The 55,103-nt window shown below is 63.1% G+C and carries 55 protein-coding genes and 2 pseudogenes (1 of these 57 running past the window's edge); 39 read left to right on the plus strand and 18 right to left on the minus strand.

Annotated features, from left to right (window positions below; all coding sequences use genetic code 11):
- The 5 genes from ACH2CW_RS02885 to fdhF all read left to right on the plus strand — a co-directional run.
- The coding region (locus tag ACH2CW_RS02885; RefSeq protein WP_395055346.1) for a CoA transferase at positions 1–244 on the plus strand (244 nt) is incomplete at its 5' end.
- A 111-nt stretch (positions 245–355) separates the two neighbouring features.
- Positions 356–802, plus strand: a complete 447-nt coding sequence (locus ACH2CW_RS02890) for a PAS domain-containing protein (RefSeq protein WP_395055347.1) — start codon at positions 356–358, stop codon at positions 800–802.
- Positions 803–907: 105 nt separating this feature from the next.
- Positions 908–2,155: a formyl-CoA transferase gene (gene frc / locus ACH2CW_RS02895; protein WP_305561315.1), complete on the plus strand. Its 1,248-nt coding sequence runs from the start codon at positions 908–910 to the stop codon at positions 2,153–2,155.
- A 41-nt stretch (positions 2,156–2,196) separates the two neighbouring features.
- The gene (locus ACH2CW_RS02900; RefSeq protein WP_395055348.1) at positions 2,197–3,894 is read left to right on the plus strand and encodes an NAD(P)H-dependent oxidoreductase subunit E; all 1,698 of its coding nucleotides are present in this window, start codon (positions 2,197–2,199) and stop codon (positions 3,892–3,894) included.
- A gap of 118 nt (positions 3,895–4,012) precedes the next feature.
- Entirely contained in the window at positions 4,013–6,850 is a 2,838-nt protein-coding gene (fdhF, locus tag ACH2CW_RS02905) for a formate dehydrogenase subunit alpha (RefSeq protein WP_395055349.1), read from the plus strand.
- Positions 6,851–6,936: 86 nt separating this feature from the next.
- Here the strand turns inward: fdhF and ACH2CW_RS02910 are convergent, their stop codons facing one another.
- From ACH2CW_RS02910 to ACH2CW_RS02920, 3 genes are read right to left on the minus strand one after another with little or no spacing between them, the layout of a single operon-like run.
- Complete coding sequence (locus tag ACH2CW_RS02910) at positions 6,937–7,281, minus strand: antibiotic biosynthesis monooxygenase family protein (protein WP_395055350.1); 345 nt, start codon at positions 7,279–7,281, stop codon at positions 6,937–6,939.
- Positions 7,282–7,306: 25 nt separating this feature from the next.
- Complete coding sequence (locus ACH2CW_RS02915) at positions 7,307–8,404, minus strand: cytochrome P450 (RefSeq protein ID WP_395055351.1); 1,098 nt, start codon at positions 8,402–8,404, stop codon at positions 7,307–7,309.
- Positions 8,397–8,870 carry an OsmC family protein gene (locus tag ACH2CW_RS02920; RefSeq protein WP_395055352.1) on the minus strand — a complete coding sequence of 158 codons (474 nt, stop codon included), beginning with the start codon at positions 8,868–8,870 and terminating at the stop codon, positions 8,397–8,399. Before ACH2CW_RS02920 ends, ACH2CW_RS02915 begins: the two co-directional genes overlap by 8 nt.
- 358 nt (positions 8,871–9,228) lie before the next feature.
- Between ACH2CW_RS02920 and ACH2CW_RS02925 the strand changes: the two genes are divergently transcribed.
- Positions 9,229–9,468 (plus strand): hypothetical protein, encoded by a 240-nt coding sequence (locus tag ACH2CW_RS02925; RefSeq protein WP_395055353.1) that lies wholly within the window; start codon positions 9,229–9,231, stop codon positions 9,466–9,468.
- Between the two features lie 45 nt (positions 9,469–9,513).
- Positions 9,514–9,966, plus strand: coding sequence for an SWIB/MDM2 domain-containing protein (locus ACH2CW_RS02930; protein ID WP_293594691.1), 453 nt, complete (start codon positions 9,514–9,516; stop codon positions 9,964–9,966).
- Between the two features lie 190 nt (positions 9,967–10,156).
- Here ACH2CW_RS02930 and ACH2CW_RS02935 read toward each other — a convergent pair whose 3' ends face one another.
- The gene (locus tag ACH2CW_RS02935) at positions 10,157–11,860 is read right to left on the minus strand and encodes a thiamine pyrophosphate-binding protein (protein WP_395055354.1); all 1,704 of its coding nucleotides are present in this window, start codon (positions 11,858–11,860) and stop codon (positions 10,157–10,159) included.
- A gap of 161 nt (positions 11,861–12,021) precedes the next feature.
- Positions 12,022–12,330, minus strand: coding sequence for a hypothetical protein (locus tag ACH2CW_RS02940; RefSeq protein ID WP_395055355.1), 309 nt, complete (start codon positions 12,328–12,330; stop codon positions 12,022–12,024).
- A gap of 162 nt (positions 12,331–12,492) precedes the next feature.
- Here ACH2CW_RS02940 and ACH2CW_RS02945 point away from each other — a divergent pair, with 162 nt between their 5' ends.
- The 9 genes and pseudogenes from ACH2CW_RS02945 to ACH2CW_RS02985 form a co-directional block, all read left to right on the plus strand.
- The gene (locus tag ACH2CW_RS02945) at positions 12,493–13,143 is read left to right on the plus strand and encodes a TetR family transcriptional regulator (protein ID WP_395055356.1); all 651 of its coding nucleotides are present in this window, start codon (positions 12,493–12,495) and stop codon (positions 13,141–13,143) included.
- A gap of 135 nt (positions 13,144–13,278) precedes the next feature.
- Positions 13,279–14,268, plus strand: coding sequence for a tripartite tricarboxylate transporter substrate binding protein (locus tag ACH2CW_RS02950; protein ID WP_395055357.1), 990 nt, complete (start codon positions 13,279–13,281; stop codon positions 14,266–14,268).
- A 226-nt stretch (positions 14,269–14,494) separates the two neighbouring features.
- Positions 14,495–15,658 carry a Gfo/Idh/MocA family protein gene (locus tag ACH2CW_RS02955; RefSeq protein WP_395055358.1) on the plus strand — a complete coding sequence of 388 codons (1,164 nt, stop codon included), beginning with the start codon at positions 14,495–14,497 and terminating at the stop codon, positions 15,656–15,658.
- A gap of 62 nt (positions 15,659–15,720) precedes the next feature.
- On the plus strand, positions 15,721–16,905 hold the full coding sequence (locus ACH2CW_RS02960) for a dihydrodipicolinate synthase family protein (RefSeq protein WP_395055359.1): 1,185 nt from the start codon (positions 15,721–15,723) through the stop codon (positions 16,903–16,905).
- An 84-nt stretch (positions 16,906–16,989) separates the two neighbouring features.
- Positions 16,990–17,868, plus strand: a complete 879-nt coding sequence (locus ACH2CW_RS02965) for a sugar phosphate isomerase/epimerase family protein (protein ID WP_395055360.1) — start codon at positions 16,990–16,992, stop codon at positions 17,866–17,868.
- Between the two features lie 70 nt (positions 17,869–17,938).
- Positions 17,939–18,838 carry an aldo/keto reductase gene (locus tag ACH2CW_RS02970; RefSeq protein WP_395055361.1) on the plus strand — a complete coding sequence of 300 codons (900 nt, stop codon included), beginning with the start codon at positions 17,939–17,941 and terminating at the stop codon, positions 18,836–18,838.
- Position 18,839: 1 nt separating this feature from the next.
- A complete protein-coding gene (locus ACH2CW_RS02975; protein WP_395055362.1) occupies positions 18,840–19,442 on the plus strand; it encodes a DUF6064 family protein in 603 nt (200 codons plus the stop codon).
- 10 nt (positions 19,443–19,452) lie between these two features.
- Positions 19,453–20,355, plus strand: coding sequence for a DMT family transporter (locus ACH2CW_RS02980; RefSeq protein WP_395055363.1), 903 nt, complete (start codon positions 19,453–19,455; stop codon positions 20,353–20,355).
- 6 nt (positions 20,356–20,361) lie between these two features.
- Positions 20,362–20,565, plus strand: a pseudogene (locus ACH2CW_RS02985) (DNA-3-methyladenine glycosylase); the annotation flags it as partial.
- Between the two features lie 97 nt (positions 20,566–20,662).
- Here the strand turns inward: ACH2CW_RS02985 and ACH2CW_RS02990 are convergent.
- Complete coding sequence (locus ACH2CW_RS02990) at positions 20,663–21,298, minus strand: helix-turn-helix transcriptional regulator (protein ID WP_395055364.1); 636 nt, start codon at positions 21,296–21,298, stop codon at positions 20,663–20,665.
- Positions 21,299–21,307: 9 nt separating this feature from the next.
- Positions 21,308–21,856 carry a hypothetical protein gene (locus tag ACH2CW_RS02995; RefSeq protein ID WP_395055365.1) on the minus strand — a complete coding sequence of 183 codons (549 nt, stop codon included), beginning with the start codon at positions 21,854–21,856 and terminating at the stop codon, positions 21,308–21,310.
- A 324-nt stretch (positions 21,857–22,180) separates the two neighbouring features.
- On the opposite strand from ACH2CW_RS02995, the gene ACH2CW_RS03000 reads away from it, so the two are divergent.
- From ACH2CW_RS03000 to ACH2CW_RS03045, 10 genes are all read left to right on the plus strand, one after another.
- On the plus strand, positions 22,181–23,128 hold the full coding sequence (locus tag ACH2CW_RS03000; RefSeq protein ID WP_395055366.1) for a methyltransferase domain-containing protein: 948 nt from the start codon (positions 22,181–22,183) through the stop codon (positions 23,126–23,128).
- Positions 23,125–24,231, plus strand: coding sequence for a fatty acid desaturase family protein (locus tag ACH2CW_RS03005; protein WP_395055367.1), 1,107 nt, complete (start codon positions 23,125–23,127; stop codon positions 24,229–24,231). The genes ACH2CW_RS03000 and ACH2CW_RS03005 overlap by 4 nt, the downstream gene beginning before the upstream one ends.
- Positions 24,224–25,546 carry an aminotransferase class I/II-fold pyridoxal phosphate-dependent enzyme gene (locus ACH2CW_RS03010; protein ID WP_395055368.1) on the plus strand — a complete coding sequence of 441 codons (1,323 nt, stop codon included), beginning with the start codon at positions 24,224–24,226 and terminating at the stop codon, positions 25,544–25,546. Before ACH2CW_RS03005 ends, ACH2CW_RS03010 begins: the two co-directional genes overlap by 8 nt.
- Entirely contained in the window at positions 25,543–25,758 is a 216-nt protein-coding gene (locus tag ACH2CW_RS03015) for a hypothetical protein (RefSeq protein ID WP_395055369.1), read from the plus strand. The genes ACH2CW_RS03010 and ACH2CW_RS03015 overlap by 4 nt, the downstream gene beginning before the upstream one ends.
- Before the next feature lie 81 nt (positions 25,759–25,839).
- A complete protein-coding gene (locus ACH2CW_RS03020) occupies positions 25,840–26,514 on the plus strand; it encodes a response regulator (protein WP_395055370.1) in 675 nt (224 codons plus the stop codon).
- Positions 26,486–28,327, plus strand: a complete 1,842-nt coding sequence (locus tag ACH2CW_RS03025) for an ATP-binding protein (protein ID WP_395055371.1) — start codon at positions 26,486–26,488, stop codon at positions 28,325–28,327. Before ACH2CW_RS03020 ends, ACH2CW_RS03025 begins: the two co-directional genes overlap by 29 nt.
- 28 nt (positions 28,328–28,355) lie before the next feature.
- A complete protein-coding gene (locus ACH2CW_RS03030) occupies positions 28,356–29,111 on the plus strand; it encodes an SH3 domain-containing C40 family peptidase (RefSeq protein WP_395055372.1) in 756 nt (251 codons plus the stop codon).
- 213 nt (positions 29,112–29,324) lie between these two features.
- On the plus strand, positions 29,325–29,660 hold the full coding sequence (locus tag ACH2CW_RS03035) for a hypothetical protein (RefSeq protein WP_395055373.1): 336 nt from the start codon (positions 29,325–29,327) through the stop codon (positions 29,658–29,660).
- A complete protein-coding gene (locus tag ACH2CW_RS03040) occupies positions 29,636–30,589 on the plus strand; it encodes a hypothetical protein (protein ID WP_395055374.1) in 954 nt (317 codons plus the stop codon). The genes ACH2CW_RS03035 and ACH2CW_RS03040 overlap by 25 nt, the downstream gene beginning before the upstream one ends.
- A gap of 108 nt (positions 30,590–30,697) precedes the next feature.
- Positions 30,698–31,360, plus strand: a complete 663-nt coding sequence (locus tag ACH2CW_RS03045) for a TIGR02594 family protein (RefSeq protein WP_395055375.1) — start codon at positions 30,698–30,700, stop codon at positions 31,358–31,360.
- Here the strand turns inward: ACH2CW_RS03045 and ACH2CW_RS03050 are convergent.
- A complete protein-coding gene (locus ACH2CW_RS03050) occupies positions 31,327–32,616 on the minus strand; it encodes an MFS transporter (protein WP_395055376.1) in 1,290 nt (429 codons plus the stop codon). The genes ACH2CW_RS03045 and ACH2CW_RS03050 overlap by 34 nt on opposite strands.
- A 74-nt stretch (positions 32,617–32,690) precedes the next feature.
- Between ACH2CW_RS03050 and ACH2CW_RS03055 the strand changes: the two genes are divergently transcribed.
- The 7 genes from ACH2CW_RS03055 to ACH2CW_RS03085 all read left to right on the plus strand — a co-directional run bounded on the left by ACH2CW_RS03055 (position 32,691) and on the right by ACH2CW_RS03085 (position 39,903).
- Complete coding sequence (locus ACH2CW_RS03055) at positions 32,691–33,533, plus strand: AraC family transcriptional regulator (protein WP_395055377.1); 843 nt, start codon at positions 32,691–32,693, stop codon at positions 33,531–33,533.
- 89 nt (positions 33,534–33,622) lie between these two features.
- Complete coding sequence (locus ACH2CW_RS03060; protein WP_395055378.1) at positions 33,623–34,525, plus strand: CAP domain-containing protein; 903 nt, start codon at positions 33,623–33,625, stop codon at positions 34,523–34,525.
- A gap of 62 nt (positions 34,526–34,587) precedes the next feature.
- Positions 34,588–35,337 (plus strand): hypothetical protein, encoded by a 750-nt coding sequence (locus tag ACH2CW_RS03065; protein ID WP_395055379.1) that lies wholly within the window; start codon positions 34,588–34,590, stop codon positions 35,335–35,337.
- Between the two features lie 506 nt (positions 35,338–35,843).
- Entirely contained in the window at positions 35,844–36,926 is a 1,083-nt protein-coding gene (locus tag ACH2CW_RS03070) for a TRAP transporter substrate-binding protein (RefSeq protein ID WP_395055380.1), read from the plus strand.
- Between the two features lie 16 nt (positions 36,927–36,942).
- Complete coding sequence (locus tag ACH2CW_RS03075) at positions 36,943–37,470, plus strand: TRAP transporter small permease subunit (protein ID WP_395055381.1); 528 nt, start codon at positions 36,943–36,945, stop codon at positions 37,468–37,470.
- Positions 37,463–38,788, plus strand: a complete 1,326-nt coding sequence (locus ACH2CW_RS03080; protein WP_395055382.1) for a TRAP transporter large permease subunit — start codon at positions 37,463–37,465, stop codon at positions 38,786–38,788. The genes ACH2CW_RS03075 and ACH2CW_RS03080 overlap by 8 nt, the downstream gene beginning before the upstream one ends.
- 254 nt (positions 38,789–39,042) lie before the next feature.
- Positions 39,043–39,903, plus strand: a complete 861-nt coding sequence (locus tag ACH2CW_RS03085; protein ID WP_395055383.1) for a CAP domain-containing protein — start codon at positions 39,043–39,045, stop codon at positions 39,901–39,903.
- A 43-nt stretch (positions 39,904–39,946) separates the two neighbouring features.
- Here the strand turns inward: ACH2CW_RS03085 and ACH2CW_RS03090 are convergent, their stop codons facing one another.
- Positions 39,947–41,362 (minus strand): coniferyl aldehyde dehydrogenase, encoded by a 1,416-nt coding sequence (locus tag ACH2CW_RS03090; RefSeq protein ID WP_395055384.1) that lies wholly within the window; start codon positions 41,360–41,362, stop codon positions 39,947–39,949.
- 77 nt (positions 41,363–41,439) lie between these two features.
- On the opposite strand from ACH2CW_RS03090, the gene ACH2CW_RS03095 reads away from it, so the two are divergent.
- A complete protein-coding gene (locus ACH2CW_RS03095) occupies positions 41,440–42,756 on the plus strand; it encodes an amidase (RefSeq protein ID WP_395055385.1) in 1,317 nt (438 codons plus the stop codon).
- Positions 42,757–42,865: 109 nt separating this feature from the next.
- Here the strand turns inward: ACH2CW_RS03095 and ACH2CW_RS03100 are convergent, their stop codons facing one another.
- A complete protein-coding gene (locus ACH2CW_RS03100) occupies positions 42,866–43,495 on the minus strand; it encodes a pyridoxamine 5'-phosphate oxidase family protein (protein WP_395055386.1) in 630 nt (209 codons plus the stop codon).
- Between the two features lie 180 nt (positions 43,496–43,675).
- Here ACH2CW_RS03100 and ACH2CW_RS03105 point away from each other — a divergent pair, with 180 nt between their 5' ends.
- A complete protein-coding gene (locus ACH2CW_RS03105; RefSeq protein ID WP_395055387.1) occupies positions 43,676–44,380 on the plus strand; it encodes a glutathione S-transferase N-terminal domain-containing protein in 705 nt (234 codons plus the stop codon).
- Positions 44,381–44,406: 26 nt separating this feature from the next.
- On the opposite strand, the gene ACH2CW_RS03110 is transcribed toward ACH2CW_RS03105, so the two are convergent.
- Entirely contained in the window at positions 44,407–45,066 is a 660-nt protein-coding gene (locus ACH2CW_RS03110; RefSeq protein WP_395055412.1) for a Crp/Fnr family transcriptional regulator, read from the minus strand.
- Between the two features lie 497 nt (positions 45,067–45,563).
- Here ACH2CW_RS03110 and ACH2CW_RS03115 point away from each other — a divergent pair, with 497 nt between their 5' ends.
- Positions 45,564–46,298: a YebC/PmpR family DNA-binding transcriptional regulator gene (locus tag ACH2CW_RS03115; protein ID WP_395055388.1), complete on the plus strand. Its 735-nt coding sequence runs from the start codon at positions 45,564–45,566 to the stop codon at positions 46,296–46,298.
- Positions 46,299–46,305: 7 nt separating this feature from the next.
- Positions 46,306–46,554 (plus strand): DUF3297 family protein, encoded by a 249-nt coding sequence (locus tag ACH2CW_RS03120; protein ID WP_395055389.1) that lies wholly within the window; start codon positions 46,306–46,308, stop codon positions 46,552–46,554.
- A gap of 105 nt (positions 46,555–46,659) precedes the next feature.
- Here ACH2CW_RS03120 and ACH2CW_RS03125 read toward each other — a convergent pair whose 3' ends face one another.
- The 6 genes and pseudogenes from ACH2CW_RS03125 to ACH2CW_RS03150 all read right to left on the minus strand — a co-directional run bounded on the left by ACH2CW_RS03125 (position 46,660) and on the right by ACH2CW_RS03150 (position 51,181).
- Positions 46,660–47,382, minus strand: a complete 723-nt coding sequence (locus tag ACH2CW_RS03125; protein WP_395055390.1) for a transporter substrate-binding domain-containing protein — start codon at positions 47,380–47,382, stop codon at positions 46,660–46,662.
- The gene (locus tag ACH2CW_RS03130; RefSeq protein ID WP_188708628.1) at positions 47,375–47,572 is read right to left on the minus strand and encodes a hypothetical protein; all 198 of its coding nucleotides are present in this window, start codon (positions 47,570–47,572) and stop codon (positions 47,375–47,377) included. The genes ACH2CW_RS03125 and ACH2CW_RS03130 overlap by 8 nt, the downstream gene beginning before the upstream one ends.
- An 8-nt stretch (positions 47,573–47,580) precedes the next feature.
- Positions 47,581–48,513: a histone deacetylase family protein gene (locus ACH2CW_RS03135; protein ID WP_395055391.1), complete on the minus strand. Its 933-nt coding sequence runs from the start codon at positions 48,511–48,513 to the stop codon at positions 47,581–47,583.
- A 238-nt stretch (positions 48,514–48,751) separates the two neighbouring features.
- Positions 48,752–48,862, minus strand: a pseudogene (locus tag ACH2CW_RS03140) (integrase); the annotation flags it as partial.
- A 299-nt stretch (positions 48,863–49,161) separates the two neighbouring features.
- Positions 49,162–50,262 carry an enolase C-terminal domain-like protein gene (locus ACH2CW_RS03145; protein WP_395055392.1) on the minus strand — a complete coding sequence of 367 codons (1,101 nt, stop codon included), beginning with the start codon at positions 50,260–50,262 and terminating at the stop codon, positions 49,162–49,164.
- Positions 50,255–51,181, minus strand: coding sequence for a ketopantoate reductase family protein (locus tag ACH2CW_RS03150; RefSeq protein WP_395055393.1), 927 nt, complete (start codon positions 51,179–51,181; stop codon positions 50,255–50,257). Before ACH2CW_RS03150 ends, ACH2CW_RS03145 begins: the two co-directional genes overlap by 8 nt.
- A gap of 149 nt (positions 51,182–51,330) precedes the next feature.
- On the opposite strand from ACH2CW_RS03150, the gene ACH2CW_RS03155 reads away from it, so the two are divergent.
- Positions 51,331–51,939: a TetR/AcrR family transcriptional regulator gene (locus tag ACH2CW_RS03155; RefSeq protein WP_395055394.1), complete on the plus strand. Its 609-nt coding sequence runs from the start codon at positions 51,331–51,333 to the stop codon at positions 51,937–51,939.
- A gap of 127 nt (positions 51,940–52,066) precedes the next feature.
- Here ACH2CW_RS03155 and clpB read toward each other — a convergent pair whose 3' ends face one another.
- A complete protein-coding gene (gene clpB / locus ACH2CW_RS03160; RefSeq protein WP_395055395.1) occupies positions 52,067–54,667 on the minus strand; it encodes an ATP-dependent chaperone ClpB in 2,601 nt (866 codons plus the stop codon).
- Between the two features lie 105 nt (positions 54,668–54,772).
- Between clpB and ACH2CW_RS03165 the strand changes: the two genes are divergently transcribed.
- On the plus strand, positions 54,773–55,103 hold the 5' portion of the coding sequence (locus ACH2CW_RS03165; RefSeq protein ID WP_395055396.1) for a hypothetical protein. 266 nt of this gene lie beyond the right edge of the window; only the first 331 of its 597 coding nucleotides appear in the window; its start codon is at positions 54,773–54,775; its stop codon lies off the right edge, out of view.

Here is a 55,103-nt window from a genome sequence, read left to right on the forward strand (position 1 = left end):
GCCCGTGTTGTCGATGAAGGATTTGTTGAACGATGAATCCTTGCGCGCCAGTGGCTCCATCGTTGAAGTACCGCACAAAGTGCGCGGCAGCTACTTCACTGTGGGCAGCCCGATCAAGTTCTCTGACACCAAGCCCGAAGTGACGGCATCGCCCCTGCTGGGCGAGCACACCGACGAAGTTCTGGCTGAGCTCGGCTACAGCAAGGACCAGATCGCCGCCATGCACACGGCGAAGGCCGTCTGATCTCGGCAAGGTAGTCCTTGGTCGTCAAGGCAAGAAAAGACGGCGTTCAAATGAGCGCCGTCTTTGTTTGAGGCACTAGCCAGTTTAATTGCCAGCCCCACGATTGGACCTATGCAAACAACTACCGATCTGAAGCAACTCGTCGAGGCAGTGGGTGATGCCATCGTCGCTTCCGACGCTGGCGGCGCCATCGTTTTGTGGAACCCGGCCGCCGAGCGCATGTTCGGGTTCACCGAAAGCGAGGCACTTGGCCAGTCGCTCGACATCATCATTCCGCAACGCCAGCAGCAGCGCCATTGGGACGGTTACCACCAGACCATGGCGACCGGAAAAACCCGTTATGGCAATGATGTGCTGCGGGTACCGGCGGTCCACAAGGACGGGCACGGACTGTCCATTGCCTTCACGGTGGCTCTGCTGCACACCGCCGACGCCAAGGTGTCGGCGATCGTGGCTGTCATTCGCGACGAGACCAGCCGTTTTACCGAAGAAAGAAACCTCAAAAAACGCCTGACCGAACTTGAAATCCAGCTGGCTGCTCCAGTCAAAGCTGCCTGAACCTGAGCGTATGCACCCAGTGATTAACATAGGGGTTGAACCGGCCGCCAGCGCTGCCGGAGCCATGTTTGAGCAATCCATTTCAACTTCCAGGCAGGTATTTCCATGAGCAAAGCATTAGACGGTGTTCGCATCCTCGATTTCACCCATGTCCAGTCGGGCCCGACCTGCACCCAGTTGCTGGCCTGGTTTGGTGCGGATGTGATCAAGGTAGAGCGCGCCGGCGAGGGTGACGCGACACGCGGACAACTGGCCGACATCCCCGGCGTGGACAGCCTCTACTTCACCATGCTGAACCACAACAAGCGCTCGATCACGCTGAACACCAAGAATGCCAAAGGCAAACAGGTGCTCGACGAACTCATCAAGACCTGCGACGTGCTGGTGGAAAACTTTGCACCGGGCGCCCTGGACCGCATGGGCATCACCTGGGAACACATCCAGACGCTCAATCCGCGCATGATCGTGGCCTCGGTCAAGGGTTTCGGCCCCGGCCCTTACGAAGACTGCAAGGTCTATGAAAACGTCGCACAGTGCGCGGGCGGCTCGGCCTCGACCACCGGCTTCGACGACGGCCCGCCCATGGTGACCGGCGCCCAGATCGGCGACAGCGGCACCGGCCTGCACCTGGCGCTCGGCATCATGGCCGCGCTGTACCAGCGCAACACCACCGGCCGTGGCCAGAAAGTGCTGGCGCCCATGCAGGACGCCGTGCTGAACCTGTGCCGGGTCAAGCTGCGCGACCAGCAGCGGCTGGAGCGCACCGGCACCATGCACGAGTACCCGCAGTACCCGGATGGCAAGTTTGGCGCGGCTGTTCCGCGGGCCGGCAATGCCTCTGGCGGCGGCCAGCCCGGCTCCATCCTCAAGTGCAAGGGTTGGGAAACCGACCCCAACGCCTACATCTACTTCATCACGCAGGGTGGCGTGTGGCCGGCCGTCTGCAAGGTCATTGGCGAGGAAGGCTGGATCACCGACGAGGCCTACGCCACCGCCGCCGCCCGCCTGCTGCATCTGAAGCCCATCTTCGCGCGCATCGAGCAATGGACCATGACCAAGACCAAGTTCGAGGCCATGGACATCCTCAACAAGTACGACATCCCCTGCGGCCCCATCCTGTCGATGAAGGAAATTGCCGAGGAACCCGCACTGCGGGCCAGCGGCACCATCGTCGAGGTGGACCACCCGACACGCGGCAAGTACCTGACCGTGGGCAACCCGATCAAGCTGTCCGACAGCGCCACCGAAGTCACGCGTTCGCCCCTGCTCGGTGAACACACGGACGAGGTGCTGACACAGCTTGGCTACAGCGCCGAGTACATCGCCGAGTTACGTACCGAACACGTTATCTAGCGGGTCATCCCGCGCCACCTTCAGAAAAGTCATCAGCCCCCATGAACTATCCCGTCATCCCCATCGCCGTCCTGGAGGTCTCCTCCAAGCAGAGAAAACGCCAGGCGCCCAAAGGTCGCCGCGTCGACCCGGCGGCGTTGGCCGATGTACAGCGCTTGCTGGGCACCGGGTCGCGCCAGGCCGATTTGCTGATCGAGCACCTGCACAAGCTGCAGGACCACTTCGGCCACTTGTCGGCCGCCCACCTGGCCGCGCTCGCGCAGGAAATGCGCCTGGCGCAGACCGAGGTCTACGAGGTCGCGACCTTTTATCACCACTTCGATGTGGTCAAGGAAGGCGAAGCCGCTCCGGCCCCGCTGACAGTGCGGGTGTGCGACGGCCTGTCCTGCGAACTGGCCGGTGCCCAGGACCTGCTGGCCAAACTGCCCGGTCTGCTGGGACGCGAGATCCGTGTCATTGCTGCGCCCTGCATCGGGCGCTGCGAGCAGGCCCCGGCGGTGGTGGTCGGGCAAAACCCGGTGCCGCAAGCCAGCTGCGAAGCCGTGATGGCCACTGTCGCGGCAGGCGCCGTCAAACATGTGCCAGAAGGTTTTGTGGACCTCGCTGCCTACCAGGCCGCCGGCGGTTACGCCCTGCTCCACCAATGCGTGTCGGGCAAGCAGGATGTCGAGGCGGTCATCAAGACCATGGAAGACTCTGGCCTGCGCGGACTCGGCGGTGCCGGTTTTCCGTCGGGCCGCAAGTGGCGCATTGTCCGTGCTGAAAAAGGCCCGCGCCTGATGGCGGTCAACATTGACGAGGGTGAACCCGGCACCTTCAAGGACCGCGTCTACCTGGAGCGCGACCCGCACCGTTTTCTCGAAGGCATGCTGATTGCCGCCTGGGCCGTCGGCATCGAGAAAATTTATGTCTACCTGCGCGACGAATACCACGGCTGCCGCAGCATGCTGGAAGCCGAGCTTGACAAGCTGCGTGCATCACCACTGATGGCCGGCATGCCGGCGGTCGAGTTGCGCCGCGGCGCCGGTGCCTACATCTGCGGCGAAGAATCCGCCATGATCGAATCCATCGAAGGCAAACGCGGCATGCCGCGCTTGCGCCCGCCCTATGTGGCACAGGTCGGTCTGTTCGGCCGCCCGACGCTGGAGCACAACTTCGAAACCCTGTACTGGGTACGCGACATCCTCGAAAAAGGCGGCGAATGGTTTGCCTCGCACGGTCGCAACGGCCGCAAGGGCCTGCGCTCCTTCTCGGTATCTGGCCGCGTGAAGCAACCTGGGGTCAAGCTGGCGCCGGCCGGCATCACCATCCAGGAACTGATTGACGAGTACTGCGGCGGCATGGTTGATGGCCACGCGTTTTATGCCTACCTGCCCGGTGGCGCTTCGGGCGGCATTCTGCCGGCCACCATGAACACCATCCCGCTGGACTTCGACACGCTGCAACCCTATGGCTGCTTCATCGGCTCGGCCGCGGTGATGGTGCTGTCCGACCACGACACGGCCACGGACGCGGCACGTAACATGATGCGTTTCTTTCAGCACGAATCCTGCGGTCAGTGCACGCCCTGCCGCGTCGGTACAGCCAAGGCTGCGCATTTGATGGCGCAACCCAAGTGGGACCTGCCCCTGCTGGCTGACCTGTCGCTGGTGATGCGTGACGCATCGATTTGCGGCCTGGGCCAGGCGGCGCCGAATCCGATGGACTGCGTCGTCAAATACTTTCCGCATGAGCTGTGAGCCCCCACGCTTGTCACTCCGTGTACTTCGCTGCCCCCCGAGGGGGCTGGCCTTGCTTGGGGCGGCCCTGCGCTGCGGCCCTGGCGTCACGCTGACCATACGTCTTTAAGGATCCAACATGAATGCAATCACACGACAAGAACTGGCCGAACTCGACGCGCCGCTGGTGAGCTTCAGCCTTAATGGCCGTGAAGTCCAGGGCCGCGCTACCGAATCCCTGCTGCAAGTCGCCAAACGCGAGGGTGTGGAAATTCCGCACCTGTGTTTCAAGGAAGGCATGGAAGCCGTCGGCAACTGCCGCTCCTGCATGGTCGAGATCAACGGCGAACGTGTGCTGGCGCCCTCGTGCTGCCGCGCGCCGGCGGCTGGCATGAAGGTTGTCACCGACAGCGAACGCGCCGTTGCTTCGCAAAAGCTGGTGCTCGAACTGCTGCTGTCTGATATGCCCGAAAAGGACTACACGCGCAACAACGAAGTAGACCAGTGGGCCGCGAAGATCGGTGTCGGAAAGCCGCGTTTTGAAGCGCGTCAGCAGGTGCGTCAGGACCTGTCGCACCCCGCCATTGCCGTCAACCTTGACGCCTGCATCCAATGCACCCGCTGCCTGCGCGCCTGTCGCGACGAGCAGGTCAACGATGTGATCGGTCTGGCCTTCCGCGGTGACCAGGCCAAGATCGTGTTCGACATGGACGACGCCATGGGCGCGTCCACCTGCGTGGCCTGCGGCGAATGTGTACAGGCCTGCCCGACCGGCGCGCTGATGCCGGCGCGTGAAGCGGCCCTCACTGTGCCGGACAAACAGGTGGCGTCGGTCTGCCCGTATTGCGGCGTCGGCTGCCAGCTCACCTACAACGTCAAGGACGACAAGATTCTGTTTGTCGAAGGCCGCGACGGCCCTGCCAACCATGAGCGCCTGTGCGTCAAGGGCCGCTACGGCTTCGACTATGCCCACCACCCGCACCGTCTGACCAAACCGCTGATCCGCCGCGAAGGCATGCCAAAAACCGGCGACTTCACGATGGACCCGGACCGGGTGATGGACGTCTTCCGCGAAGCCAGCTGGGAAGAGGCGCTGGAATTTGCCGGCGGCAAACTCGCCGCCATCCGCGACACCCACGGCAAGAAGTCGCTGGCCGGTTTCGGCTCAGCCAAGGGGAGCAACGAAGAGGCCTATCTGTTCCAGAAGCTGGTGCGCACTGGTTTTGGCAGCAACAACGTGGACCACTGCACCCGCCTGTGCCATGCCTCGTCGGTTGTCGCCCTGCTTGAAGGCATTGGCTCTGGCGCGGTGTCCAACCCGGTCATGGACGTGACCAAGGCCGATGTTGTCGTGATCATCGGTGCCAACCCGACGGTCAACCACCCGGTGGCCGCGACCTGGATCAAGAATGCCGTCAAAAACGGTACCAAGCTGGTGGTGCTGGACCCGCGCCGCTCGGACCTGACCCGCATGGCGCACCGCCACCTGCAGTTCAAGCCCGATACCGACGTGCCCATGCTCAACGCCATGATGAACGTCATCGTGACCGAGGGCCTGGTGGACCAGGCCTTCATCGACAGCCGCACCATCGGCTACGAGGAACTCCGCAAAAACGTCGAAGGCTACACGCCCGAACTGATGGCGCCGATCTGCGGCATCGACGCCGACACGCTGCGTTATGTGGCGCGCCTGTACGCCACCTCCAAGGGCTCGATGATTCTCTGGGGCATGGGTGTGTCACAACACGTGCATGGCACCGACAACGCACGTTGCCTGATCGCCCTGTCGCTGATGACCGGCCAGATCGGCCGTCCCGGCACCGGTTTGCATCCGTTGCGCGGCCAGAACAATGTGCAGGGCGCGTCTGACGCGGGCCTGATCCCGATGATGTTCCCCGACTACCAGCATGTGTCCAGCCCAACGGTGCGCGCGAATTTCGAGAAAGCCTGGAAGGTGCCCGAGGGCTCGCTTGACGACACGCCTGGCCTGACCGTGGTCGAAGTCATGCACGCGATCAAAAAAGGCGGCATACGCGGCATGTATGTGCAGGGCGAAAACCCGGCCATGTCTGACCCCGATGCCAACCACGCGCGCGAAGCGCTGGCGGCACTCGACCACCTGGTGGTGCAGGACATCTTTCTGACCGAAACCGCCTACCTGGCCGACGTGATCCTGCCGGCCAGCGCCTTCCCCGAAAAGGACGGCAGCTTCACCAACACCGACCGGCTGGTGCAGATGGGCCGCAAGGCCATCAATCCGCCTGGCGACGCGCGCCAGGATTTGTGGATCATCACGCAGATTGCCAACCGCATGGGTTGCGGCTGGCACTACAACCACGTCAGCGAAGTTTTCGACGAGATGCGCCACACCATGCCCAGCATTGGCGGCATCACCTGGGACCGGCTGGACCGTGAACACTCGGTCACCTACCCGTGCATGAAGGAAGGGGACCCCGGCCAGTCGGTGGTGTTTGTCGACAGCTTTCCGCGTGAAAGTGGGCGGGCCCAGTTTGTGCCGGCCGACATCATCCCCGCCGATGAACGCCCGGACACCGAGTACCCGATGGTGCTGATCACCGGGCGCCAGCTCGAACACTGGCACACCGGCAGCATGACGCGGCGCGCCACCGTGCTGGACGCGATCGAGCCCGATCCAGTGGCGCTGGTGCACCCGCTGGACCTGGCCGACATGGGCGGCAAGCCTGGCGATGTGGTGACCATCGCGTCGCGCCGCGGCGAAGTCGCGCTGTATGCCAGGGCCGACGAAAGCTCGCCGCGCGGTGCGGTGTTTGTGCCCTTCTGCTACTACGAGGCGGCTATCAACAAGCTGACCAACGCGGCGCTGGACCCGTTTGCCAAGATCCCGGAGTTCAAATACTGCGCGATCCGTGTCACGCTGGGCGGCGTACCGCCCGTGCAGGACAGCTACGGCGGCGGCCAGGCGCTGGAAAACTCGGTCGCACTGGCCGGTATTTGAGAGAGCACCGTTCGGGCTGAGCTTGTCGAAGCCTGTCCTGAGCACGGACGAAGGACCCTTCGACGGGCTCAGGGCGCGCGGAATTTTTACCCGTGCGCCAGGCGTGAATCGGCGGGCGCCTCTTCGCGCTCCTTCAGGTCATAGTCACGCGTCACCTCGGCGATGCGCAGCCGGTAATCCTTGAACATGGTGCTGCGCCCTGCGTTCTGCGCAGCGCGGTGCGCCTCCAGGTTGCGCCAGGCGGTCAGGCAGGCATCGTCGCGCCAGAACTGCAGCGACAGTAGCTTGTCGGGGTCGCTGAGGCTCTGAAAGCGTTCGATGGAGATAAAGCCGTCCATCTTGAGCAGCTCGGTCTTGAGTTCAGCCGCCCAGTTCAGGTAGCCCTCGCGGTGGGCCGGATCCGGCCAGACTTCAAAAATCACTGACACCATCGTGTGCTCCTTTGTTGTGTTGCTGTCATTCTTCAAACACCGGGATGCGCGCATTGCCGAGCGGGCGAAACCCGGATTGCATCCCAAAGTATGAGCCGAATTGGGCTCCAGCCCCTAGCCATCGGGCGCAAGCAGCTACTGTTTCGATAGCGATGGCAGCACCCGGACAGGCATGTGCGCCAGCGCCAAAACCGAGGCTGCGGCCGTCACTGCGCTGCGGATCGAAGTGATCGGGGTGCGCATGGAGCGCTTCGTCGCGGTTGCCGCTGGCCAGCACCAGCAGCACACCCTGTCCTGCTTCGATCGGCTGGCCGGCCAGGCTCAACGACTGCGCGGCATAACGCCGGGTGTTCTGGATCGGCGCCTGATGGCGTTCGACCTCGGCGACAAACTCGCGCATGGCCTGCGGCGCGTCGCCTGCCGCTTCAGCCAGTTCGGGGTACCGGGCCAGCATCAGCACGCTGTGCCCCAACAACCCGGCGGTGGCATCCAGCGCCTGCTGCATCAGCGCGATGCGGTTGGCTGCCTGGACCGCGTCCAGACCCTCTGCCTTCCCCTGGTTCATCAGGGCCTCGGCAGCGTCCGAGGCCAGCGCTACGGCCGTTCCAGAGGCTCCTGCAGCGATGCCCTGGACGAAGGTCTGCACCTGGCTGCAGGTGGCGTCCAGCTCGAGGTCTGGCACCGACAGCAGCCGCGCCATGGTTTGCCCCGGTAGCCGGCTCAGAAAGTTGTTGGCGCCCAGACGCGGCCACAGGTCGGCTGTGGCGGCCGTGCTGGCGGCGGCCAGCTCAGCCAGGCTCCAGCGCCGCACCTTCTGCTTTACAGCCGGCTTGTGCGCCGCGTGGAAGGCGCCGTCCGTCATGCGCACCAGCAAGGCAAACACCTCACCTGCTGCCGTGCCCTGCAGGGCCGCAGGCACCGGCTCTCCCGGCGGTCGCACGGTCAACGCGGGGTGGTGCAAGGCCTCGACGATCACCGACTGGCTGCTGGCCACCCAGAGTTGGAGGCCGGCGTCGAAATACGATGGTCGGCTTTCGCGCAGTTGCCGGTAGTACGGCCACGGGTCGGGGTGTGTGACGGCTGCGATGGGGTCACCAGGCGGCTGGATGGCCGCGTCAAACATCGCGGTACACCGGTTCGCAGCGGACGTCCGTGCGCACCGAATTGGCAATGAAACATTCCTCATGCGCTTCATGATGCAGCCGGTCCAGTTCCTCCCGTGTGGGCAGACGTTCCCCGGAAAAAATCACGTTCGGCCGCAGGGTGACCACGGTCATCGCCATCTTCCCTTGCTCATTTTTGGCCATCACGCCCACCGCTGCGTCGGTATACCGGTCGACGCAGAATTTGCGTTTGGCGGCTATCGCCAGAAACCAGAGCATGTGGCAGCTCGACAGCGAGGCCACAAACGCCTCTTCTGGATCAACCGCGGCGGCGTCCGACATCGGCAAAGGTACCGCGTGCGGCGAGGACGAACCCGCCACTTCGGCGCCACCGTCAAAACGCATCAGGTGGCGCCGGCTGTAGCGTCCCCCCAGAAAATCCTGCGCGCCGCGCTCCCAGGTGATGTCGGCGGTGAACTCAGCCATGGTTTGCCCTCTCGCTTGAAAGCCTCCAGTGTCGCGAGCTGTGCCCGACTTGTCGAGCAACAACCGTTGCGCCCCGGAAATCGTGAACCACGGGTATCAAGACGCGGAAACGGCTCGCGCTGTCGTTTTTATGGCGCCCCTTCAAATCGCCGGACGCGAACGCTCTTGAGAGGGTCAGCGCTGCCTTTGGCAGAGTGTTTGCCAGCAGCGGGTGGATGGCGCAGCATCGCCAGTCGGCACGTGTCGTACGGCAGCGCCGGTCTCCACCGACACGCCGCTGGCCTCGGCGCACACACGGAAAATGCCGTGTGCTGGCGCGGTGTTAAGCGCGCTACCTGCTGTGCTGCATGAGGGCGGTGTGCGTCAGATGCGCGTGTTCGATGCGAACAAAAGTGTGGGTGGTCGCCGCATTTTTTCACTGCGCCGGCGTGCCGGTGGAGCGCGCAAGAGGCAGCGCCTTGCGGCTGCCGTGAGATTTTCACTGGGCGTTTTTCGATTTTCAGAGGTGAATCAGCAACAAAAAAGACCAAAAAAAAAGCGTTTTCCCTATGAAACAGCGGTTTTCTCCAGTAGCATCCCCCTTGCCAGTGAAGAGTAGTTATCTGCATTGGTGATTTATCAACTTCTAGAAGGAAAATCAATCATGGCAACTGCAAAAAAAGCACCGGCAAAAAAAGCAGCCGCAAAAAAGGCTGCACCGGCAAAGAAAGTAGCTGCGAAGAAAGCAGCTCCAGCGAAAAAAGCCCCTGCGAAGAAAGCACCGGCTAAAAAAGTAGTGGCGAAAAAAGCCCCTGCGAAAAAGGTTGTGGCCAAGAAAGCCCCTGCGAAAAAAGCGCCCGCCAAAAAGCGTACGCCCAACGCAGCGTTCATGAAGCCACTGACACTGAGCCCCGCGTTGTCGGCTGTGGTTGGCGCTGCTGCGCTGCCCCGCACCGAGATCGTGCGCAAGCTCTGGGTCTACATCAAGGCCAAGGGTCTGCAGGACAAGATCAACAAGCGCATGGTCAACGCCGACGAAAAATTGCGTGCCGTTTTCGGCAAGGCGCAAGTGTCGATGTTCGAGATGGCTGGCCTGATCGGCAAACACGTCAAGTAACTCGAAGCGACCTTCCGCGTTCACGCGGACTTCGCCGAAAGGGCCACGCAAGTGGCCCTTTTTTTATGTCAAAACATGCTGTAGCCCATACCTCACGGGCGCAAGCAGCTATTTTTTCTGTAGCGCCGAACTTGTACCCCACGTTCGCTCACGACGTGTCACTCTCTGCCCCCCGAGGGGGCTGAACTTGCTAGGGGCGGCCCGTCGCTGCGTTCGTGATGCCGGACAGCGTACCGCGCGTGCTGATGACTTCCGGGTCCAGCATGATCTCGATCAGCGCGCCCTCCTTGCCCTGCAGCGCCTGGCGCATGACGGCTTCAAACTCCTCGGTGCGCGTGATGCGTGTGGCCGTGTAACCGTAGGCCCGCGCGAGTGCGCAGAAGTCCGGGTTCTGCAGGCGGGAGCCGCTGACGTGGCGCGGGTACTCGCGCTCCTGGTGCATGCGAATGGTGCCGTACATGCCGTTGTTGAGCAGCAGCACGATGCTCTTGGCGCCATGCTGCACGGCAGTGGCCAGCTCCTGGCCGTTCATCAGAAAGTCGCCGTCACCGGCAATCGTGAACGCCGTCCGGCCGGTGGTGATGGCCGCCGCAATCCCGGCCGGCACGCCATAACCCATGGCACCCACCGTCGGCGCGAGCTGCGTCTTCAGGCCTTTGACCAGCCCGTGGTGCTGGAAAAAACGATGCACCCAGCTCGCGAAGTTGCCGGCGCCGTTGGTCAGCACCGCATCTTCGGGCAGCAGCTTCTTCAACGTCGCGACGATGGCTGGCATGTCAATGCTGCCCGGCAACACCACACCACCGTTGGCCGGATCAATGTTGGCGAGGTAATCCGCGTTGGCCGACTCGGTCCAGGCCTGCCAGGGCACGGTCACCGGCGCAGTCAGCACCTCCAGCGAACGTGCCGCCGCGTTCATGGTCGCGTTGATCGCCAGGTCGGCCTGGAACACGCGGTTCAGCTCTTCCGCGCTGGCATGGATGTGCACGAGCTTCTGCTTCGGCCGTGGTGCCTCGATCAGCGTGTAGCCGCCGGTGGTCATCTCGCCGAGCCGCGGCCCGATGGCCAGGATCAGATCGGCCTGTTTGATACGTGCCGCCAGTTTGGGATTGAGGCCGATACCAACATCGCCGGCATACAGCGGATGGTGGTTGTCAAAGGTGTCCTGGAAACGGAAGGCATTACCGACCGGCAGCGACCAGTTTTCGGCAAAGCGCTGCAGCGCCTGCGCCGCCTGCGGTGTCCAGCCACCGCCGCCGGCGATCACCAAAGGCCGCTCGGATTGCAGCAACATTTCGCGCAGCTTGCGCAGCGAGCCGGGGTCGCTCCAGGCCTCGACCGCTTCCACGCGCGGCAACGGCAGGACGTCCACGGTCTGCGTCAGCATGTCCTCCGGCAGCACCAGCACCACCGGCCCGGGCCGACCGTTCATGGCGGTGGCGAAGGCGCGCGCCACATATTCAGGAAGACGTCGCGCGTCGTCGATACGCTCCACCCGCTTGGCCATGCCCTTGGTGGAAGGTCCGAAGAAGCTGCTGTAGTCGACCTCCTGGAAGGCCTCGCGGTCGCGCGTGTCGCTGGCCACATCGCCGACAAACAAAATCATCGGCGTGGAGTCCTGGAAAGCCGTGTGTACACCGATCGAGGCATTGGTGGCGCCGGGCCCGCGCGTCACGAAGCAGATACCGGGCCGTCCGCTCAGCTTGCCCTGGGCTTCGGCCATGAAGGCCGCGCCACCCTCCTGCCGGCAGGTGACAAACTGAATCTGGTCGGGATACGCATGAAAGCCATCAAGCACCGCAAGATAACTTTCACCGGGAACGCCAAACGCGTGGGTGACGCCCTGGGCCACAAGGCATTGAACAAGAAGATGGCCGGCAAGTTGTTGTGTCATCCGGATATTGTGCCGTGGTGGCGAGACCGACAACCGCTCGCCCTGAGCCGTCTGTCCTGAGCCCCGTCGAAGGGGTGCAAGGCTTCTTCGTGCAGCACGGGACAGGCTTCGACGGGCTCAGCCCGAACGGAGGGACAGCGCCGGGCCCGTCAAGCCGCCAACTACTCAGGCGTGGCGGCGTCGCCGTCTTCACCGCCGGCTTCCAGCGCCTGCCGGGCCAGCTCTTCGTCGCTGAGCGGTGCGGCAGTTTCAAGCGCCCTGAGCTCCTCAAGAAACTCCGGCGTGGGCTCTTCATGCTCCAGCAGCACTTCCTCGAGCTTTTGCCGGCCGGTCTCCACATGCACAGAAGGTGAATGCAGTTCGGTCGGCGGTACCGGGAATTTTTCCCCGAGTTCAAACTTGAGTGCCTCGGACTTCTCCTCAACCCAGCTTGCGAAGTCGCCATCCTTGGGGGTGCTTGAATCATTCATGGCCGTCTCCTTGAAGTGGTAGCAGCGCGGGTGGCCGCCACCTGCTTCATTATGGGACGGGCTTGTTAAAGTCGCTGTCATCCAATGGCGCGATCGCTCCGCGTGGTGTCGTCACATGATGCCGGTCTTGTATTAATTCACCAAACAGTTAAATTAGCTGCCATGCCAAGCGCCAAAGCCAAACCGACCGAACCACGCTCGCGCGATGCCGATCGCTCCCAGCTCGCCATCCTGCTGGCAGCCCGCGACGAGTTTGCACAGCACGGCCTGGGCGGTGCGCGGGTAGACCGCATCGCCGAACGCGCCGACGTCAACAAGCGCCTGATCTACTATTACTTCACCAGCAAGGACGAGCTGTTCCTGGCGGTGCTGGAGCAAGCCTATGCCGACATCCGCGAGGCCGAGAACCAGCTCCACCTGCGAGACATGCCGCCCGCGCAGGCGATCCAGCGGCTGACCCAGTTCACCTGGGAGTACTACATCGCCCATCCCGAGTTCCTCACACTGCTCAACAGCGAAAACCTGCACCAGGGCCGGCACCTGGCGATGTCCGGACGGGTGCGCGACATGAATTCGCCGCTGATCCAGACACTGGCAGAAATCCTCGAGCGCGGCCGCAGCGAAGGCCTGTTCCGCGGCGGCATTGACCCGATCCAGCTCTACGTGTCGATTGCCGGCATGGCCTATTTCTACCTGTCGAACAACCACACCTTGTCGGCGATTTTCGGACGCGATCTGATGACCCCCAAGGCGCACCATGAGCGGCTCTCGCACATGTGCGACGTGATCCTCGGGTATGTCCTTAGAAACTGAAGCTTCACCTCCTGAAGTGGCGGCCGTGCGTGCTTTACAATTTTTAATTCACTTAATGGTGAATTAAGCGTAAACTCCGCCGTGCTTGTGTTTGCCGGATTCCCGTTTCTTCCAAATATCCTTCAGGAGACAACCATGACCTTTGCACGCCGCGCCGCCTTGGCTTCGCTGACTTCCCTCGCCGTGCTGGCCACGCTTTCGCCGCTGGCCGCCAGCGCCCAGGGGACCTACCCGAACAAGCCGATCCGTGTGATCGTGCCTTTTGCCGCGGGCAGCACCACCGACATCATTGCCCGCGCCATTGCCGACAAGATGGGCCAGAGCATGGGCCAGACCCTGATCATCGACAACCGCGGCGGCGCCAGCGGCACCATCGGCCAGCAAGCCGTGGCCACAGCGGCACCGGACGGCTACACCATCATGGTCCACTCGTCCTCGCACACGGTCAGCCCTTCAACCTTTGCCAAGCTGCCCTTCGACACCCTGGGTGACTTCGTGGGCGTCACACCGATCTCCAGCACGCCCAACGTGCTGGTCATGTCGCCGTCAAAAAACATCAAGACCCTGCAGGAACTGCTGGCCGCCGCGCGCGCCAAACCCGGCAGCATGAACTTTGCGTCGGCCGGCCAGGGCAGCGCCACGCATCTGAACGCCGAGAAGTTCAAGCTCGCCGCAAAAATCGAAGCCACCAACATCCCGTTCAAAGGCTCCGGCGAAGCCGTGACCGAGGTCATGTCTGGCCGGGTCGACTACTACTTCTCGCCAATTGCCCCGGTGATCGGGCAGATTCGCAGCGGGCAGTTGGTAGCCCTCGCCGTCGGCTCACCCAAACGCGCGACCGCCCTGCCCCAGGTGCCGACCACCGCCGAAGCCGGCGTGCCAGGTTCCGAGTTCAATTTCTGGATCGGCATGATGGCCCCAAGCAAGACGCCGCGTGACATCGTCAACCGCCTGCACGACGAAGTTGTCAAGGCGCTCAACACGCCGGAAGTCAAGGAGCGTTTCGCCACGCTGGGCGCCGACGCCTGGACCCTGTCGCCCGAGCAGTTCGACAGCTACATCCGGGACGAGATCAAGAGCAACGCCGTGCTGGTCAAAGCCGCAGGCTTGCAGCCCGCCCCCTGACACGAAGTTGTCATTGCGGGCTTGACCCGCAATCCATGCCCCGCGGGCCTGTGCAGTGGAACATGCGGCATGGATCCCGGATCGAGTCCGGGATAACAGCTTTTGGCTTCGGCAAGTGCCGTGGCCCTTAACACCCGACCATTTTTATCGGCGTCGCCGCTTCCGATCACAGACCAGACCCGTCCGGCGCGGCCGCCGCATTGCCCACCAGACCCAAAGGAAACCCATGGCCACCCAACGACTAGGACTCATCATGCACGGCGTCACCGGACGCATGGGCATGAACCAGCATCTGATCCGCTCCATCGTCGCGATCCGCAAGCAAGGCGGCGTGACACTCTCCAACGGCGACAAGGTGATGCCCGACCCGATCCTGATCGGCCGCAACGCCGAAAAGATGGAGGCCCTGGCCAAGGCCTGGGACATCGCCCGTTGGGCCACTGACCTCGACGAGGCGCTCAAAAACAAGGACGACACCCTCTTCTTCGACGCCGGCACCACCCAGATGCGCTCGACCTTGCTGGCCAAGGCGATACGCGCCGGCAAACACGTCTACTGCGAAAAGCCGATTGCCACCAACCTCAACGAGGCTGTGGAAATCGCGCGCCTGGCTGAAAAGTCCGGCCTGAAACACGGCGCAGTGCAGGACAAGCTCTTTCTGCCCGGCCTGCGCAAGCTCGACATGCTGCGCCGCGCCGGCTTCTTCGGCAAGATGCTGTCGGTGCGCCTGGAGTTTGGCTACTGGGTGTTTGAGGGCGACCTGCAACCGATTCAGCGCCCGAGCTGGAACTACCGCACCGAAGACGGTGGCGGCATGATCCTGGACATGATGTGCCACTGGCGTTATGTGCTGGACAACCTGTTCGGCGAAGTCAAATCCATCTCCTGCATAGGTGCCACCCACATCCCCGAGCGCTGGGATGAAGCCGGCAAGCCCTACAAGGCGACGGCCGACGACGCCGCCTACGCCACGGTTGAACTCATCGGCCACAACGGCGAGCCTGTCATTGCGCAGATGAATATGTCCTGGGCCACCCGCGTCAACCGCGAAGACCTGGTCACCTTCCACGTCGACGGCACCCACGGCTCGGCCGTCGCTGGCCTCTCCTCCTGCAAGGCCCAATCGCGCGTCAACACGCCGCGCCCGGTCTGGAACCCGGACGAGAAGCAGACCATGAACTTCACCCAGCAGTGGCAGGACGTGCCGGACACCCAGATCTACGACAACGGTTTCAAGATCCAATGGGAGCACTTCATCCGCCACGTGGTCGACAACGAGCCCTACAAGTGGACGCTGCCTGAAGGCGCCAAGGGCGTGCAACTCGTAGAAGCCGCGCTCGAAAGCTGGAAAGAGCGCCGCTGGGTGGACGTACCCACGCTACAAGTTTGATAGCTGTATCCCCATATCCGACATGGGCTGGAGCCCGATTTGATACATAAACAGGTGATTTCATGGCTTTGACGCTTTCCCTGCCCATCGCTGCGGGTAGCCTGCAGCCTTACACGCTGCGCGGCACGACACTGGTCCGGCCAACGGCTGGCGTAGCCTTCAACCGCATCGCCTACTCGGCAGCACATGTGGTGGCCGACCCGCTGGCAGTCAGCGACCCCTGGGTGAACTGCGCCATCGACTGGGACAGCACCATTGCATACCGCCGCCACCTGTGGTCGCTGGGCCTGGGCGTGGCCGAAGCCATGGACACGGCGCAGCGTGGCATGGGCCTGGACTGGCCGACTTCGCTGGAGCTGATCCGCCGCTCGCTGGACGCCGCGAAGGATATGCCTGGCGCTCTCGTCGCCTCGGGCTGCGGCACTGACCATCTGGTGCTGGATCGCGTCAGGACGGTTGACGAAGTGATTGCCGGTTATGAAGAACAGATGGCGGCAATTGAAAAACTCGGCGGCAAACTGATCCTCATGGCCAGCCGCGCGCTGGCACGTGTCGCCAAATCGCCGGCCGATTACGAACGGGTCTACGACCGCATCCTGAGCCAGGCGAAACAGCCGGTGGTGCTGCACTGGCTGGGCGAAATGTTTGACCCGGCGCTGGCAGGCTACTGGGGCAGCAGCCATGTCGAAAAAGCCATGGACACCGCGCTGGGCATCATCAATGCCCACCCCGACAAGGTCGACGGCATCAAGATCTCGCTGCTCGACAAGGACAAGGAAATCGCGATGCGCCGGCGTCTGCCTTCAGGCGTACGCATGTACACCGGCGACGACTTCAATTACGCCGAGTTGATTGCCGGTGACGGGCACGGCAGTGAGCTGTTCCACGGCCAGAGCGATGCGCTGTTGGGCATCTTCGACGCGATTGCACCGGCCGCCAGCGCCGCGCTCGGCGAGCTGGCGCAGGGCAACATCGAGAAATTCCACGCCATCCTCGGCCCGACCGTGCCGCTGTCGCGCCACATCTTTACCGCGCCCACGCGCTTCTACAAAACCGGCGTGGTGTTCATGGCCTGGCTCAACGGCCACCAAAGCCACTTCACCATGGTCGGCGGCCAGCAGAGCACACGTTCGCTGCAGCACTTCGCCGAGCTGTTCCGGCTGGCCGATGCGGCCGATTTGCTGGAACAACCGGAGCTGGCAGTGCGGCGCATGAAGACGCTGCTGGCGCTTCATGGTGTCGAATGACTGTCATTGCGGGCCTGACCCGCAATCCATGTCGGCACACCACCGTGGATGCCGGATCGAGTCCGGCATGACAGGACTTTGACAATGCGCGACTTTTCCACCGACCACCGCTGGCTTTCCATCAACACCGCGACCGTCCGCAAAAGCCGGGGGGCCGAGCAGCCGCTGACCGACATCATCGAAGCCTGTGTGCAGCGCGGCATCCGGGCGATCTCGCCGTGGCGCGACCAGGTGGCTGCCGCCGGTCTGCCGGCCATCTCGAAACTGGTCAAGACCCATGGTTTGGCGCTCTCGGGCTACTGCCGCGGCGGCATGTTCCCGGCTCTTGATGCCGCCGGCCTCAAAGCCGCGCGAGACGACAACCGCCGCGCGGTGGACGAAGCCTGCGAACTCCAGGCCGCCTGCCTGGTGCTGGTGGTCGGCGCCCTGCCGGGCGCGCTGGCCGGCCAGGCCGCGCACAAAGACCTCGCGCTGTCGCGCAGCCAGGTCAGCGACGGCATTGCTGAACTGCTGGCGTACGCCAAGGCCAGCAAGATGCCGCTGGCCATCGAGCCACTGCACCCGATGTACGCCGCCGACCGCGCCTGCATCAACACCATGGAGCAGGCGCTGGATCTTTGTGACGCCCTCGATCCGGCCAAGAGTGGCGCCTTGGGCGTGGCGGTCGATGTGTACCACGTCTGGTGGGACCCGAAACTCGAAGCGCAAATCAAACGCGCCGGCAAGGACCGGCTGCTGGCCTTCCACGTCTGCGACTGGATGACCCCCACCACCCATCTGCTTGAAGACCGCGGCATGATGGGCGACGGCGTGATCGACATCCCGCGTATTCGCGGCTGGGTCGAAGACCAGGGTTTCGCCGGTTACAGCGAGGTCGAGATTTTTTCGTCGGGCAACTGGTGGCAGCGCGAGTCCGCCGAGGTTTTGGACACCTGCATTGCCAGGCACCGCAGTGCGGTTTAAAACCCGCGATGCACCCGTGTTTTTGTGCGGGCCGTCCATCACGGCCGGCCCCCTGTGATACGGTAAGCACATGAGACGCCGCGACCTCCTGCAACTTGTTCCCACACTCGCCGCAGCGAGCGCCTTTGCACAAACCCCTGCCCAGCCGCAAATCCTGACCCGGCCCATTCCCTCCTCTGGCGAGCAGATCCCGCTGATCGGACTGGGCAGCTGGATCACTTTCAACGTCGGCAATGACACGGCGGCACGCGCGCAGAGCGCGGAAGTCATGCGGCAGTTTTTTGCGGCCGGCGGCAAGCTGATCGACTCCTCGCCAATGTACGGTTCCTCGCAGGGTGTGATCGGCGAAGCGCTGCAAAAATTGCAGGCCCAGGCCAAGGTGTTTTCAGCGGACAAGGTCTGGACCTCGTCGGACGGCGCGACGCAGATCGAAGCCTCACGCAAACTCTGGCAGGTACCGCGTTTTGACCTGCTGCAGGTTCACAACCTGCTGGCCTGGGAGAAACAACTGCCATTGCTGCAGGCCATGAAAGCCGCCGGACAACTGCGGTATGTCGGTATCACCACCTCCGAGGGACGGCGCCACAGCGAGTTCGAGCAGCTCATGCGCAGCCAGCGCATCGACTTCGTGCAGCTCAGCTATAACCTGCTGGACCGCGAGGCCGAGCAACGCCTGCTGCCGCTGGCGCGTGAACGCGGTATCGCGGTGCTGGTGAACCGGCCGTTTCGCGAAGGCGCGCTGCTGCGCCAGTTGCAGCGCCAGCCGCTGCCGGCGTGGGCGGCCGAGATCGACTGCACCAGTTGGGCGCAAGTCGCACTCAAGTTCATCGTTTCGCACCCCGCCGTGACCTGCACCATCCCCGCCACGAGCAACCCGGCCCACCTGCGCGAAAACATGGGCGCAGCGCGCGGCCGACTGCCGGACGCAGCCTTGCGCCAGCGCATGGCCGAACACGTGGCGAAGCTCTGAAATGCCGGAGTGGTGGACCTACACGTTGTCGGACTTCCTGATGTTCTCGCCCAGGATCTACTGGCGGATGGTGGAGCAGTACAACCGCGACTTCTGGCCGCTACACGTTCTTTTTCTTGCAGCCGGCCTGGCCGGGATGGGACTCGCTGCGTCCGGGCGCGCCCTCGGCTTTCGCTGGATCGCGTGCGGACTTGCTGTCGTCTGGTCATGGGTCGGCTGGGCCTTTCTCTGGGAGCGATACGCCATCATCAACTGGGCCGCGCAGTACATGGCAGCGGCCTTCGCCGTGCAGGCGCTGCTGCTGCTGGCCGCAGGCCTGATGTGCAGCAGGACTGAAACGACGCCCGGTACGGCCGCGCGTATGTCCGGCGGGCTGCTGGCCAGCGCCGGGCTGTTGTATCCCTTGCTGGGCATGGCCCTCGGCCGCCCGTGGGTTCAGGCCGAAGTTTTCGGCATGACGCCGGAGCCAACCGCGCTGTTCACACTGGGCCTGCTGTTGCTCAGCGGACAACCGGCCTCGCGCGCGTGGCGCTTTCTGCTTTTCCCCATTCCCCTGCTTGGCCTGCTGCTGGGCGCGGCAACCGGCTGGACCTTTCTGAATTGAACACATCCCCATGACACTGCGTGCCACCGCCGCCGCCAACCGCCGCGGCATCATTTGCATGGTGGGTGCCATGGGCTGCTTCGTCACCAACGACGCGCTGGTCAAGTTCGTCAGCCAGAGCCTGCCCAGCGCGCAACTGATCTTCATCCGCGGCCTCATGTCGGTGCTGCTGGTGCTGGCCGTGGCCCACGCGCTGGGCGCCACGCCCCGCCTGCGCGAAGCCGCGCGCGGTTGGGTGGCGGTCCGCGCGCTGGTCGACGCCATCGCGTCCATGCTCTACCTCAGTTCGCTGTTTCACCTGCCGATTGGTAACGCCACCGCCATCAACCTGGCGGCGCCGCTGTTCATGACGATGTTTGCAGCACTCTTCATGGCCGAGCGCGTGCGTGGCGCACGCTGGATCGCGGTTGGTTTCGGCTTCCTCGGTGTGCTGCTGGTGATCCAGCCGCGTGCGGAAGGCTTCAACGCCTGGGCGCTGGTCTGCCTGCTGGGCACGCTGTTTCATGCCGCGCGCGACCTGATGACGCGGCGCATCCACGCCGGCATTCCGTCCATCCTGATCACGCTGGCCACGGCCGTCGCAGTCACGGTGCTGTCCGGTGTGAGTTCCCTGTTTCAGGGTTGGCGGCCGTTCGGCCTGTTCGAGCTCGGGCTCCTGGCCCTGGCCTCTGTCTTTCTCACGGGGGGCTACTACTTCATCATCAGCAGCATGCGCCACGGCGAGATGACGCTGGTCGCGCCCTTTCGCTACAGCGGCCTGCTATTTGCGCTGGTGCTGGGTTATGCGATCTGGGGTGAGGTGCCGAACGCTTTGGCCTGGTTCGGCATCGCGCTGCTGATCGCCTCAGGCCTCTACGTGCTGGTCAGTGAAAAACGGCGCGCGCCCGAGCCCCCTGCGGCGCTGCCCGACTGAAGCAGCATGGCTCGGCTGTCCATCAATTTCATGGCCTCATCGCCCGAGGTCGCGCGCCGGCTGATAGGTGCCACCCTGCTGGTAGAGGGCGTTGGCGGGATCATCGTCGAGACCGAGGCCTACGACCGCGAGGATCCTGCCTCACACAGCTTTTCCGGCCCCACACCGCGCAACGCAGCCATGTTCGGACCGCCGGCGCATGCCTATGTGACAGCCCTGGCGCTTCGGGCTGGAAGGCTCGCGGTTCTTGAGCCGTCCATTTCGCGAGGTTTCAGCAACCAACGGGGGAAACCGTGTTGCAGTTCGTTCACCGAAGTACGACGGCACTCTTGAGCAACGCGACCAGCTCCGTCTGCCGACTGGTGTTCGTTCTGGAAAAAATACTCTTCAGTTGACTGCGGACTGTCTCAAGACTGACATCCAACTCGCTGGCCGCTTCGCTGAGAGTGGCGCCTCTGAGCAGTAACTGCGCAAGGCGGCACTCTGCGGGGGTCAACGCGTACATCAGGGAAATTGCCCTGATCTGCGGGACCGTGACGCTGGTCGGGTCAGATATGGTGAGCACAAAACGGTCCGCCCCCTCCAGTTGCAGCAAGGTCTGGTGAGCTTGCAATTTGCGCAGGATCAGCTGCAGCGCGGCCTTGCCCGACGGACGCACGGCAATCATCGCGGCATCGGGCCCCGTTGGGTGGGCCGTAGACCCCGGTGCGGGCCCAGGCAATGCTTTGCTGCGGTCCAGCATGACGCGAAAGCGGCGCTGAGAGCCGATGTCCTGCAATTGCAGGCGGTCCCCCTTCAAGGTGATGCCATCTGCACTTCGCAAAAACTCAAACGCGGCGTCGTTCGCAACAACCACCGCACCCTCGGCATCACATACCAGCGCGGCGTATCCCATTGCATTGAGCAGCGCCCGTATCATCGTCCACTGGTCGTGCACCGCCATGTTGCCGCGCTACAGTTCAAGTGCTCGCTGCCAATGCGGTGTCAGACGCTCAAGGACTGCCAGTGCCGCACCCTCCAGAGGCAGTTGCTCGACCCCACTGTGGATCCCGATCATCCCGATGGGCGAGCCGTTGTCAAAGATGCGCGTTCCGGTGTTCCATCGCAAGTCGTAGGGGATGAGGAAGTCCTGGTAAAAGGGAAACTTCTCGACCAACCCGGGAGGGATATAGCGATGACATTGGAACCACTCGCCGACAGGCGAGGTCATGCCATATTGGGCGCGCGGGTCTACGACCCCGTAGCGTTCAACATAGTCGAAGTCCGCCATGGGAGACGAGCCGGTAGTCACCGCCATGACGGCGGTTCCGCGCTTTCTTTCAACGATGGTAAGAGAGCCCGCCTTCGCTGAAACAGCGGCAACCGTCGCCGCCAACGCCTCCTTCAGCAAAACTGGATCACGCGCAGCTTCGTAGATCAGTCCCAGCAAGCCATCGTACGAACGAATTGCCGGCGCGGAACGCACCACGTCCACCGAAGGCTCCCATTGCGCTTGTGTCATCGATATCACCTCTCGCAGCAATGCCGCATCCCCCGTTCGGGTGAAGACGCCTGCGCCACTTGTCGCGAGCATAGGCATACATTTTTTTACATCTCGGATTTCAACATGATGAGCGCCAAACAGTTATCCCGTATCCGCGCTACCCCTTCCGGGGGATTGGGCAAAAGCCTGGTCGCACCAATACTGGCTGCATGAACTTAAACCGAGGATCCGGTGTGCTGTCATCCACCACTTGGATTCCCGCCAAACACCGTTCTGTAAAACCAGTTGCCCCATGAACCACGATTCGCACCCGCCCACCGTTCTACACACCACGACACCGCCATGACCCTGCTATCCGCTGCAATCCCGATCCAGCCGACCGGACTGCAGGCCGGCGTCCTGGCTGAGATCCAGCGCCTGTGTCGCGCCAGGGGGCCACAGCCGCACGAGTACGGCACGCTGTACGACTACTCCGCGCACTTGCAAGAGCAACTCCGTGCGGGCGTGATCGGCAAGCTTGAAATCGCAGCGCTGCGGGACGCATTCGGCCCCGCAATGGGTGCTGGCACCGTGCAGGGGCGCGCCTGGCTCAAGGCGCACGGATATGCTGGCGACTACCAGATCATCGACGACATTTACACGCAGCGTGTGTCCGAAGACCCGATGCTGCGGGGTTGGGACGAGTTTTTTCATGCAGGCCTCGCGCCGCAGGCCGTACGCAACCGCAAGGGCTACTTCAAGCAGTTGCTGTCGCGGTACGTTGTAAAGCACACAGGCCCCGGGCCCTTGCGGGTTCTGAATGTGGCATCAGGGCCTTGCCGCGATGTGGCAGAGTATTTCGAACAGTCGCATTCGGCGCCAGTCCACATCACCTGCCTGGACCAGGACGCCAATGCCATTGCGCATGCACGTCGGCTGTGCCGGCCATTTGCGGACAGCGTGGACTTTGTGCAAGGCAATGCGCTCAAGTTTTCAAGCGAGCGCAAATACGACCTGATATGGAGCGCGGGCCTTTTTGACTATTTCAACGATGAGTGGTTTGTTACCGCGCTCAAACGCCTGGCCAGAGCGCTGACCCCAGGCGGCAGTCTCGTCGTCGGCAATTTCTCGCCGTCCAACCCCCAGCGCGCGTACATGGAAGTCTTTGGGGAATGGGTGCTGCACCACCGCAGCACTGAGCAACTGCTGGCGCTGGCAGAGCGGGCTGGCCTGCACGACGCAGTCATTGGGCAGGAGCCGTTAGGAATCAATCTTTTCATCCACGCGCACGCCGGGGCTCAGGTCGCATGAATTCTCTCGAAGAGCCGGGGCTGGGCTTTGCAGATATCCGCGCCACGATTCCAGCCCGATCGTACGAGCGAAGCGTCACTTGGGCGCTTTCCCTTGCAGCGGGAACGCTCGCCCTGTATGGCGGGTTGACCTGGCTCACCTATCAGACGGATTCACTGATTCTGCTGGCGGTGCTGGCAGTGGCAAGGGGGCTGGCGGTGGGTCCGGTGTTCATCGTCGCGCACGACGCCTGTCATGATTCGCTTTCGCCCTCGACGCGTCTGAACTATTGGCTCGGTCGTCTTTGCTTCCTGCCCAGTTGGCACTCCTTTACAGCGTGGAAGGTCAGGCACAACCATCTGCACCACCGCCACACGAATATCCTTGAGCTCGACCCGGGATACGCGCCGGCTTCTCCGGCGCAGTACCAGGCTTGGTCGCCGGGACAGCGCCTGCGCTATCGTCTCTCGCGCACACTGCCGGGCGCCGCGCTCCTGTATTTGCCGGAAGCACTGAAGGGACAGATTTTTCCCTCACGCCAGTTGCGCGAAGAATTTGGCCGTATCGATGCACGATACACGATGGAGTGGCTGTGCGTCTGGCTCTGGATCGCCGTGGAACTGGCCTTGTTCAGCGGCCTGGCGGCCGCCGTGGGCGCAGTTCCGCCATCACCCCAACCGGCCCTGGCCTTGGTCGGCGCATTTTTGCTTACTCATTTGGCGTGGAATTGGCAAATGGGTTTCACAACCTTCCTGCATCATTTTCATCCCGACATCGCCTGGCACAGTGAGAAAGATGCCCCGCCCGCACCGCAGCGGCAGCTGGAATGCACCGCCCACGCCGACCTCGGCACTGCAATGCACTTGCCGATGCTCAACATCTTTGTTCACACCGCCCACCACGTGGACACGCGCATTCCGCTGTACCGGCTGCAAATAGCGCAGCGAGCCCTGGAGCAGCAGTTTGCGCCGCAAGTAGCGCGCTGGAAGTTCGCTCCCGCCACCGCGCTACGCTGCTTTCGTGAATGCCAGCTCTGGGACCCTGCCCAAGGGCAATGGCAAAGTTTTCACCACGCTTGTGGCAAGTCGAATTTTCCTGCTTCCTTGAAAGCCGCCGATGAATGACCTGACTGACGCTTTGCACCTGAGTGGCGACGTTTTCCAGTACGCCAGTGCGCCAGGCCGCCACCTCCTGAACCGCCTGCAGCCGCTCACGGCCTGGTCGAACGACCGCTTGCACAACGAAGTGGAGGCCTATTGCAAGGTCACGCATGGTCGAATCCAACCGCGAACCAGCGCTCAGGACCGGGGAGGCCGGCGGATCACGGGTGTGAACTTTGCGTCGCAGGACTACCTCAGCCTGGCCAGTCACCCTCAGATTGTTGCGGCTGCGCAGCACGCGGCGGCAAGCCGCGGAGTTCACTCTGCCGGGTCGGCTGCACTGATGGGTCTGACCGATTTGACGTTGGAGCTGGAGCGCGAAATCGCTTCATGGCTCGGCTACACAGATGCCACTGTCTTCCCGACCGGATGGGGCGCTGGCTACGGCGTGATCAAGGCGCTGGTACGCCCCACCGACCACGTAGTGATTGACATGTTGGCCCATGCCTGCCTGATGGAAGGTGCGCAGGCTGCCACGCCCAACGTTCATGCCTTTGCCCACCTCTCCGCGCGGGGGCTGGAAACACGCTTGGCCAGGGTGCGACGCGACCACCCCGACGCGGGCATCATGGTGGTGACTGAATCGCTTTTCTCCATGGATTCGGACACGCCAGACCTGCGCCACGCCGTGCGCGTTTGCCGGGCGCACGGCGCCACGCTGGTCGTGGATTGCGCGCACGACCTTGGCTGCATGGGCACCGACGGCCTGGGTCACCTTGCGGCGCAAGGCGTTCTGGGCGAGGTCGATATTGTGATGGGCTCGTTCAGCAAGACTTTCGCATCCAATGGCGGCTTTGTCGCCAGCAGCCACCCGGCGCTCAAGCTGGCGCTTCGCTACACCTGTGGACCGCAAACTTTTACCAACGCCATGTCGCCGATCCAGGCGGCGGTAGTGCTGAAGGCCCTGGAGATCGTGCGCTCTGATGAGGGTCGGGAACGGCGGGTTCGCTTGATGGACAACATCAACTATCTGCGCAGCCAGTTGGCAGACTGCGGATTCGTGACACTGGGCGCACCCTCACCCATTGTGCCCACGATGCTGGGAGACAGCGCGCTGTCGCGTCTGATCTGCGGTGAGACCCTGCGTGGCGGCGGCCTTGTCAATCTTGTGGAATACCCCGCCGTATCTCGCAACACCAGCCGCCTGCGCCTGCAGGTGATGGCCGACCACAGCGAGGCGGACATCGACGAGTTCTGCGCGATTCTGCGCGGTGCGGTGCCTTTGGCGCAAGCGGCGCTTGAGCTGGCGCTTCGACCGGTTGAGGCGTTTGCTGCATGAATGGTTTGAAACAACGCGCAATCGGCGCGCTCTGGCCCATCTTCATCGGCGCGATGGCGGGCACTGCTGCGGCCGGCTTCCTGTTGGACTGGACTGGCCTTTCCGGACACAGCTACCTGGCCTTTCCAAGATGGCTTTTCGCTGTAACCCTGGGCGGCGTAGGTGGCGCAGCACTGGGGCTACTGGTAACCAGCCCGCCCCAAGGCGGCTGACCCGCCGCCCATCCCCTGTTTGCGGTACATTCGCACCGTTCCCCGCTGCCACAATCGGCGACTGGAGCTAAACGGAGTTGTATGGGTACCAGCGTGTTGATAGTAGAGGACGAGCCCGAGTTCCTGCGGCGTTTTTCAGACGCGGTGATGGCCGAACCTGCGCTAGAGCTGGCCGGGGCGGTGTCCACGGTGGCCGCGGCGCGCGCGCTGATCGATGGGGTGGCCCCGCATGTGGTGCTGACCGACCTAGGCCTGCCGGATGGCCACGGCATCGAGGTGATCCGGCACGCCATCGCCCGCAACCCGCAATGCGACGTGCTGGTGGTCACGATGTTCGGCGACGACGGCAACGTCATCGACAGCATCGCCGCCGGAGCCACCGGCTACCTGATGAAAGACGCCCTGCCCGAGCACATCGCCACGTCCATCCTGGAGGTGCGCGCCGGCGGCTCACCCATCAGTCCAGCCATTGCCCGCCGCGTGCTGCAACGCTTTCGCGTCGCCCCACCGGCTACCGCTACTGGACATGCGGCAGCGCCGGGCCCTGCATCGCAACAGCAGCAGACGCCGCTATCACTGCGCGAGACTGAAATCCTGCGCCTCGTTGCCAAGGGCCTGAGTTTCAGGGATGTGGGTGAAATCCTGGCTATCTCGCCGCATACGGTGGTCACCCATGTCAAGCGGGTTTATCAGAAGCTGGCTGTTCATTCCCGAGGCGAGGCGGTCTATGAGGCGAACCAGCTGGGCCTGCTGTAGTTTCTGGCTGCTGTTGGTGCTGTGCGGCAACGCCAGCGCCCAGCCGCAGCAGCCTGTCAGCCCGGCAACGGCGCAAGTATTCCCCTCGGACTCCGCCACTCCGCCGCCCCCGGATGCGGCCTGGCGCAGTGTCGCGCTGCCGCACTCGGAGCCCGGCGCCGCCTGGTACCGGATGGAATTCCAGGCGCCGGAAAACCGCGCGGAATCCTGGGCGGTTTATCTGCCCTACTTCTACGCGGGCGGCGCACTTTACCTCAACGGGTTCCCCCTGGCAGAGGTGGCGCAATCAGACGACGCCTCGGTCGTCCGCTGGGAGCGCCCCTTCCTGCTGCCGGTGCCTGATGCAATGCTCAAGACTGGTGCCAACGAACTTCTGGTTCGCGCGGCGGCTAGCAGCAGCAGCCCCAACAGCCGGCTGCCGGCGCTCAGCATGGGACCACAGGCGCGGCAGCTTGCGGCCTACGAAAACCGGCGCTTCTGGGCGCGCACCATGCCGCAATTCACGGTAGTGGCCTGCACGCTGGTGGGGGTGCTGGTGCTGTTCATCTGGTGGCGCCGGCGGGAGGAACTGCTGTACGGCTTGTTCGGACTGGCCGCACTGCTGTGGGGTGCACGCACCCTGACCTTCATCGTCGAGGTGCTTCCCGCCGGATGGTGGGGTCCGTGGCGGATGTTCTATCACAGCGCCACAGGCGGCTTCGTCATCGTTCTGATGATCTTCGCTATGCGACTGGCCGGTAGTGTGCGCCCCCGGACGGAGCGGGCACTGCTGGCTTACTGGTTACTTGGGCCGCTGAGCTACGTGGCCGGCGGCGGCAGCGAAGTTCTGGCAGGCCGCATCTGGGCCGCAGGCCTGATCCTGATCGGGATGAGCATGGTTGTCTTCAGCGCCTACGCCGCGTGGCGTCACCGCCAGCCATCCACCACGGCGCTGGGTCTGGGCCTGGCGGTTGCCGTGGCGGCGGGCGTGCACGACTACATGCTGGCCAATAACACGCAGTGGTTGCAAGCGGCAGTAGGGCACTGGGCCAGCCAGCGCTTCTTCCTGCTGCACTACGCCGCCGACCTGCTTCTGCTGATCATGGGTGGCATCTTGAGCGGGCGCTTTGTGAAGGCGTTGCAAGACCTTGAGCACCTCAACCGCACCCTGGAGTCGCGCGTGGACGAGCGGGAGCAGGCGCTGGCGCTCAAATACGAGCAGGTACACCGGCTTGAGAAGCAGCATGCCGCAGACGACGAGCGGCAGCGCATCATGCGCGACCTGCACGACGGCCTGGGCTCGCAGCTGTTTGTCACGTTATCGCGCGTTGACGCAGGAACCATAGCGCAGGAAGGCATCGCGCAGGCCCTGCGTGACTGTATAGCCGACATGCGGCTTGCGCTGGAGGCGATGAGTCCGGACAGCAACGATTTTCTGGAAGCCTGGAGCAACTTCCGCTTCCGATGGGAGCGTCAGTTGGAAATGGCCGGGATTGCATCAAGCTGGCAAGTGGAAACACCTGATGGCATGCTCACGCTGGCGCCGCATGCGGGGCTGCAGTTGCTGCGCATTGCCCAGGAAGCCCTGACCAACGTGCTGAAGCACGCCGGCGCAAAACATGTGCAAATAAATCTGCTGGCGCAGCCTGGCGAGGTACGCATGGAAGTGCAGGACAACGGCGCAGGCATGCTCGGCAACACCCGACCGGGGCGCGGCCTGGACAACATGCGCTCGCGCGCCGCACGCCTGGGTGGCGGGATCGAGCTTGCGCCTGCCCACCCCGGCACGACGCTGCGCCTGCAGTTTCCTCACCTTTCTGCCCTGAGCGCCTGACTCCACAACCCCGACGGAGAAATTACGAATGAGCCAGATCGACCTGCAAATGACCGTGCTCGAAGACATCGAGCCGCCTGTTCTGCCCATCACCCTGCACAGCACCCCCAGCGGCGACTCGCCCGTCACCGGTAAGCTGAGGGCCGGCGAAACCGTCATGAGCAAAGAACTCGACGATTTATCCGGCTGCTGGGTGAAGGTGGAAGCCGAGGGTGGCGGGGGCTGGTGCCATCTGCGTGACCTGGTGCCCACCGCAGCGGCCGGGCTACCCTGGATGCCGTGGGCCCAGCGCCAGGTGGGCGTGAACAACAAGACCCACAAGAGCCGGATCGAGGAGTACATCCGCAGCGTGAGCAGCTCGCTTGCCATGGACAAGGATTGGTGTGCCTGCTTTATGTACTGGTGCATGAAACAATGTAATAAACCGCGTGTCAAAACCACCTTCGCCAAGGAGTGGAAAGCCTGGCCCGGCGCAGCATTGCGCAATGGCCCCGGTCGCATCCCCGAGGACACCAAGCCCGGCGACATGGCCATCGGCGAGCGGCTGCTGAAAGGCGGTAAGCTCGGTCATATCGCCTTCATCATTGCCTGGGAACAGGACCCGAAAGATCCGTTCAAGGACCGACTGCTGCTGCTAGGCGGCAACCAACGCATGGACCCGCGGGACCAGGACAAGGAGGGTCTAAAGAGCGTGCGTTACACCTGGTACCCGCGAGAGAACAAAGAGCCATACGGGAAATTTCTGTACACGCTGTATCAGCCGACGGTCACAAACGGCGACTGACAGGTAAGCGGGCGGTTAGGCGGTTGGCATCCTCTGACGGCCAGCGCTGCGTCGGCAGTGCACCATAAAGGCGGTATCTGAATGCCACGTCGAATCCCCTTTTTGGGGGATGGCAACGTCGGGCTAGCGTGAAACCATCTGCGCATGGCAAACAGTGGCGCTACCGACCCAAGCAAGACAGTCTCAGCGAATAGCGTACGCAAAGCGTGCGGCATGCTGCTCGTCAGCGTATGCCTCTGCGTGGCGACATCCGGCTGTGCTTCCGCCTACACCGATGCCGATGGCGCGACCTACTACCTGGGCCTGGTCCGCCTCAGTCCGATGCCCGCCGCCCAAACCCTCGACACTCGAATTTTTTCGATCAGCAGCGTCGGCCTTCGTGCCGGCGCCGGAGTCTCGCTGGGTGCTCATCACGAATTGTCTGTATCGATGCCGCCCGCATGCCGTGTCGTCGTTTTCAGCCAAGGTAACTCGAAAAGCACACTTTCTGCGAAATCAATAACGCCAGAGATCAAGGAGGGGATATGCGTCATCTCACAAGCCGAATAGGCCTCGTCATCGCAAGTGTGCTGCTTGCCGCCTGCGGGTCATTGCCGCAGCACAACAACACAGTGATCTTCTCCGTCAAGCGGGATATTGGTCTGGGAGTTGCAACACCTTCTGCCACGGATCCGGGAGCATCGATCACGCTGGGCTACAGGGAAAGGCAACTCGCCTGGGTGCCGGTCTGGGCTAACGGCGTGAATGGCCCTCTTCCTTGCGATGCATCGTCGAAAAAGACCGTCACGACCAACCTGGCCACGGGGAACCCAGACAAGGACCCGAACATAACAACCGTTACGGATGCCACGGGGTTTGAGCAGGTCAATTGCAACAAGGGCCCCAAGCTGCTCGGCGACGGCGACTCGGCCAAAGGCAACAAGAGCAGCGGACAGCGTACCAGCGATTCGCACGACGCCCTCTCGACCTTTGCCAGCTTTGGCGGCGACCTGGGCGCCAATGCAAGCGCTAATCGCAACGGCGGCGACGTCCGAGGCCGCATCGCCAGCTTTTTTGCCACGGGAATCGCCGCGCAGTACCTTGCCAAGCAGACTGGCCTGGTCAGTAACGTGTTTTCAGACAAGAGTATGAAGCACGACGACGTCAAAGACCCGTCCCAGGATCAGCTCGAACAGATCACGAAGTTCATTGCGATCGCGGAGGATGAAAACGCCAAATCTGACAAGGTGATTGAGGCTTGCGTGACCGCGCTTTCAAAGCGCGCGGATGTCAGCAAGGACGCCGCGACGAAGCTGAATTCGATTTCACGCGTTAACGCCAAAGAGTGGGTCGCCCAGTTTTACAAGAGACGGGGCGACTTCGAGGCCGAACTGCCCTTTCTGGGTCGTGCCGCCAGTCGGATGACCGACCAGTTCAAAGTTCAGACAAGTTCGGAAGGCAGAGAAAAAGTCAGAGCCACGCTTTGTTCAGTCACCTGACCCACGGCCAGTCATGTGCCGAACTCCGGTGGTAGGTCTGTGAACAGCGACGCTGCCTCGGCCCCCAATGAACCAGTTGCCACCAACCCCTTCAACCAGGAGATGAAGATGAAACACCTAGCAATGTTTGTCACAGCCGACACCCTTCACGTTCGTAAGGATCCCGGTGGTGAATCGCTAGGATTCGTACACCGTGGTTCCGAACTCTCTGCGACAGAGATCGACGCCACGGGTTGCTGGGCCAAGGTGAGTGGCCCAGCGATAAATGGTTGGTGCCATTTGAAGCATCTCATGCCGGTTGGTGCCGATGTTCCCCCGTGGCTGGCCATCGCGCAACGCGAAGTCGGTGTGAAAGAATTGCCCGGAAGCGGGCATCATCCGCGCATCCTGCAATACATGGCCACGGTTGACAATCTCTCTGGTAACAATGCATCCAAAGACGAAACCGCTTGGTGCTCCTGCTTCATGAACTGGTGCATGGAGGCAAGCGGCTACATCGGTACGAATTCAGCGATGGCCCTTTCCTGGAACCAGTGGCGCAACGGCAAGCCGCCAGACCCCGATAAGGCAAGATTGGGCGATATCGCGGTAGGAGAAAGGGTTAGCGCCAAAAGCGGATATGGTCACGTGGCTATTTTTGTGGCCTATGACCCGGAGAAAAAACGCCTGCTTCTATTGGGGGGCAACCAGGACAACGCCGTGCGCTACTCCTGGTACCCGATTGCCCAGACCAAGCCCTACGGCAAATTGCTCGGCTTTCGCTCGCTCTGACGCGCAAGTGGCCAGGCCGGCGCGAGCCGCGTGCGGCGCACCTTGCGCACATTAAATGCGCTCAGCACCAGCAGGCCCTGGGTGGCGATCAGGCCCAGCCAGACGCCGCGGTACTGGCCATGGTCCATCAGCGTGCCGAAGAACAGCGGCGCGACCGCCTGCCCGATGTCCAGCCCCGAATACACAATGCCGTAGACGCGGCCGGTGGCGTTTTCAGGGGTTGATTTCTTGACCAGCAGGTCGCGTGAGGGCCCCGAAATGCCGGTGGCAAAGCCCATCACGCCGAACAGCGCCGGCACCGCCAGCGCCGGCACCGGGCCGAAACCGATCAGCAGCGCCACCAGTGCGGCCACGCCGAAGCCGATGCCAACCACCCGCTCGCAGCGCGCCGGATCCGACGCCAGAAAACCTCCCAGCACCATGCCACCCGCACTGCACACCATGTAAACCGTCAGGCACATGGCCGCCAGCGTCATCGGCACGCCGTGTAGTTTTCGCGCCGCTTCCGGCGCGAAGGCCTGCACCACGCTGATGATCACGGCATACAGAAAGAAGAACAGAAAACACATCCAGACCGCCGGTATGCGCAGAAAGGCAAAGCTGCTTTCGGCAGCCGCCTGCGGTCCCGCCGGCTTGGCCGGCGCGACCGGGAGGTCGAACTTGCTGCCGTTGAGCATCAGCACGACCAGTACGCCAAAGGCCAGCGCGCCAGCAGCCATCAACGCCACGCGCCATGAGAACAGCAGGGCCAGCGGCACCAGCAGCGCCGGCGCCAGCGCCCAGCCCAGGCTGCCGGTGATGCCGTGAAAACTGTAGGCATGGCCCAGGCGCGGCGCACTGACCTTGCGGTTGATCAGCGTGTAGTCCACCGGGTGGAACACGCCGTTGCCAATGCCCGCAATCACGGCAAAGGCCGCCAGCATCCAGTAGCTGGTGCTGGCCGCATAACCGAAGGCCGCAATACCCAGCAGGCTCAGGCCAACGAACAAGATCGGCCGCGGTCCGAAACGGTCGACGATAAACCCCGACAGCGCCTGCACCGCGCAGGACACCACGAAAAAAATGGTCATCAGGAAGCCAAGCTGCGCATAACTCACGGCGAACTCGTCCTTGAGCCAGGGAAACAGCGGCGCCAGCAGCAACTGGCTGAAGTGGCTGATCATGTGCGCCAGTCCCACCAGGCCGATCACACCGGCGTCCTGGCGCAGGCTGACCGGGTTGAGGGCGGGTGGGTTCAGCGTGCTTGTGGTGCTCATGGCGTTATCGTAATATCAACTCGATATTCCTGAATGCGACAAAAAGACATGTTTTAGCGAATTTCAGCCAAACCATGCCCCGCCCTTCCAGCCCCCTCCCCGCACGCCCGGCCCTGATCTCGGTGGACGGCATCAACGCCTTCACGCCCAGCCCGGCGCGCCCGGTGCGGGTACGTGCGCGCAGCATGCCGGCCGACACCCACTTCAAGCCGCACCGCCACGGCTGGGCGCAACTGGCCTACTGCGCCAGCGGCATCCTGCAGGTGACGGCATCCGTACCGGACGAAGTCACCTACATCGTGCCGCCTTCACGCGCGGTGTGGATCGCGCCCGGCGCCCTACACGCCATCAACGTGCTGGAGGCGGCCGAGTTCCGCACGCTCTACATCCATGCCAGGGCCACGCCCGCCGGCTGGCAAGGGTGCCGGGTCATTGTGGTGTCGCCGCTGCTGCGTGAAATGGTGCTCGCCCTTGACGCGCATGACGGCCCGCGCCCGAGCGCAGCGCGTGAAGCCATGCTGAGCAGCCTGCTGATCGACGAGATCACCCACGCCGACACCCAGCCGCTGGGCGTGCCGCTGCCGCATGCCGAACACGGCGACAAGCGCCTGCGCGCCTTGTGCGAGGCGGTGCTGCGCGCGCCGGCTGAGCGCGCCACACTGGCCGAATGGGCGGCCGACATGGGCGCCAGCGAGCGCACCATGGCACGCTTGTTCCGCGACGAACTCGGCACCAGCTACCAGCAGTGGCGCCAGCAGGCCATCCTGGCACACGCACTGCCGCTGCTGGCACGCGGCACACCGGTCAGCCAGGTGGCCGCGGCCAGTGGCTACGCCAGCGACAGCGCGTTCTCCGCGATGTTCAAGGCCGCCATGGGTCAGTCGCCGAGTTACTTTCAGAACAAAAACGGGCTGTAGCCCTTGTCCTTATTGCGTAGGCAGCTATTTATTTCATAGCGTTTCCGCACCCCAACCCCTGCATTGCGACAAGCAGCTACCATGGGCTGATGAACACCTCCAGCAACTCCGTCCAGACACGCACGACATGGCACAGGGTCGCCGGAGCTCTGGCGCTGGCCCTTCTTGCGGCCACAGGCCCGGTACCTGCCCAGGCACAAGCCCCCGCAGTCAGTGCCAGCCAATCGGGCCTGTTGCGCGACATCAACGCCGTGCGACAGCAGGGCTGCGAGGGGGAGGCCGGCAAGTTACCGCCCCTGCGCGAAAACGCCGCCCTCTCGGCCGCTGCCGCGCGCCTGGCCGCCGGTGACAGGCTGGACGAGGCCATGAAATCTGCCGGTTACCGCGCGGTGAGCGGCGCGCAGATCATCCTGCGCGGTGCGGGCGCCACCCAGATGACACGCAATACGCTGGGCACCTCATGCAGTGTGCTGACCCAGGCCGATCTGACAGAAGCCGGCTTTCACCGGCAAGCCGCCCAGACATGGATTGTTGTGGCCCTGCCCTTCCTGCCCCCCGGCGCTGCGCAGGCCGACGAGGTGCAGTCGCGTTTGCTGACCCTGGTCAACGAGACCCGCGCCACGCCACGCAACTGCGGCAGCGCGTCGTTTGCCGCCACCCGCCCGCTGCGCTACAGCGCCAAACTGCAGGCCATCGCCGCCGCCCACGCCGCCGACATGGCACAGCACAACTACTTTGACCACGTCGGCCGCGATGGCAGCCATGTGGAAGAACGCGCGAGCAGCGCCGGCTACCGCTGGCGCGCCATCGCCGAGAACATCGCCGGCGGCCACACCCGGGTTGAAGCCGCCATGCAGGACTGGCTGGGAAGCGCCGAGCACTGCGCCAACCTGATGTCGCCGGCCTACTCCGAGATGGCGACTGCCTTTGCAGTCAACAACAGCAGCAGCGCGGGCATCTACTGGGTGCAGGTGTTCGGGACAGCCAGATAAGGCATGAGGGCGCCGCCGGCGCAGCTCAGACCCGAGCCTCGCGCCTGTCTACACTGGCGGCCATGACCGCCATTCCTTCAGAACCGCACCTGCGAGACCAGCTTGCCTGCTTTTTCTGGAGCGGCGACACCCTGCGCAGCCGCAGCGTCAGCGACACGGTGTTGTCTGGCGCTGTCGAGGTCCCAGCGCCCCCAGCCCGGCTGAGCGCAGACTGGGAACGCGAGATCGCGCAGCAGTTGCAACTCGAAGCCGGCGACGTCGAGCCCCTTTCACTGCCACGCGCGCGCATGCGCTGGCCGGACTACAGGCACTGCGTGCAGGCGGTGGCAGACTGGACGCGCGGCCTCGCCCGCGGCGAGCTGCTTGCCGCTTCGGACGTCGCGCTGATGGCCTGCCGCGGCGCGAAGTACCACCATGACGGCGCGCAGTATGGCGCCATGGCGTTTTGCAACCTGTTCCTGAGTGAAGACAAGGGCCTGGACCTGCATTTCCCCGCGGCGGGCCGGCGCATTCCATTGAGGCGCGGCACCGTGGTGATTTTCGATACCGGGCAGCCGCACGCCGTCATTGACCGCGGCAGCAGCAGCTTTGACGCGACGCGCTTCGGCCCCGGTTGCGACTGCAGCCAGATCTTCCTGAGTTGGGAGCTGCCCGTGGAGGACCCCCATGTCGCTCACGCGCTGGGCATCCGCTTCGACGTCGACCCGGGCTCGGCCACGCACCTGGATCAACCGCAGTTGCGGCTGAATGGCGCGCCTGCCGAAGTCTCAGCCGCATCGGGCTTGTGGGCTGCACCCGTGCAGATTCCTTGATCCGACAGCTACGAAACATTCCACGGGTCTGTCCGCAAACACATCTTCAATCGGCAAAAGATTCCAGTGGTGGATTGCAAAACACTTATGACCCGTGTGAAGAATCGCCGAGGTGATTTCCGTTTGTAGCTCCCTCGCTCCGTCGTGGTGCAGCCGCACGATCCGAGTGCAGTTTGTGCGGATGTCATATCGAACCGGCACTGAACCAGTGATCCAAGCGAGGGGAATTTCAACTTTTCCTGCACAAACAATCAAAAAAAGTGAGCTTTGTTGACGTTTGGTGCACCAATTCGATATCCAGGCGCGTTGACGATGCCCCGACAAAACAGGGGGGGTCGAGGCGAGACTTCAAGAAACTCTTTACGAACCATTGGCTTGGCGCAACAAACCAGATGGCATGAGGTTTGCCTGGTGGATGGCATCAGGCTTGCATAGTGAAAAGGCTGACCAGTTGACAACCGTCAGTTTGCAGACCGTTCCACTCATCAACACAACAGGAGTTCCTCATGACGCTGATCCGTCGAAATTTCATCACTGGTGCTGCCGTCGCTGGCGGGATGCTGAGTGCGCCCGCTATCGTCCGCGCGCAAGCCAAGCTCAACTGGAAAATGACCAGCGCCTACGGCAAAGGGTCTCCGTTCTATATGGATGGCCCTGGCAGTGCAACCGACCTTGCCAAACGCATTCGTGAGATGTCGGACGGTCGCCTGAACATCCAGGTCTTCGGTGCAGGTGAACTGATCCCGGCCTTCGAGGGCTTTGACGCAGTGCGCGCCGGCACGGTGGAGATGAACCACGCCAACGCGTATTTCTGGACTGGCAAGACCGCCGCTGCCCAGTACTTTACCGCCGTGCCCTTCGGCATGAACTTTCAGGGCATGAACGGATGGTTGTACGACGGCGGCGGCATCGACCTGTGGAACGAGGTCTATGCGCCTTTTGGCATGGTGGCAATGCCCTGCGGCAACACCGGCGTGCAGATGACGGGCTGGTTCAAGAAAGAGATCAAGACTGTGGCCGACCTCAAGGGCCTGAAGATGCGCATCCCGGGCCTGGCTGGCAAGGTGTACGCCAACCTGGGCGTGGACGTAAAGGTGCTGCCGGGCGGCGAGATCTTCCCGGCGCTGGAGCGTGGGGTGATCGACGCGGCCGAGTTTGTGGGCCCCTTCCAGGACCGCCGTCTCGGCCTGCATAAAGCCGCCAAGTACTACTACACCACTGGCTGGCACGAGTCCTCCACCGTGTCTGAACTGCTGATCAACAAGGCCGCCTGGGACAAGCTGCCAAAAGACCTGCAGGCTATCGTGAGCAACGCCTCTGCCGCATGCAATGTCATCAGCGAAGGCTGGTGCCAGAAGGCCAACTCTGATGCCATGGAAGACCTGATCAAGAATCAGGGTGTCATCGCCAAGCCCCTGCCCGACGAGGTGATCAAGGCGCTGCGCGCGGAAACCAACAAGGTGCTGGCCGAAGGGATCAAGGACCCATTGACCAAGAAAGTGCACGATTCGTACATGGCATTCAAAGCCAAGTACGACCGCTGGAGCGAGATCAGCGAAGAGGCTTACCACATCAAAGTTCGCGGTTAAGTGGGGAATTCGCATCATGCTCAAGGCATTGCGGCCCCTGGCCGCGTTCATCGAGGGTCTGATCGACCGTATCGGCTCGCTCACTGCGTGGATCGCGCTGTTGATGATCGGCCTGGTCGCCACCAACGTGTTTCTTCGCTACAGTTTCAGCTTCGGCTCGGTCTGGGCGCAAGAGCTTGAGTGGCATCTGCTGGCCGCCCTCATCCTTCTGGGCATGAGCCACGCGCTGCAGCGCGGTGAGAATGTGCGCGTGGACGTGTTCTACGCTCGCTTCTCGCCAGCGCTCAAGCGCGTGATCGACGTGATCTCGGTGCTGCTGCTGATTGCGGTGAGCTTGGGCTTCATATGGCTGTCACTCGGTTATGTGGAGCAGTCGCGTTCGATCAGAGAAGTCTCATCAGACCCGGGCGGCATTCCCTACCGGTGGGCTGTCAAGGCGCTGATTCCGCTGGGCTTCGGGCTGCTGGTGTTGCAACAATTGGCGCAGCTGCTGCGACTGCTGGATGCACCTCGTTCCACCACCGAAGGGACGACCCATGTTTGAGATGTCGACCTACGCCATCCTGATGCTGGTCGGCTTCTTCGCGATGCTGATGATCGGCATCCCGGTGGCCATCAGCCTGGCGGTCACCGGCTTCTTCTTTGGCTGGCTGGGCTTTGGCGAAACGCTATTCAACCTGCTGCCCGCGCGCTTCTACGGCATCGTCAGCGGCTACCAATGGATGGCGATTCCACTTTTTGTGTTCATGGGTGTGATGCTGGAGAAATCACGCCTGGCCGATGACCTGCTCGACGTGATGGGCCACATTGCTGGCGGCCTCAAGGGTGGCATGGCCATCGGCATCGTGCTGTTCGGTGTGCTCATGGGCGCCACCACCGGCATCGTGGGCGCCACCATCATCACGCTGGGCCTGCTGACACTGCCCACACTCATCAGACGCGGTTACGACAAGAGCGTCGCCTGCGGTGTGATTTGCGCCTCCGGCACACTGGGGCAGATCATCCCGCCCAGCCTGATCCTGATCCTGCTGTCTGACATCATGCAGCTTTCTGTGGGCACGCTGTTCGCCGCCGCTGTGGGACCGGGCATGCTGCTGGCTGCGGTCTATATCGTCTACTTGGTCATCATGGGCTGGATCAAGCCCGAGACCATGCCGCCGATCCCGATCGCCGAGCGCGACGCGGTCTCGCGCCGACAGCTCTGGATTCGCTTCTTCAAGGTGCTGCTGCCACCGGTGATGCTGGTGGTGGCAGTACTGGGCTCCATCGTGGGCGGCATTGCAGCGCCCACGGAGGCCGCGTCCATGGGCGCCGTCGGTGCGGTGATCATCACCGCGCTGTCGGGTCGCTTCAACTGGGCCACGCTCAAGGCCACCGCGCTGGACACCAGCAAGATCACCGCCATCATGATGTTTATCCTCATGACGGCGCAGGTGTTCGCCCTTGCCTTTCGCGGCCTGCAGGGCGAAGAGCTGATCGTGAGCATGTTTGACGCGCTGCCCGGAGGCACCAACACCGCCATCTGGTTCATGATGCTCATCATCTTTGTTCTCGGGTTCTTCATCGAGTGGATCGAGATCAGCTACATTGCGGTGCCGCTGTTTCTGCCGATCCTGATCTCGCAGGGCGTGGACCCGGTGTGGCTGGCGATGCTGATCACGGTGAACCTGCAGTCGAGCTTTCTTACGCCGCCGTTCGGCTGGGCGCTGTTTTATCTCAAAGGCGTGGCACCGCCAGAGGTAAACATCAAGGACATCTACAAGGGCGTGGTGCCCTTCATCCTGCTGCAACTTTTAACTCTTGGGCTGGTGTTCCAGTACCCGCAAATCGCCCTTTGGCTGCCTAAAGCGATTGGCTGGTAACTGACTTTGCCCCTGTAATCTGTAATCTGCATCCCACAATCCAGATCACGCGTTGGCTTCCTTAGGCTGATTTGCAAGCCAAATTTCCTCGGACTGCATCGGGCGGACAAATCCCACCGTCGAATGCAGTCGAGGTTTTTTTACAGAAGCAAGCAATGGTTTGATTTTTGGTATCTCGCCGTGTCTTAAGCCACACTGCCACGGTATGTGGCTATCATGAACCGATGAACCAGACGCGCAGCAAGAGACTAAACATGCGGGCAAGAGTTGTGGCGGGATCGATGACCCTGGGCCTGCTGTCCATCTGCACCTGGCTCCACGCGCAGACACCCGTCCCCGGCAACCCGACCTTGCTGCGCGAGCTCAACACCATCCGGCAACAGGGCTGCGGCGAAGGCCCGGCGGGAACGCCCGCGCTGCGTGAAAACGCCGCGCTGTCGCGGGTCGCCGCATTGCTGGCCGATGGCAGCAAGCTCGACGAGGCCCTCAAAACCGCCAACTACCGCGCCGTGCACGCCACACAGATCACGGTGCGCTCATCAACCGCGCCGGCGACACTGCTGCCAAAAACACTGGGCAAGGCCTGCGCGGCGGTGATGCACCCGCCGATGACAGACGCCGGCTTTCACCAGCGCGGCAACCAGCTCTGGGTGGTGGTGGGCCAACCCTTTGTCGCACCCGCTGCCGCGCAGGGCGAACAGGTCGAGGCCCGCATCCTGGCGCTCGTCAACGCCGCACGGGCCCAACCACGGCGCTGCGGCAAGGAGCTGTTTGTCGCCGTGCCGCCACTTCAGCATCAGTCCCTGCTGACAGAAGTCGCTGCAGGCCACGCCGCCGACATGGCGCAACACAGTTACTTCAGCCACACCGCCCGCGACGGCAGCACCGTGGCTGGCCGCGCCACACGTATGGGCTACCGCTGGCGCAACATCGGCGAAAACCTGGCCGCCGGCCAGATGACGCCCGAGCTGGCCGTGCAAGGCTGGCTGGACAGCCCCAGCCACTGCGTCAACATCATGTCGCCAGCTTTTGTTGAAATGGGTTCCGCGTTTGTGGTGAACACCTGGAGCGCGCAGGCGATTTACTGGGTGCAGGTGTTTGGGGCCGGGCGCTAAGGCTACGTACTTGCATGATGCGCGCCGACCGACGCTGGCATCGTCAAATCAGCCGCTTGAGCAAACCCATCACCTGGTCAAACCGCTTGCCATACGGCGGGTAAAACAAGTCGCCCCGCGCCCACTTCGACTGCACCAGCACCGGCTTTTGCTGCGTCAGGCGCAGAAAGCCGGCCTCGCCGTGGTAGCTGCCCCAGCCGCTGTCGCCGACGCCGCCGAAGGGCAAATTCTCGTGGGCGATGTGCATCAAGGTGTCGTTAACGGTGACGCCGCCGCTGACGGTGCGGGCCAGCACGGCATCGCGCGCCGCCGCATCGGTGCCAAACCAGTACAGCGCCAGCGGGCGTGGCCGGGCGTTGATGTAGCTGACGGCTTCGTCCATGCTTGCGTAGGCCAGCACCGGCAGGATGGGGCCAAAAATTTCTTCGCTGAGCAGCTTGTCATCCGCAGCCGTGTCGAACACCAGCACCGGCGCCATTTGCCGTGCCGCGCTGGCCGCTGCGCCACCGGGGTTGACCACCTGCAGCCGCGCACCGCCGGCCTCGGCCTGGGCCAGCAAGGCCTGCAGGCGCTCATGGTGGCGCGGGCTGATGATGGCCGCGTAATCGGGGTTGCCGGCAATCGTGGGAAACAGCGTGGCCACGGCCCGGGCAAAGGCTTCGCCGAAGGCGGCTTCCTTGCCGCTGGGCACCAACACGTAGTCGGGCGCAATGCAGGTCTGGCCGGCGTTGAGCAGCTTGCCATGGGCAATCTTGATGGCAGCGGCATCAAGGTCGCAGGACGCATCAACAATGCAGGGCGACTTGCCGCCGAGCTCTAGCGTGGTCGGCGTCAGGTTGGCGGCCGCCGCTTCGGCGACCTTGCGCCCAACGGCAGTGGAGCCGGTGAAAAACAAATGGTCAAACGGCAGTGTGGCAAATTCTGCCGCCACCGCGCCGTCACCCTGCACCACACAAACCTCGTCAGGGGCAAACACCTGGCCCAGCAGTTTCTCCAGCAGCGCAGAGGTGGCCGGTGTCAACTCGCTCGGCTTGAGCATCACGCGGTTGCCGGCGGCAAGTGCCGTGATGACCGGGCCCAGCGACAACTGCACCGGGTAGTTCCAGGGCGACACCACCCCCACCACACCGAGCGGCTGGCGCTGCAGAAAAGCGCGGGCCGGCAGCAGGTACAGCGGCGTGCCAACTTTCACCGGTTTCATCCATTTCGCCAGATTCTTCAAGGTGTTCGACAACAGGGAGCGCAACACAAACAGGTCGGCAATCTCGGTGAGCTGTGGCGAGCGCACGCCAAAATCCTGTTGCACGGCCTGCGCCAGCGCGCTGCCGTATTCATCGAGCAGGCGGCGCAGGCGCAGCAGGCGGTCGCGGCGCAAGGCCAGCGGCACATCAATTTGTGCGCGGCTGGCGTGGTGCTGGGTGTCGAACAAAGAGCGCAGGGAGGGGGTGGGCGTGGTCATCGGGCGATGATAGGCCGCAGTGTGTGCTGGCGGTAGGTGGCTGACTCCAGGCGGGTGAGGCAGCAGATAATCTGGCCATGACATCGACCCTCACTGAGAGCCCCGCCGTCCAGCGGCTTGAAGCCGCGCTGGCAGCCATCACCGCCGCTGGCGACGAAGGCCGACGTATTTTTACCCGCGTTTACCCAGACACCGCCCGCGCCGCTGCCCAGGCCTCTGACCTGCGCAGAAGCGCAGGCAAGCGGCTGGGCCCGCTGGACGGCCGCATTGTCTCCATCAAGGACCTGTTCGACGTGGCCGGTGAAGCCACCACGGCCGGATCACAACTGTTGCAAGGTGCGGCGCCGGCGGCGCACGATGCGCTGGTGGTCAGCCGTCTGCACGCTGCGGGCGCCGTGATCATCGGCAAAACCAACATGACCGAGTTTGCGTTTTCAGGTGTGGGCATCAACCCGCACTACGGCACGCCCGGCAATGCGCTGGACCCCCGCCGCATCCCCGGCGGTTCATCGTCGGGCGCAGGCGTGTCGGTCGCGCGTGGCATGGCCGACATTGCCATCGGCTCCGACACGGGCGGCTCGGTGCGAATTCCCTCGGCGCTTAACGGCCTGGTTGGCTTCAAGCCGACACAGGCCCGAGTGCCGCGCGACGGCGCTTACCCACTGAGCTTCACACTGGACTGCGTGGGGCCGCTGTGCCGCAGCGTGGCCGACGCGGCAGCCACCGATGGTGTGTTGGCCGGCACGTCCGACCAACCCTTGCCGTCCCGCGCGGTGGCCGGTCTGCGGCTGGGCGCGCCGCGCGGCCTGCTGTTCAGCCAGACGCAGGACGCGGTGCTGGCTGCGGTGGAACTCGCACTCGGCCAGTTGGCAACTGCGGGCGCCACGCTCAGCAATGAGTCACTCGATGATCTGCTGGGTGAACCCTTCCGCCTGCAGGAAGGCGGCACGCTGGTCGCCGCCGAGGCGGCCTGGATTCACAAGGCTGGCGTCGCCACGCGGCCCGAAGCCTACGACCCCATCGTGCTCGGCCGCATCCGCCGCGGCCAGACGCTGGACGCCGCCACTTATGTCGGCATCCAGCAGGCACGCGCCGCGCTGCTGCCCGCGCTCGACGCCCGCATGGCCCATCTCGATGCGCTGGTACTGCCCACGGTGCCCTTGCTGGCGCCGCTTATCGCCGACGTGCAGGACGAAGATGTCTTTTTGCGTACCAACGCCTTGCTGCTGCGCAACCCCTCGGTGTTCAACTTTTTCGACCTGCCGGTGCTGTCGCTGCCACTGCCAAGCCAGAACGGGCTGGCCGTCGGGCTGATGCTGGTCGGCAAACGCGGCGGGGACCGCGAGCTGCTGGCGCTGGGCGCGGCGGTGGAAGCGCTGCTCAGGGTCACTTGATGCACTGTCGCGGTTCAGACCAACGCCTGAAAATTTAAGCCAAATCAGGCTGCAGCCCATGCCAGATAATCGCAAACAGCTACTGATTTAATAGCAAGAAGCGCTGTACTCAATACAGCGTGGCCCGCTGCCGCTCCGCCAGCTCCCGGTCGTACTTCTCGCCATCAATGGCTGCCGCCGTCAGCGCGGCCAGTATGGTTCCGGTGCTGGGCAGGCGTGACCGCGCATCGGCTGCAGGCGGTTGCCACAGGCCCGAGCGCTGAATGGCCCGCGCGCATTGGAAAAACACCGCCTCCACCTTGACGACGATCACACATTTGGGCAACTGCCCCTGCACGACAAACCGCGCCAACATCTCCGGCGCCGTGGTGACGGTGGCTCGCCCGTTGACACGCAGCGTCTCACCCACGCCGGGGATCAGGAACAGCAGCGCCACGCGCGGGTCAGCAAGAATGTTGCGCAGGCTGTCCACGCGGTTGTTGCCGCGGCGCTCGGGCAGCAGCAGGGTGGTGTCGTCCTGCAACTGCACAAAACCGGGCGCGTCGCCGCGCGGCGACGCGTCCAGCCCGTCGGGGCCAGCTGTCGCCAGCACCGCAAACGGCGAAGCTGCAATCAGCGCCCGGTAATGCGGGTGAACGAAGGCCACCTCTTTGCGGATGGAAGCGTCACCAACGTCGCCAAAAAGCGCTGCCAGTTGTGTCGCATCTGTGATGGCATGGGGGTCTGGGGGGAGGGTCATGTGACGGCCTGTTAACGAGGCCAAATTATCGGCGAGGCCGGATCCTGGGCGATGCATCACCGGCGTAAAAAAGTCTCGGAAACGTTGGCGGCTCAAACCTGGAAAATACCCCCACGGCCAGGGCGGGCTCGCTGCCCGGTGCGGCACCAGGGCGCGCTTGACCAGACAATTCTTTTCACCATGACAGCACTTTCCAACTTCCCCATCACAAGCAAATGGCCTGCACAACACCCTGACTGGCTTCAGCTTTATTCGCTGCCCACGCCCAACGGCGTTAAGGTGTCCATCATGCTGGAGGAGACCGGCCTGCCCTACGAGCCGCACCTCGTCGATTTTGCGACCAACGAGCAGATGTCGCCGGCGTTTTTGTCGCTGAGCCCGAACAACAAGATCCCCGCCATCCTCGACCCGCACGGCCCCGGTGGCAAACCGCTGGCCCTGTTCGAGTCCGGCGCCATCCTGATGTATCTGGCCGAAAAAACCGGTCAATTCCTGTCGCAGGATGCGGCGACACGTTACGAAACCATCCAGTGGCTGATGTTCCAGATGGGCGGCATCGGCCCGATGTTTGGCCAGCTCGGCTTCTTCCACAAGTTCGCCGGCAAGGACTACGAGGACAAACGCCCGCGCGATCGCTACGTCGCCGAATCAAAACGCCTGCTTGGCGTGCTCGACAAACGCCTCGAAAGTCGCAACTGGATCATGGGTGACGACTACACCATTGCCGACATCGCGACCTTCGGCTGGGTGCGCAACCTCAACGGGTTTTATGACGCCGGTGAGCTGGTCGATTTCAACAGCTTTGTCCACGTCAAGCGCGTGCTGGAAAGTTTTGTGGCGCGCTCTGCGGTTGTCAAGGGCCTGGCCATACCGGCACGGGCCTGATCACGCGCTGGCGCCGGTACAGGGCGTCAGCCTGCCAACTGTCTGGGCAGCAGGCGTGCGTACTCCTTCTTGACCACCGCGTAACACTCGCAGGACCGTTTCTCAAGGCCAAGGCGGTCCAAAACCGTGATGCGGCCGCGCGCGTATTTGATCAGCCCCGCGTCCTGCAGCTTGAGTGCGCTTTCTGTCACGCCCTCGCGGCGAACACCCAGCATGTTGGCGATCAGCTCCTGCGTCATCACCAGCTCGTTGCCGGGCAATCGGTCCAGGCTCAGCAGCAGCCAGCGACACAGTTGCTGGCCCAGCGAATGGTGGCGGTTGCAGACCGCGGTCTGCGACATCTGCGTGATCAGCGCCTGGGTGTAGCGCAGCAGCAGATGCCTGACGGGGCGGGATGTGTGGAACTCTTCGGTGATGACACTGGCTTTCATGCGAAGACCCAGGCCGGCGCTTTGCACCACGGCACGACTTGAGGTGGAGTTGCCACCCATGTAGAGCGAAAAGCCGACAATGCCTTCATTGCCCACCACTGCAATTTCTGCCGAGTCGCCGTTTTCCATGACGTACAGCAGCGAGACGATCGCCGAAGTGGGAAAAAACACATGTGTCTCGGTATGGTCTGCCTCGTACAGAACCTGACCCAGCGGCAGGTCGACCAGTTCCAATTCTGGGAGCCAGCGTTTCATTTCGGTGTCGGGCAAGGCGGCGAGCAGGCGATTGAGTTTGGCCTCGCCTGAGCTGGGGACGACCACGCGGTGAGTCGCTGGCTTTTTCTTGCTGCCGGTGCTGGGCTTGGTGCGGGGAGGTGCGATCGGCATGGTGGCCCTGGGTCAAACGAGACTTGCTCCAGGAAGCCAAAACACGGCACGCCCAAAAAGCCTTCATGGCCCACTCTAGGGAGCCGATGCTTGGTTGTATGTGCGCTACCGAACCTGTTTGAGCGCCAACGTAGCTTGCCTACAGCAGCGCGGGCATTTGCACTACAGGTCCGACAAGCTGGTCCCTCGGTGCGGCAAGTCGGCGGGCCTAGACCGGGCTTGGGCCGAGCACGGCGCGGGGAAATCGGCGGCACTGAAACCTGGCGAGGTGGAGGAACGCGGCCAATGTGCGTGCCAGGGTGTATAAACTCAACCCAAGTCAAAGTCAGGCGCATAAAGCGCCACAACACCAGGGAATTTCAAGCATGGGCGCGCAGTGGAAAGCAAAAGGCAAGGAATTGGCGGCCAATGCCAAAGGCAAGGTCTTCGGCAAACTTGCCAAGGAAATCATGGTCGCCGCGCGCAGTGGCGCCGACCCGGCTCTGAACGCCCGGCTGCGGCTGGTGGTCGAGCAGGCCCGCAAGGTGTCCATGCCCAAGGACACGCTGGAGCGCGCCATCAAGAAAGGCGCCGGCCTGACCGGCGAGGCTGTCCATTTTGAACATGTGATTTATGAAGGCTTTGCGCCGCACCGCGTACCGGTGATGGTCGAATGCCTGACCGACAACCTGAACCGCACCGCGCCTGAAATGCGGGTGTTGTTCCGCAAGGGACAGCTCGGCACTTCGGGCTCGGTGGCCTGGGACTTCGACCATGTCGGCATGATCGAGGCCGAGCCCGCAGCCGCCGGCGCCGACCCCGAGCTGGCCGCGATTGAAGCCGGCGCCCAGGACTTTGAAGCCGGTGAGGAAGAAGGCACAACGCTGTTTCTTAGCGATGCCACCGACCTCGACATCGTCAGCCGCGCCCTGCCGGCCCAGGGCTTCACCGTGCTGTCTGCCAAACTCGGCTACAAGCCGAAAAATCCGGTGGACCCGGGCTCCTTGAGCGCCGCCGAGCTCGAAGAAGTCGAAGCTTTTCTCGCGGCCATTGACGCCAACGACGATGTGCAGACCATTTACGCGGGCCTGGGCACTAGCCTGCCGATCAACTCCATTTGAAACCAGCATGAACGACACCGCCGCCCTTCCTCCCCTGCCCGACCACCTGTCCGTGGACCCGCGCAGCCCGCACCACGTCGCCGCCGTGTTCGAACACGACATCGGCATTCGTTTCAACGACAAGGAGCGCACCGACGTCGAGGAGTACTGCATCAGCGAACGCTGGATCAAGGTGCCCGCCGGCAAGGCGCTGGACCGCAAAGGCCATCCCTTGATGATCAAACTCAAGGGCAAGGTTGAGGCGTTTTACAAGTAACGGGCGCTCGGCCACACCTGTCGGTCATCAATAAAAAAGCCCTCCAGCCCATAATTGGCGGGCGCAGGCAGCTATCAAAAGAGGAGCGCCTTGACCGGCCGGGGATCAGTTGTCGGCGACGGTCGCGCCCACAATCGCGTGACGCGCCAGCGACGCGGCGACAAACCCGCTGTTTTTCATGCGGGCTACAAAATCATCGAGAAAAGCAGCCGCAGCAGCGCTGCGCGCTTTCGGCATGGCCATCGCCTGGTTGATCACCATGAAGCGCTCGCCCAGCAGACGCACGCCGCCAACGCGGCGCGCGTCCGCCTCCAGCCCCTGCTTCACGCCGGACGACACTTCCAGGCCGTCCTTGAGCATGGCATCAACCACCGCTTCTGACGTGGGCACCTGCACCAGCGTGGCGTGCTGGATATGGCGCTGCAGGTACAGGCCGTAGGCACTGCCGGCACCCATCACAATGCGTGTGCCGGCGCGGTCCACGTCGGCATTGGTCCGGATCGTCGAGGCTTCCGGAACGAGGTAGTAGCCCTCAATCTGCACATAGGCCGGCGTGAAATGTGTGGTCGCGGCGCGCAGCGGATCAATCGCCATGAAACCGATGTCGGCCTCGCCGGCAGCCAGCGCCGCCACCGATTTGGCGGCGGTGTCGAACTGCAGAAAATCCACCGCCACGCCCAGCTCACGCGCAAATTCACGCGACAGGTCGATGGTGACACCGGCCGGCTTTTCCGTGGCCGTGTGGCTGTGTGCCAGCACCGGGTTGCCCATGTTCAGCGAAGCGCGCAACCTGCCCGCAGGCGCAAATTCCTTGGCCAGATCAGTCATCGAGAAATCCTCCCTTGTAAAAACTCCAGGCCGTGCCGTCATGCAAATAAAAATAACCGTCGGCGCAATCATCCTTGCCGGGGAAAAACTCCCGGTAGGCCTTGGGCACCAGGCGCTCAAGCTGCGCGTCGGAAAGTTCGTCGAATTCTTCAGGGGTGATGGGCTGGCCGACCCGGAGTTTGCGTTCCATGGCCAGCCTCACTCGCCCATCAGCGCGCGCACATGCGCTGCCGTGCCACTGGCCAGGCCTTCCAGGCTGTAGCCACCTTCCAGAACGGACACCACACGGCCATCGGCGGTTTCGTCGGCCACCTTCATCAGTTCGCGGGTGATCCAGTGGTAGTCGTCGTCGGTAAACTGCAGTCCGCCCAGCGGGTCCAGGTGGTGGGCGTCAAAGCCGGCCGAGATGATCAGCAGCCCAGGCGCGAACTTGCGCAGGGCGGGCAGCAACTGGGTGGTCATGGCCGCGCGAAAGGCGCTTGACCCCGTGCCGCGCGGAAAGGGCACGTTGACGATGTTGCCGGCCACACCGGTTTCATGGCGCTCGCCGGTGCCTGGGTAAAACTGCGACTGGTGGCAGGAGCCGTAAAACAGGTCGGGGTCGTCATAGAACGAGTTCTGCGTGCCGTTGCCGTGGTGCACATCGAAGTCGACCACCGCGACGCGCTGGATGCCGTGTTGCTCGCGCGCATGTAGCGCGGCAATGGCGGCCTGGTTGAACACACAAAAACCCATGGCCTGGTCTGCCTCGGCATGGTGGCCGCAAGGGCGTGTGGCGCAAAAAACATTGGCCGCCTCCCCGGACACCACATCGTCCACACCGGCACAGGCCGCGCCCACACAACGCATCACCGCCTCCAGCGAACCCGGCGACAGGATGGTGTCACCCGCATCAAGCGCGCGGTAGCCCTCGGTCGGCGACGCGGCCTGAACCTGGTCCACATAGTCGGGCGTGTGCACATGCAGCACCTGCTCGAAGGAAGCCATCGGCGCATCGCGCCAGACTGCGCCCGAAAATTCCGGTGTCTTCAGTGCCTGCAGCACGGCTTCGAGGCGCGCGGGCGACTCGGGGTGATGCGGACCTGGGCGGTGGTCAAAGCAGGCTTGGTGGGTGTAGATCAGGGTGGTCATGATGGTCGCAGTAGCTGGACACCCATGATAGCGAACCCACCGTTCAACCCGGCGCCACCTCGGACCTGAACACGCCCGGATTCTGGATCGGATCCACATCGACCGGGATCGTGCTCTTGGGCGGAAAGCGCCCTTCGAGCAGCAACTTCGACAGCGGGTTTTCAATTCGCTGCTGGCCAGTCGCAAGAAGATGATGCCAGCTCAATAAAGCGTGGCCCGCTGCCGGTCTGCAAGCTCCTAGTGAGTCCAAAAGACTCGACGTCTTGCCCGCAGAGACCTTGAGCACGTGCGTGTAAATCATCGTCGTGCAAACATCGCTGTGGCCGAGAAGCTTCTGAGCCTCACGAAGGATCAGAACTTATCGGTTGATGAACCGATTTGCTTGACCCAACAGCCCAGCTGTCGGGGTTCGCTCAAGCAGTCGCAGCGATTGACTATCGATAACCAAACACTGCCAATAGCTAACACCAGCAGCCGCGGGAAAGCCCGTCAGATCGGCCGCGACGGGCTGCTTGCAATGCGCCTTGGCCATCATTGGCCGCGCTCGCAAGCAGTTCGCACTTGCAGCCCCCACGCCTTGAGCTTTCAGCATCAAATCCAACCCCGGCCCTTTTTCAGTCAGCGCTATTAGCTATTAAAGTTGTAGCGTCACCCCACCAGATACCGCGCCACCGCCTCCTCATCCCAGGCCATGCCGCTGCCCGGCGCTTCGCCTGGCGTGAGATTGCCCTCGATCACTTCAGGCGGTGACTGCAGGATAGGCGAGGCCCAGTCCATGTATTCGAGCCAGTGACAGGTGGGTGTGGCGGCCAGCAGGTGCACGCTGACTTCCGGGAACAGGTGCGACGACATGGGAATGTCTTGCGCGGCGGCCAGCGCTGCGGCTTCCATCCAGCCCGACACGCCGCCTATGCGCTCGGCGTCGGGCATGACAAAGTCGGTGCAGCACGCCGCCAGCGCGGTGGCCATGCCTTTGGGGCCGGCGAAGTTTTCGCCGATCTGCAGCGGTGTGGCCAGCTCGCGCCGGAGTTCGGCATAACTGGCGTAGTCGTCGTGACGCATGGGCTCCTCGATCCAGTACAGGCCCTCGCCGTCCAGCATGGCGCAGCGCGCAGAAGCGTCGACCATGTTCAAGGCCTGGTTGTAGTCGGCCATCAGCGCGACGCTATCGGGCAGCGCCTGGCGCACGGCTTGCACGGCGGCCAGGTCGGCCTGCGCGGTCGGGCGACCCAGGCGCATTTTGATGCCGGTGAAACCGCCCTCCAGCAATTCAAGCGCTTCATCGGCGGCCTCTTGCGGGCCGATCAGGCCCAGGCCGTTGCTGTTGTAGGCCTGGATGGGCCGGGGCTCGGAGCCGAGCATGCGCACCAGCGGCAGGCCGGCAGCTTTGGACAGCGCATCCCACGCGGCCATATCGACGCCGGCAGCCGCCATCGACATGATGCCGCGCTGGCCGATCAGGCGCGCGGCGTCGGCCATGGCTTTGCGAAGCAACATCGGCGTGACAGGCTTGCCCTTGAGGCGCGTGCCGACGTCGGCCAGTATGGCCGAAATGGCGCCGCCTGCCGCCTGCAGATAACAAAACAGGTAGGCATGGCCGGTAATGCCCTCCTCGGTGTGCAGATCGACCAGCAACAGCGGCGCCTGCCGCATCACTTGCGCACTGGTCCACAGCGGCCGGTTCATCGGCACCGACACCACACGCGCCGAGATGGCGCGCACCGTCAACAAGGCAGGCGCATCACGCATGGGGCTTGCCCTCTGAATGTATCGCCAGGATGTTGAAGACCGCCGTGTTCATGGGCGTGGCGACGCGCAGCTTGTCACCGCGGCGGCTGACGTCGCCGCTCAGCCACTGCAGCTCCAGCGGGTTGCCGCGCTCCAGGTCGCCGTGCATGGAAGACGTCATGGTCTCTGGCAACTGGTCGCAAAAAGCCATGCGGTTGGCCAGAAAACCGTCAGGCAGCGCCACGCCTTCGGCCAGACCGACGGCAATCGCCTCCTGCAGCAGGCCGGTCACCAGTTGGCGCGATTGCGGATGGGCGCGCACCTTGCCGATGGGGGTGCGGGTGGCAGCGGTGCTGCCCGACAAGGCCACGAGGAAAACAAACTTTTCCCAGATTGTTTTGTTGATGTCGTCGCTAATCTCGGCGTCGATGCCGGCAGCCTGGCAAGCCGCCAGAAAGCGCTCGATGCGCTCTGAGCGGCTACCGCCATATTCGCCGAACACCAGCTTTTGCATGCTGCCGGTGTGACTGATGACGCCTGGGCTGGCGATGGACGCCGCGATGTAGCAAACCCCACCAACCACGGCGGCCTTACCCAACGCGACCTGCAAAATTTCGTCCTTGACCACGCCGTTTTGAAACGAGATGACGGCCGTGTCCGGGCCGATCAGCGGGCGAATCTCCTCGGCGGCCGATGCGGTGTCCCACAGCTTCACGCCGAAGAGCACGAGGTCCACTGGGCCGACTTCTCTGGGGTCGGCGGTGGCCTTGGCGCCCTGGATGTGCAGGTCGCCCGCCGCGCTGGTGATCTTGAGCCCATTGGCCTGAATCGCCGCCAGATGTTTGCCACGCGCAATAAAAGTCACGTCGCAACCGCTTTGGGCCAGCTTCGCCCCAAAGTAGCCACCAACACCGCCTGCGCCCATTACTGCGATTTTCATATTCAACCTTTTTTTAAATGATCGTTTAATAATACATGAGAACTTTCAGTTGTAGTTTTAACTGCTATTTTTCATTTCACATTGGTAATAACGAAAAAATATAGCTGCAAGGAGCTCTATTACAAGAACGATCGTTATATAATTTTCGCATGGGAAGACCGCGCGAATTCAATACCGACGACGTGCTCGACCGCGCGGTTGACGTGTTCTGGGCGCGCGGCTTTGACGCCGTCGGCGTGCAGGAGATCTGCCGCGCCACCGGCCTGAATCCGGGCAGTCTTTATTCGGCTTTCGGGGACAAGCGCGGCATCTTCGTGCAGGCCCTCCAACGCTACATGCGGGTGGTGTCGCACGAGGCCATCGGACGCCTGAACGGCAACCCGTCGGGCTTGGCCAGCTTGGAGGACTATTTCGCCAAACTGATTGACGCCATGGTGGACGGCAAGCGTCAGTGGGGCTGCTTGGTGACCAACTCGGTTGTTGAGTTTGCGCTGCGCGACGCCGAGATCGCCGAGGCCTTCCGGCTGCACCTGACACGCCTGGAAGTTGCTTTTGAAGGTGCCGTCGAACGTGCAAAACGCGCTGGCGACGCGCACCCGGCACTGTCGGTGGGGGAGACCGCCACCTTTCTGGTATGTACGGTGCAGGGCTTGAACGTGCTCGCCAAGACGCGGCCCGAACGGCGGGTGCTGCAAGCGGTGGTCGCCACCGCGCTTGGCACACTGGCCGGTTCAGCCGCAGGCGGCGCCCTGCACTGAGCCATTCAGCGCTCAGAGCGTTCGGCCGCTTCGCTTTACAGATTTTTCTAGCGAACGAAAAACGCCTACAGAAGAAAAGGGGCGGGCGTTAGCAGCTATCCAAAAAATAGCGTGTCCGCTCCCACGTTCACCCCACCGCGCGGTCGAACCGGAACACGCCCGGATCAAGCACCGGGTCCACATCGACCGGGATCGTGCTCTTGGGCGGAAAGCGCCCTTCGAGCAGGAGCTTGCTCAAGGGGTTCTCGATGCGCTGCTGGATCGCGCGTTTCAGTGGCCGCGCGCCAAACACCGGATCGAAACCGACCTTGGCCAGTTCGGCAATTGCCGCTTCCGACACCTCCATCGTCAGGTCCATCTTCTGCAAGCGCGCGATCAGCGTCTGCAACTGGATGCGCGCAATCGACTCGATGTTTTTCGCGTCCAGCGAATGGAACACGACCGTCTCGTCGATGCGGTTCAAGAACTCGGGACGGAAGTAGTTTTTCAGCTCATCCGTCACCGCATCCTTGACCTCCTCATACGGCTTGCCAACCATGGACTGGATGATGGGTGAGCCGATATTGCTGGTCATGACAATGACAGTGTTCTTGAAGTCCACGGTGCGGCCCTGGCCGTCGGTCAGGCGGCCGTCGTCGAGCACCTGCAGCAGCACGTTAAATACATCGGGGTGGGCTTTTTCCACCTCGTCGAGCAGCAGCACGCTATAGGGCTTGCGGCGCACCGCTTCGGTCAAATAACCGCCCTCCTCGTAACCGACATAACCGGGCGGCGCGCCTATCAGGCGGGCGACCGAGTGTTTCTCCATGAACTCACTCATATCGACGCGGATCAGGTGGTCTTCGCTGTCGAACAGAAAGCCGGCCAGCGCCTTGCAGAGCTCGGTCTTGCCGACGCCGGTGGGGCCGAGGAACAGGAAGGAACCCGTGGGCCGGTTCGGGTCACTCAGACCCGAGCGTGAACGGCGGATCGCGTTGGCAACCGCACCGATGGCCTCGGCCTGGCCGACCACACGTTCGTGCAGCTTGCCTTCCATGAGTAGCAGCTTGTCGCGCTCGCCCTGCATCAGTTTGCTGACCGGGATGCCGGTTGCGCGAGCGACGACCTCAGCGATCTCCTCGGCACCCACCTGGGTACGCAGCAGGGTGGGTGCGTTCGATTTGCCTTTGCTGGCCTCGGCATCCTGCGCTTCCTTGAGCCGTTTTTCCAGCTCGGGCAGCTTGCCGTACTGCAGCTCGGCCACCTTGTTGAAGTCGCCCTTGCGGGTTTGCTCCTCGATCTGGAACCGGATGCGGTCGATCTCTTCCATCACGTCCTTGGAGCCCAGCGCCTGGGCTTTTTCGGCCTGCCAGATTTCGTCAAGGTCCGAGATTTCCTTTTGCAGCTTGATGATTTCTTCCTCGATCAGGCCGAAACGCTTTTGCGAGGATTCATCTTTTTCACGGCGCACGGCCTCGCGCTCAATCTGCAACTGGATCAGCCGACGGTCCAGCTTGTCCATCACTTCGGGCTTGGAGTCGCGCTCGATGGCGATCTTGCTGGCGGCTTCGTCGATCAGGTCAATCGCCTTGTCGGGCAAAAACCGGTCGGTGATATAGCGGTGGCTCAGTTCAGCCGCGGCCACGATGGCCGGGTCGGTGATCTGCACGCCATGGTGCAGCTCGTACTTTTCCTTCAGCCCGCGCAGGATGGCGATGGTGGCTTCCACCGAGGGCTCACCGACCAGAATTTTCTGGAAGCGGCGCTCCAGCGCAGCATCTTTTTCGATGTACTTGCGGTATTCGTCGAGCGTGGTGGCGCCCACGCAGTGCAGCTCGCCGCGTGCCAGTGCCGGCTTGAGCATATTGCCGGCATCCATCGCGCCTTCGGCCTTGCCGGCGCCGACCATGGTGTGCAGTTCGTCGATGAAGACGATGGTCTGACCTTCTTCCTTGGCGAGTTCCTTGAGCACGGTTTTCAGACGCTCCTCGAATTCGCCGCGAAACTTGGCGCCAGCCACCAAGGCGGCCATGTCCAGGCTCAGCACGCGTTTGCCCTTGAGCGATTCAGGCACCTCACCGGCCACGATGCGCTGGGCCAGGCCTTCAACAATGGCTGTCTTGCCAACGCCGGGCTCGCCGATCAGCACCGGGTTGTTCTTGGTGCGCCGCTGCAGCACCTGGATGGCGCGGCGAATTTCGTCGTCGCGGCCAATCACCGGGTCCAGCTTGCCCAGGCGGGCGCGCTCGGTCAGGTCCATGCAGTATTTTTTGAGCGCCTCGCGCTGGCCTTCCGCTTCCGGGCTGTCCATCTTCTCGCCGCCACGCACCGTGTCGATGGCTGCTTCGAGCGCCTTGCGGCTCAAGCCCGCCTCTTTGGCCAGCTTGCCGAGCTCGGCCTTGCTGTCGGCCACGGCCAGCAAAAACAGCTCGCTGGCGATGAAGGGGTCACCGCGCTTGATCGACTCTTTCTCCGTCGCCTGCAATAACTTGGCCAGCTCCGGGCCGACCTGGATCTGCTCCTGCCCCGACACCGTGGGCAGCTTCCTGACGGCCGCGTCAATGCTGGCCTGCAAGGTGGTCACGTTGACCCCGGCACGCTGCAGCAGCGCCCTGGGGCCGTCGTCCTGACCCAGCATGGCGGCCAGCAGGTGGGCCGGCTCGATATAGGCGTTGTCGTTGCCCAGCGCGAGCGATTGCGCGTCGCTGAGGGCTTCCTGAAATTTGGTGGTAAGTTTGTCCTGGCGCATGGGGCGTCCCTTGAATGTGATTGCTGTTTATCTGGGGCTCAAAGCGGGCAGTTTCAATAGTGCGGGCAGCAACCCTGTCCGGGTGAGACGATTAAAATCCTTGTCATGAACATACACCAGGTGTCGGTCAGTTACGTCCACGAACAGGACCGCCTGTTGATACGCATCAATGGCAAGGAAGGCGGCGAGTTGCGCGCCTGGCTGACGCGGCGCCTGGCCCTGGCGCTGCTGCCCATCCTGAGCCAGACCACCAGCGATCAGATGGCAAAAATCGCGGCGCCGGCGGCCCCCGCAGCCACCCTGGAAGACCAGCGCGGGCAACTGTTGACGGCCTTCCAGAAAGAGGCGGCCCTGCGCACCGGGGATTTTGAGACGCCCTACCAGAGCCGCCAGGGCGAGCCCGGCGACCCGGTGCTGGGCCCCGAGCCCTTGCTGC

The sequence above is a fragment of the Polaromonas sp. genome, from assembly GCF_043778355.1.
Taxonomy (GTDB): domain Bacteria; phylum Pseudomonadota; class Gammaproteobacteria; order Burkholderiales; family Burkholderiaceae_C; genus Polaromonas.

What these genes read in the sequence shown, in the direction of transcription:
- ACH2CW_RS02890 (WP_395055347.1), top strand. Translation starts at nt 356, where the DNA reads ATGCAAACAACTACCGATCTGAAGCAACTCGTCGAGGCAGTGGGTGAT.
- frc (WP_305561315.1), top strand. Translation starts at nt 908, where the DNA reads ATGAGCAAAGCATTAGACGGTGTTCGCATCCTCGATTTCACCCATGTC.
- ACH2CW_RS02900 (WP_395055348.1), top strand. Translation starts at nt 2,197, where the DNA reads ATGAACTATCCCGTCATCCCCATCGCCGTCCTGGAGGTCTCCTCCAAG.
- fdhF (WP_395055349.1), top strand. Translation starts at nt 4,013, where the DNA reads ATGAATGCAATCACACGACAAGAACTGGCCGAACTCGACGCGCCGCTG.
- ACH2CW_RS02910 (WP_395055350.1), bottom strand. Translation starts at nt 7,281, where the DNA reads ATGGTGTCAGTGATTTTTGAAGTCTGGCCGGATCCGGCCCACCGCGAG.
- ACH2CW_RS02915 (WP_395055351.1), bottom strand. Translation starts at nt 8,404, where the DNA reads ATGTTTGACGCGGCCATCCAGCCGCCTGGTGACCCCATCGCAGCCGTC.
- ACH2CW_RS02920 (WP_395055352.1), bottom strand. Translation starts at nt 8,870, where the DNA reads ATGGCTGAGTTCACCGCCGACATCACCTGGGAGCGCGGCGCGCAGGAT.
- ACH2CW_RS02930 (WP_293594691.1), top strand. Translation starts at nt 9,514, where the DNA reads ATGGCAACTGCAAAAAAAGCACCGGCAAAAAAAGCAGCCGCAAAAAAG.
- ACH2CW_RS02935 (WP_395055354.1), bottom strand. Translation starts at nt 11,860, where the DNA reads ATGACACAACAACTTGCCGGCCATCTTCTTGTTCAATGCCTTGTGGCC.
- ACH2CW_RS02940 (WP_395055355.1), bottom strand. Translation starts at nt 12,330, where the DNA reads ATGAATGATTCAAGCACCCCCAAGGATGGCGACTTCGCAAGCTGGGTT.
- ACH2CW_RS02945 (WP_395055356.1), top strand. Translation starts at nt 12,493, where the DNA reads ATGCCAAGCGCCAAAGCCAAACCGACCGAACCACGCTCGCGCGATGCC.
- ACH2CW_RS02950 (WP_395055357.1), top strand. Translation starts at nt 13,279, where the DNA reads ATGACCTTTGCACGCCGCGCCGCCTTGGCTTCGCTGACTTCCCTCGCC.
- ACH2CW_RS02955 (WP_395055358.1), top strand. Translation starts at nt 14,495, where the DNA reads ATGGCCACCCAACGACTAGGACTCATCATGCACGGCGTCACCGGACGC.
- ACH2CW_RS02960 (WP_395055359.1), top strand. Translation starts at nt 15,721, where the DNA reads ATGGCTTTGACGCTTTCCCTGCCCATCGCTGCGGGTAGCCTGCAGCCT.
- ACH2CW_RS02965 (WP_395055360.1), top strand. Translation starts at nt 16,990, where the DNA reads ATGCGCGACTTTTCCACCGACCACCGCTGGCTTTCCATCAACACCGCG.
- ACH2CW_RS02970 (WP_395055361.1), top strand. Translation starts at nt 17,939, where the DNA reads ATGAGACGCCGCGACCTCCTGCAACTTGTTCCCACACTCGCCGCAGCG.
- ACH2CW_RS02975 (WP_395055362.1), top strand. Translation starts at nt 18,840, where the DNA reads ATGCCGGAGTGGTGGACCTACACGTTGTCGGACTTCCTGATGTTCTCG.
- ACH2CW_RS02980 (WP_395055363.1), top strand. Translation starts at nt 19,453, where the DNA reads ATGACACTGCGTGCCACCGCCGCCGCCAACCGCCGCGGCATCATTTGC.
- ACH2CW_RS02990 (WP_395055364.1), bottom strand. Translation starts at nt 21,298, where the DNA reads ATGGCGGTGCACGACCAGTGGACGATGATACGGGCGCTGCTCAATGCA.
- ACH2CW_RS02995 (WP_395055365.1), bottom strand. Translation starts at nt 21,856, where the DNA reads ATGACACAAGCGCAATGGGAGCCTTCGGTGGACGTGGTGCGTTCCGCG.
- ACH2CW_RS03000 (WP_395055366.1), top strand. Translation starts at nt 22,181, where the DNA reads ATGACCCTGCTATCCGCTGCAATCCCGATCCAGCCGACCGGACTGCAG.
- ACH2CW_RS03005 (WP_395055367.1), top strand. Translation starts at nt 23,125, where the DNA reads ATGAATTCTCTCGAAGAGCCGGGGCTGGGCTTTGCAGATATCCGCGCC.
- ACH2CW_RS03010 (WP_395055368.1), top strand. Translation starts at nt 24,224, where the DNA reads ATGAATGACCTGACTGACGCTTTGCACCTGAGTGGCGACGTTTTCCAG.
- ACH2CW_RS03015 (WP_395055369.1), top strand. Translation starts at nt 25,543, where the DNA reads ATGAATGGTTTGAAACAACGCGCAATCGGCGCGCTCTGGCCCATCTTC.
- ACH2CW_RS03020 (WP_395055370.1), top strand. Translation starts at nt 25,840, where the DNA reads ATGGGTACCAGCGTGTTGATAGTAGAGGACGAGCCCGAGTTCCTGCGG.
- ACH2CW_RS03025 (WP_395055371.1), top strand. Translation starts at nt 26,486, where the DNA reads ATGAGGCGAACCAGCTGGGCCTGCTGTAGTTTCTGGCTGCTGTTGGTG.
- ACH2CW_RS03030 (WP_395055372.1), top strand. Translation starts at nt 28,356, where the DNA reads ATGAGCCAGATCGACCTGCAAATGACCGTGCTCGAAGACATCGAGCCG.
- ACH2CW_RS03035 (WP_395055373.1), top strand. Translation starts at nt 29,325, where the DNA reads ATGCTGCTCGTCAGCGTATGCCTCTGCGTGGCGACATCCGGCTGTGCT.
- ACH2CW_RS03040 (WP_395055374.1), top strand. Translation starts at nt 29,636, where the DNA reads ATGCGTCATCTCACAAGCCGAATAGGCCTCGTCATCGCAAGTGTGCTG.
- ACH2CW_RS03045 (WP_395055375.1), top strand. Translation starts at nt 30,698, where the DNA reads ATGAAACACCTAGCAATGTTTGTCACAGCCGACACCCTTCACGTTCGT.
- ACH2CW_RS03050 (WP_395055376.1), bottom strand. Translation starts at nt 32,616, where the DNA reads ATGAGCACCACAAGCACGCTGAACCCACCCGCCCTCAACCCGGTCAGC.
- ACH2CW_RS03055 (WP_395055377.1), top strand. Translation starts at nt 32,691, where the DNA reads ATGCCCCGCCCTTCCAGCCCCCTCCCCGCACGCCCGGCCCTGATCTCG.
- ACH2CW_RS03060 (WP_395055378.1), top strand. Translation starts at nt 33,623, where the DNA reads ATGAACACCTCCAGCAACTCCGTCCAGACACGCACGACATGGCACAGG.
- ACH2CW_RS03065 (WP_395055379.1), top strand. Translation starts at nt 34,588, where the DNA reads ATGACCGCCATTCCTTCAGAACCGCACCTGCGAGACCAGCTTGCCTGC.
- ACH2CW_RS03070 (WP_395055380.1), top strand. Translation starts at nt 35,844, where the DNA reads ATGACGCTGATCCGTCGAAATTTCATCACTGGTGCTGCCGTCGCTGGC.
- ACH2CW_RS03075 (WP_395055381.1), top strand. Translation starts at nt 36,943, where the DNA reads ATGCTCAAGGCATTGCGGCCCCTGGCCGCGTTCATCGAGGGTCTGATC.
- ACH2CW_RS03080 (WP_395055382.1), top strand. Translation starts at nt 37,463, where the DNA reads ATGTTTGAGATGTCGACCTACGCCATCCTGATGCTGGTCGGCTTCTTC.
- ACH2CW_RS03085 (WP_395055383.1), top strand. Translation starts at nt 39,043, where the DNA reads ATGCGGGCAAGAGTTGTGGCGGGATCGATGACCCTGGGCCTGCTGTCC.
- ACH2CW_RS03090 (WP_395055384.1), bottom strand. Translation starts at nt 41,362, where the DNA reads ATGACCACGCCCACCCCCTCCCTGCGCTCTTTGTTCGACACCCAGCAC.
- ACH2CW_RS03095 (WP_395055385.1), top strand. Translation starts at nt 41,440, where the DNA reads ATGACATCGACCCTCACTGAGAGCCCCGCCGTCCAGCGGCTTGAAGCC.
- ACH2CW_RS03100 (WP_395055386.1), bottom strand. Translation starts at nt 43,495, where the DNA reads ATGACCCTCCCCCCAGACCCCCATGCCATCACAGATGCGACACAACTG.
- ACH2CW_RS03105 (WP_395055387.1), top strand. Translation starts at nt 43,676, where the DNA reads ATGACAGCACTTTCCAACTTCCCCATCACAAGCAAATGGCCTGCACAA.
- ACH2CW_RS03110 (WP_395055412.1), bottom strand. Translation starts at nt 45,066, where the DNA reads ATGAAACGCTGGCTCCCAGAATTGGAACTGGTCGACCTGCCGCTGGGT.
- ACH2CW_RS03115 (WP_395055388.1), top strand. Translation starts at nt 45,564, where the DNA reads ATGGGCGCGCAGTGGAAAGCAAAAGGCAAGGAATTGGCGGCCAATGCC.
- ACH2CW_RS03120 (WP_395055389.1), top strand. Translation starts at nt 46,306, where the DNA reads ATGAACGACACCGCCGCCCTTCCTCCCCTGCCCGACCACCTGTCCGTG.
- ACH2CW_RS03125 (WP_395055390.1), bottom strand. Translation starts at nt 47,382, where the DNA reads ATGACTGATCTGGCCAAGGAATTTGCGCCTGCGGGCAGGTTGCGCGCT.
- ACH2CW_RS03130 (WP_188708628.1), bottom strand. Translation starts at nt 47,572, where the DNA reads ATGGAACGCAAACTCCGGGTCGGCCAGCCCATCACCCCTGAAGAATTC.
- ACH2CW_RS03135 (WP_395055391.1), bottom strand. Translation starts at nt 48,513, where the DNA reads ATGACCACCCTGATCTACACCCACCAAGCCTGCTTTGACCACCGCCCA.
- ACH2CW_RS03145 (WP_395055392.1), bottom strand. Translation starts at nt 50,262, where the DNA reads ATGCGTGATGCGCCTGCCTTGTTGACGGTGCGCGCCATCTCGGCGCGT.
- ACH2CW_RS03150 (WP_395055393.1), bottom strand. Translation starts at nt 51,181, where the DNA reads ATGAAAATCGCAGTAATGGGCGCAGGCGGTGTTGGTGGCTACTTTGGG.
- ACH2CW_RS03155 (WP_395055394.1), top strand. Translation starts at nt 51,331, where the DNA reads ATGGGAAGACCGCGCGAATTCAATACCGACGACGTGCTCGACCGCGCG.
- clpB (WP_395055395.1), bottom strand. Translation starts at nt 54,667, where the DNA reads ATGCGCCAGGACAAACTTACCACCAAATTTCAGGAAGCCCTCAGCGAC.